The 55,925-nt window shown below is 64.3% G+C and carries 54 protein-coding genes (1 of these 54 running past the window's edge); 32 read left to right on the top strand and 22 right to left on the bottom strand.

Translation table 11 applies throughout. The annotated features are described in order from the left end of the window. The first annotated feature begins 464 nt into the window (after positions 1–464). Positions 465–1,370, top strand: coding sequence for a formate/nitrite transporter family protein (locus VJS90_RS15305; protein ID WP_324122489.1), 906 nt, complete (start codon positions 465–467; stop codon positions 1,368–1,370). A gap of 113 nt (positions 1,371–1,483) precedes the next feature. Next, positions 1,484–2,563, top strand: a complete 1,080-nt coding sequence (locus VJS90_RS15310; protein WP_324122490.1) for a diguanylate cyclase — start codon at positions 1,484–1,486, stop codon at positions 2,561–2,563. A gap of 272 nt (positions 2,564–2,835) precedes the next feature. Here the strand turns inward: VJS90_RS15310 and VJS90_RS15315 are convergent, their stop codons facing one another. From VJS90_RS15315 to VJS90_RS15325, 3 genes are all read right to left on the bottom strand, one after another. Continuing rightward, positions 2,836–2,994 (bottom strand): hypothetical protein, encoded by a 159-nt coding sequence (locus tag VJS90_RS15315; protein WP_324122491.1) that lies wholly within the window; start codon positions 2,992–2,994, stop codon positions 2,836–2,838. Positions 2,995–3,069: 75 nt separating this feature from the next. Then, positions 3,070–3,399 (bottom strand): aspartate-semialdehyde dehydrogenase, encoded by a 330-nt coding sequence (locus VJS90_RS15320; protein ID WP_324122492.1) that lies wholly within the window; start codon positions 3,397–3,399, stop codon positions 3,070–3,072. 102 nt (positions 3,400–3,501) lie between these two features. Further along, on the bottom strand, positions 3,502–4,194 hold the full coding sequence (locus VJS90_RS15325) for a M949_RS01915 family surface polysaccharide biosynthesis protein (protein WP_324122493.1): 693 nt from the start codon (positions 4,192–4,194) through the stop codon (positions 3,502–3,504). A gap of 112 nt (positions 4,195–4,306) precedes the next feature. Between VJS90_RS15325 and rapA the strand changes: the two genes are divergently transcribed. Beyond that, on the top strand, positions 4,307–7,153 hold the full coding sequence (gene rapA / locus VJS90_RS15330; RefSeq protein WP_324122494.1) for an RNA polymerase-associated protein RapA: 2,847 nt from the start codon (positions 4,307–4,309) through the stop codon (positions 7,151–7,153). 159 nt (positions 7,154–7,312) lie between these two features. Here the strand turns inward: rapA and VJS90_RS15335 are convergent, their stop codons facing one another. Beyond that, on the bottom strand, positions 7,313–7,630 hold the full coding sequence (locus tag VJS90_RS15335; RefSeq protein WP_324122495.1) for a DUF2288 domain-containing protein: 318 nt from the start codon (positions 7,628–7,630) through the stop codon (positions 7,313–7,315). Positions 7,631–7,992: 362 nt separating this feature from the next. On the opposite strand from VJS90_RS15335, the gene VJS90_RS15340 reads away from it, so the two are divergent. The 7 genes from VJS90_RS15340 to VJS90_RS15370 all read left to right on the top strand — a co-directional run bounded on the left by VJS90_RS15340 (position 7,993) and on the right by VJS90_RS15370 (position 15,500). Further along, positions 7,993–9,108 carry a branched-chain amino acid ABC transporter substrate-binding protein gene (locus VJS90_RS15340; protein ID WP_324122496.1) on the top strand — a complete coding sequence of 372 codons (1,116 nt, stop codon included), beginning with the start codon at positions 7,993–7,995 and terminating at the stop codon, positions 9,106–9,108. Positions 9,109–9,335: 227 nt separating this feature from the next. Beyond that, entirely contained in the window at positions 9,336–10,259 is a 924-nt protein-coding gene (gene livH, locus VJS90_RS15345) for a high-affinity branched-chain amino acid ABC transporter permease LivH (RefSeq protein WP_324122497.1), read from the top strand. Beyond that, positions 10,256–11,512, top strand: coding sequence for a high-affinity branched-chain amino acid ABC transporter permease LivM (locus VJS90_RS15350; protein ID WP_324122498.1), 1,257 nt, complete (start codon positions 10,256–10,258; stop codon positions 11,510–11,512). Before livH ends, VJS90_RS15350 begins: the two co-directional genes overlap by 4 nt. Next, positions 11,509–12,276, top strand: a complete 768-nt coding sequence (livG, locus tag VJS90_RS15355; protein WP_324122499.1) for a high-affinity branched-chain amino acid ABC transporter ATP-binding protein LivG — start codon at positions 11,509–11,511, stop codon at positions 12,274–12,276. Before VJS90_RS15350 ends, livG begins: the two co-directional genes overlap by 4 nt. Beyond that, positions 12,277–12,978, top strand: coding sequence for an ABC transporter ATP-binding protein (locus tag VJS90_RS15360; RefSeq protein ID WP_324122500.1), 702 nt, complete (start codon positions 12,277–12,279; stop codon positions 12,976–12,978). 129 nt (positions 12,979–13,107) lie between these two features. Next, complete coding sequence (locus VJS90_RS15365; protein WP_324122501.1) at positions 13,108–13,782, top strand: hypothetical protein; 675 nt, start codon at positions 13,108–13,110, stop codon at positions 13,780–13,782. Between the two features lie 104 nt (positions 13,783–13,886). Continuing rightward, positions 13,887–15,500, top strand: coding sequence for an NAD(P)/FAD-dependent oxidoreductase (locus VJS90_RS15370; protein ID WP_324122502.1), 1,614 nt, complete (start codon positions 13,887–13,889; stop codon positions 15,498–15,500). A 73-nt stretch (positions 15,501–15,573) separates the two neighbouring features. On the opposite strand, the gene VJS90_RS15375 is transcribed toward VJS90_RS15370, so the two are convergent. From VJS90_RS15375 to dinG, 6 genes are all read right to left on the bottom strand, one after another. After that, positions 15,574–16,038, bottom strand: coding sequence for a glycine zipper 2TM domain-containing protein (locus VJS90_RS15375; protein ID WP_324122503.1), 465 nt, complete (start codon positions 16,036–16,038; stop codon positions 15,574–15,576). A 188-nt stretch (positions 16,039–16,226) separates the two neighbouring features. Continuing rightward, positions 16,227–16,874 carry a pyridoxamine 5'-phosphate oxidase gene (pdxH, locus tag VJS90_RS15380; protein WP_324122504.1) on the bottom strand — a complete coding sequence of 216 codons (648 nt, stop codon included), beginning with the start codon at positions 16,872–16,874 and terminating at the stop codon, positions 16,227–16,229. A gap of 18 nt (positions 16,875–16,892) precedes the next feature. Beyond that, positions 16,893–17,849, bottom strand: a complete 957-nt coding sequence (locus VJS90_RS15385; RefSeq protein WP_324122505.1) for an OmpA family protein — start codon at positions 17,847–17,849, stop codon at positions 16,893–16,895. Positions 17,850–17,947: 98 nt separating this feature from the next. Further along, entirely contained in the window at positions 17,948–19,093 is a 1,146-nt protein-coding gene (locus VJS90_RS15390) for a serine hydrolase domain-containing protein (protein WP_324122506.1), read from the bottom strand. Between the two features lie 73 nt (positions 19,094–19,166). Continuing rightward, the gene (locus VJS90_RS15395; protein WP_324122507.1) at positions 19,167–21,455 is read right to left on the bottom strand and encodes a beta-agarase; all 2,289 of its coding nucleotides are present in this window, start codon (positions 21,453–21,455) and stop codon (positions 19,167–19,169) included. Between the two features lie 80 nt (positions 21,456–21,535). Then, positions 21,536–23,680 carry an ATP-dependent DNA helicase DinG gene (gene dinG, locus VJS90_RS15400; protein ID WP_324122508.1) on the bottom strand — a complete coding sequence of 715 codons (2,145 nt, stop codon included), beginning with the start codon at positions 23,678–23,680 and terminating at the stop codon, positions 21,536–21,538. A gap of 97 nt (positions 23,681–23,777) precedes the next feature. Between dinG and VJS90_RS15405 the strand changes: the two genes are divergently transcribed. Next, a complete protein-coding gene (locus VJS90_RS15405; RefSeq protein ID WP_324122509.1) occupies positions 23,778–24,242 on the top strand; it encodes a CopD family protein in 465 nt (154 codons plus the stop codon). A gap of 53 nt (positions 24,243–24,295) precedes the next feature. Here the strand turns inward: VJS90_RS15405 and VJS90_RS15410 are convergent, their stop codons facing one another. Beyond that, positions 24,296–24,568 carry a DUF1145 domain-containing protein gene (locus VJS90_RS15410; protein ID WP_324122510.1) on the bottom strand — a complete coding sequence of 91 codons (273 nt, stop codon included), beginning with the start codon at positions 24,566–24,568 and terminating at the stop codon, positions 24,296–24,298. Positions 24,569–24,629: 61 nt separating this feature from the next. Beyond that, positions 24,630–25,328, bottom strand: a complete 699-nt coding sequence (locus VJS90_RS15415; protein WP_324122511.1) for an OmpA family protein — start codon at positions 25,326–25,328, stop codon at positions 24,630–24,632. Positions 25,329–25,487: 159 nt separating this feature from the next. Here VJS90_RS15415 and VJS90_RS15420 point away from each other — a divergent pair, with 159 nt between their 5' ends. From VJS90_RS15420 to pdeM, 10 genes are all read left to right on the top strand, one after another. After that, a complete protein-coding gene (locus VJS90_RS15420; RefSeq protein WP_324122512.1) occupies positions 25,488–25,982 on the top strand; it encodes a DUF6231 family protein in 495 nt (164 codons plus the stop codon). Positions 25,983–25,986: 4 nt separating this feature from the next. Beyond that, positions 25,987–26,463, top strand: coding sequence for a YchJ family protein (locus tag VJS90_RS15425; RefSeq protein WP_324122513.1), 477 nt, complete (start codon positions 25,987–25,989; stop codon positions 26,461–26,463). A gap of 2 nt (positions 26,464–26,465) precedes the next feature. Beyond that, entirely contained in the window at positions 26,466–26,942 is a 477-nt protein-coding gene (locus VJS90_RS15430) for an LEA type 2 family protein (protein ID WP_324122514.1), read from the top strand. A gap of 6 nt (positions 26,943–26,948) precedes the next feature. Further along, complete coding sequence (locus tag VJS90_RS15435) at positions 26,949–27,152, top strand: SEC-C metal-binding domain-containing protein (protein ID WP_324122515.1); 204 nt, start codon at positions 26,949–26,951, stop codon at positions 27,150–27,152. A gap of 158 nt (positions 27,153–27,310) precedes the next feature. Beyond that, positions 27,311–29,743, top strand: a complete 2,433-nt coding sequence (locus tag VJS90_RS15440; RefSeq protein ID WP_324122516.1) for a penicillin acylase family protein — start codon at positions 27,311–27,313, stop codon at positions 29,741–29,743. 100 nt (positions 29,744–29,843) lie between these two features. Next, positions 29,844–30,863, top strand: a complete 1,020-nt coding sequence (locus VJS90_RS15445; protein ID WP_324122517.1) for a ligase-associated DNA damage response exonuclease — start codon at positions 29,844–29,846, stop codon at positions 30,861–30,863. Then, positions 30,860–32,518: an ATP-dependent DNA ligase gene (locus VJS90_RS15450; protein WP_324122518.1), complete on the top strand. Its 1,659-nt coding sequence runs from the start codon at positions 30,860–30,862 to the stop codon at positions 32,516–32,518. Before VJS90_RS15445 ends, VJS90_RS15450 begins: the two co-directional genes overlap by 4 nt. 98 nt (positions 32,519–32,616) lie before the next feature. After that, a complete protein-coding gene (locus VJS90_RS15455) occupies positions 32,617–33,732 on the top strand; it encodes a succinylglutamate desuccinylase/aspartoacylase family protein (RefSeq protein WP_324122519.1) in 1,116 nt (371 codons plus the stop codon). A 79-nt stretch (positions 33,733–33,811) separates the two neighbouring features. Next, a complete protein-coding gene (locus tag VJS90_RS15460) occupies positions 33,812–36,283 on the top strand; it encodes a ligase-associated DNA damage response DEXH box helicase (protein WP_324122520.1) in 2,472 nt (823 codons plus the stop codon). Next, positions 36,284–36,943 (top strand): ligase-associated DNA damage response endonuclease PdeM, encoded by a 660-nt coding sequence (gene pdeM / locus VJS90_RS15465; protein WP_324122521.1) that lies wholly within the window; start codon positions 36,284–36,286, stop codon positions 36,941–36,943. It begins immediately after the preceding gene. Here the strand turns inward: pdeM and VJS90_RS15470 are convergent, their stop codons facing one another. Beyond that, a complete protein-coding gene (locus VJS90_RS15470) occupies positions 36,944–37,174 on the bottom strand; it encodes a hypothetical protein (protein WP_324122522.1) in 231 nt (76 codons plus the stop codon). 96 nt (positions 37,175–37,270) lie between these two features. Then, positions 37,271–37,837 carry a dCTP deaminase gene (gene dcd / locus VJS90_RS15475; RefSeq protein ID WP_158459780.1) on the bottom strand — a complete coding sequence of 189 codons (567 nt, stop codon included), beginning with the start codon at positions 37,835–37,837 and terminating at the stop codon, positions 37,271–37,273. A gap of 340 nt (positions 37,838–38,177) precedes the next feature. Between dcd and VJS90_RS15480 the strand changes: the two genes are divergently transcribed. Further along, positions 38,178–38,387: a cold-shock protein gene (locus VJS90_RS15480; RefSeq protein WP_324122523.1), complete on the top strand. Its 210-nt coding sequence runs from the start codon at positions 38,178–38,180 to the stop codon at positions 38,385–38,387. Positions 38,388–38,456: 69 nt separating this feature from the next. Here VJS90_RS15480 and apbC read toward each other — a convergent pair whose 3' ends face one another. Next, positions 38,457–39,551 (bottom strand): iron-sulfur cluster carrier protein ApbC, encoded by a 1,095-nt coding sequence (apbC, locus tag VJS90_RS15485; protein WP_324122524.1) that lies wholly within the window; start codon positions 39,549–39,551, stop codon positions 38,457–38,459. A 158-nt stretch (positions 39,552–39,709) separates the two neighbouring features. Between apbC and metG the strand changes: the two genes are divergently transcribed. The 3 genes from metG to VJS90_RS15500 all read left to right on the top strand — a co-directional run bounded on the left by metG (position 39,710) and on the right by VJS90_RS15500 (position 42,735). Beyond that, positions 39,710–41,752, top strand: coding sequence for a methionine--tRNA ligase (gene metG / locus VJS90_RS15490; RefSeq protein ID WP_324122525.1), 2,043 nt, complete (start codon positions 39,710–39,712; stop codon positions 41,750–41,752). A 62-nt stretch (positions 41,753–41,814) separates the two neighbouring features. Then, positions 41,815–42,453 (top strand): endonuclease III, encoded by a 639-nt coding sequence (gene nth, locus VJS90_RS15495; RefSeq protein WP_324122526.1) that lies wholly within the window; start codon positions 41,815–41,817, stop codon positions 42,451–42,453. 105 nt (positions 42,454–42,558) lie between these two features. Beyond that, a complete protein-coding gene (locus tag VJS90_RS15500; protein WP_324122527.1) occupies positions 42,559–42,735 on the top strand; it encodes a PA3496 family putative envelope integrity protein in 177 nt (58 codons plus the stop codon). A 105-nt stretch (positions 42,736–42,840) separates the two neighbouring features. Here VJS90_RS15500 and VJS90_RS15505 read toward each other — a convergent pair whose 3' ends face one another. Further along, positions 42,841–43,467 carry a response regulator transcription factor gene (locus VJS90_RS15505; protein WP_324122528.1) on the bottom strand — a complete coding sequence of 209 codons (627 nt, stop codon included), beginning with the start codon at positions 43,465–43,467 and terminating at the stop codon, positions 42,841–42,843. A 389-nt stretch (positions 43,468–43,856) separates the two neighbouring features. On the opposite strand from VJS90_RS15505, the gene VJS90_RS15510 reads away from it, so the two are divergent. Continuing rightward, complete coding sequence (locus VJS90_RS15510) at positions 43,857–44,309, top strand: hypothetical protein (RefSeq protein WP_324122529.1); 453 nt, start codon at positions 43,857–43,859, stop codon at positions 44,307–44,309. A gap of 62 nt (positions 44,310–44,371) precedes the next feature. Here the strand turns inward: VJS90_RS15510 and VJS90_RS15515 are convergent, their stop codons facing one another. Further along, complete coding sequence (locus VJS90_RS15515; protein WP_324122530.1) at positions 44,372–45,589, bottom strand: argininosuccinate synthase; 1,218 nt, start codon at positions 45,587–45,589, stop codon at positions 44,372–44,374. Between the two features lie 127 nt (positions 45,590–45,716). Next, positions 45,717–46,676 carry a flagellar protein MotY gene (locus VJS90_RS15520; RefSeq protein WP_324122531.1) on the bottom strand — a complete coding sequence of 320 codons (960 nt, stop codon included), beginning with the start codon at positions 46,674–46,676 and terminating at the stop codon, positions 45,717–45,719. 131 nt (positions 46,677–46,807) lie between these two features. On the opposite strand from VJS90_RS15520, the gene pyrC reads away from it, so the two are divergent. Both pyrC and rnt read left to right on the top strand, forming a co-directional pair. After that, positions 46,808–47,854 (top strand): dihydroorotase, encoded by a 1,047-nt coding sequence (gene pyrC, locus VJS90_RS15525; RefSeq protein WP_324122532.1) that lies wholly within the window; start codon positions 46,808–46,810, stop codon positions 47,852–47,854. Next, positions 47,851–48,522, top strand: a complete 672-nt coding sequence (gene rnt / locus VJS90_RS15530; RefSeq protein WP_324122533.1) for a ribonuclease T — start codon at positions 47,851–47,853, stop codon at positions 48,520–48,522. The genes pyrC and rnt overlap by 4 nt, the downstream gene beginning before the upstream one ends. A 65-nt stretch (positions 48,523–48,587) precedes the next feature. Here rnt and VJS90_RS15535 read toward each other — a convergent pair whose 3' ends face one another. Continuing rightward, positions 48,588–49,190, bottom strand: a complete 603-nt coding sequence (locus tag VJS90_RS15535) for a peroxiredoxin C (RefSeq protein WP_324122534.1) — start codon at positions 49,188–49,190, stop codon at positions 48,588–48,590. Between the two features lie 214 nt (positions 49,191–49,404). Between VJS90_RS15535 and VJS90_RS15540 the strand changes: the two genes are divergently transcribed. Both VJS90_RS15540 and bfr read left to right on the top strand, forming a co-directional pair. Beyond that, a complete protein-coding gene (locus VJS90_RS15540) occupies positions 49,405–49,623 on the top strand; it encodes a bacterioferritin-associated ferredoxin (RefSeq protein WP_324122535.1) in 219 nt (72 codons plus the stop codon). A 200-nt stretch (positions 49,624–49,823) separates the two neighbouring features. After that, positions 49,824–50,294 carry a bacterioferritin gene (bfr, locus tag VJS90_RS15545; RefSeq protein ID WP_324122536.1) on the top strand — a complete coding sequence of 157 codons (471 nt, stop codon included), beginning with the start codon at positions 49,824–49,826 and terminating at the stop codon, positions 50,292–50,294. A gap of 69 nt (positions 50,295–50,363) precedes the next feature. Here bfr and grxD read toward each other — a convergent pair whose 3' ends face one another. After that, entirely contained in the window at positions 50,364–50,696 is a 333-nt protein-coding gene (gene grxD / locus VJS90_RS15550) for a Grx4 family monothiol glutaredoxin (protein ID WP_324122537.1), read from the bottom strand. A gap of 89 nt (positions 50,697–50,785) precedes the next feature. Beyond that, positions 50,786–52,894 (bottom strand): molybdopterin-dependent oxidoreductase, encoded by a 2,109-nt coding sequence (locus VJS90_RS15555; RefSeq protein ID WP_324122538.1) that lies wholly within the window; start codon positions 52,892–52,894, stop codon positions 50,786–50,788. Positions 52,895–53,268: 374 nt separating this feature from the next. Here VJS90_RS15555 and argF point away from each other — a divergent pair, with 374 nt between their 5' ends. Continuing rightward, the gene (gene argF, locus VJS90_RS15560) at positions 53,269–54,189 is read left to right on the top strand and encodes an ornithine carbamoyltransferase (RefSeq protein WP_324122539.1); all 921 of its coding nucleotides are present in this window, start codon (positions 53,269–53,271) and stop codon (positions 54,187–54,189) included. Then, positions 54,186–55,295, top strand: a complete 1,110-nt coding sequence (locus tag VJS90_RS15565; RefSeq protein WP_324122540.1) for an ABC transporter ATP-binding protein — start codon at positions 54,186–54,188, stop codon at positions 55,293–55,295. The genes argF and VJS90_RS15565 overlap by 4 nt, the downstream gene beginning before the upstream one ends. Before the next feature lie 55 nt (positions 55,296–55,350). On the opposite strand, the gene VJS90_RS15570 is transcribed toward VJS90_RS15565, so the two are convergent. Beyond that, positions 55,351–55,925, bottom strand: partial view of a PhzF family phenazine biosynthesis protein gene (locus VJS90_RS15570; RefSeq protein WP_324122541.1) — the 3' portion only. The gene runs 208 nt beyond the window's last position; 575 of the gene's 783 nt are visible here — the last part of the coding sequence; its start codon lies beyond the right edge, outside the window — the gene reads right to left on this strand; its stop codon occupies positions 55,351–55,353.

A 55,925-nucleotide genomic window follows, 5' to 3' on the forward strand; every position in this document is an offset into this window, starting at 1 on the left:
TGTGATGCTGATAATCTTGCAGACTATCAGTCCGTACTCACAAGCACCCACACGAATTGCTTGATTCAATTGTTAAAGAGCGGTTGGTTCGAAGCGCTTGGCTTGCTGAACCGAGGTGCGCATTCTACGCTTTCCTCTGAGCCTGTCAAGCGTTTATTTTGAAGTTTTTAACCAGAAACCTGTTTAACTTCAAACACTTGACTCGCTTCGATCTCTCGTTAGCGGGAGGCGAATTCTACAGCGTTTCAACTCGCTGTCAACCACCTTTTTCACCACTTCCGTAAGTCGCTTGACTCACCCTGCAGCTCATCGCTGCGGGAGGTGAATAATACGCCATTTCCATTATGAGTCAACACCTTAGCCAAAAAAGATTCAGGGCACGCCAAACACTCGCGAGGCAACTATTCGAGCCGGGACAGATCTCTAATGAAACGCTTCTATCTATTAGTACAGCGAGCTGGATCATGAGCGAACCGGAAAACGGCAAGACCCCAGGACTGTCCGCGGACGAAGAGCAGGAGGTCAGCCACAGCCAGCCCCCTCGGGCCGCCGTGCTCCACGAGATCATTCGCTACCAGGGTGACCAGGAACTCGAGCGGACGATTACCGCGCTCTGGTGGTCGGCACTGGCCGCCGGCTTGAGCATGGGCCTGTCCTTGATGGCGATGGGACTGTTCTACTCGCGCCTGCCCGACAGTGACAGCAGCCAGGTGATAGCCAGCCTCGGCTACAGCGCCGGCTTCCTGGCGGTGATCCTCGCCCGTCAGCAACTGTTCACGGAAAACACCCTGACCGCGGTGCTTCCGGTGATGACTACCCCTACCCTCGTCAACCTGGGCAGGCTGCTGCGCTTGTGGGGCGTGGTACTGGCCGGCAACCTCGCCGGCACATTGCTGGTCGCCTGGGTCATGCTGGAGTTGCCGATCTTCGACAGCAAGACCGATGTCGCCTTTCTCGAAGTGGGCCGCAAGGTCATGAAGAATGACATCAGCCAGATGTTCGCCAAGGGCATCGTCTCAGGCTGGATGATCGCCACCATGGTCTGGATGATCCCTTCCATGGAGCACGCGAAGATCTGGATCATCGTCCTGATCACTTACCTGATGGCACTGGGCGACTTCACGCATATCGTCGTCGGATCGGTGGAAGTCTCATACCTGGTATGGGCAGGCGACGAGACCTGGACGCGATTCTGGCTGGAGTTCGCGTTGCCGACGCTCGCCGGCAACATCATAGGCGGCAGCTTCATTTTCGCCCTGATCAGCCACGCCCAGGTACGCAGCGACAGCGGCAAGCCGCCGTCCAGGCTGCTGGAAGACGACGAAGCGGCCGCTCTGCGCAAGCCTGAGAAAAAGGACAAGGGCGCCTAGCGTCCATGCCACCATGAATTGGCCGCCAGGGCCATATCTCGACGGCAAGCGAATGTTCAACAATGTTCTACGCGTTGTGCGATAAACGGCGCATCCTGAACAGAACATCGATCATGACCGACCACCAGAGCGGTAAAGGGCTTTCATTTGCCAAGCGCATCTACCTGCCGCGCATCATCGGCACGGGGATCGGGCTGTTTTGCATCATGCCCAGCGTTGCGCCGCTGAACCTGCCGTTGTGGGCCTGGGCGCTGCTTCTGCTCAATGCCCTGGCCTGGCCGCATGCGGCCTACAAGCTGGCGACGCGCTCGGCGAGTCCCTATAAGGCAGAACAGCGAAACCTGCTGTTCGACGGACTGATGGCAGGTTTCTGGACGGGCGCCATGCACTTCAACCCGCTACCCGGCGTGACGCTGCTGTCCATGACGGCAATGAACAATGTCGCTGCCGGTGGCAAGAGCCTGTTCCTGCGAGGACTACTGGCCCAGGTGGCAGGCATGCTGCTGGCGGCGACGCTGCTGGGGCCAGGCTTGCAACTGCAGGCCACGCAACTGCAGATCTACGCCTGCCTGCCCATGCTGACGCTTTATCCCATGGCCGTCGGCTGGGTCTGCTATCGCCTTGCAATCAAGCTCGCCGATCATAAAAAACGACTCGGCGCCCTCAGCCGCACCGACAGTCTCACCGGCCTGCTCAACCACGGCGCGTGGAAAGACCTGCTGCAGCTCAGATTCCAGGCGTGCAAGCAACAGCAAGCGCCTGCCGTGCTGGCGTTGATCGACATTGATCATTTCAAGCGCATCAACGACACGTACGGCCATGTGGTCGGTGACTGGGTCTTGCGCCAACTGAGCGCGGACCTCAAACAGACCTTGGGAGAAAACGATCTGGCAGGCCGCTACGGCGGTGACGAGTTCTGCGTGATCCTGCCCCATGACAGCGAAGCTCCAGCCAGCCAGACCCTGGAGCGCCTGCGCCAGCGCGTTGGGGACTACCGCAATCCACGACTCCCGGACCTGCGCATCAGCCTGAGCATTGGCCTGGCCAGTTTCCATGCGGGGCTTGAGGATCCCGAAGACTGGCTCGAGGCCGCCGACAGGGCCTTGTACGCCGCCAAGCGCCACGGCCGCAACCGTGTGAATGCGGCATCGGGCGACGCTGCTGGCAAGCTCAGGCTGGCCTACCCTGAGTGAGCCCGAGGCATGTGCCCGGCTCCAGCGCCACAAGCAGCACACCAACGCCTCACCAGAAAAAAAGACAAAAAAATGGGCGACCGAAGTCGCCCTAAATGCCTTGCGTGCTCATGCACCGGGAAGGATCAGCGCGGCTTGCGCCCGTTCGAGTCCTTGCACCGTTGTCCGATGGGTGCACTGTAGCGAAGACACGGATGTGGGGAATTGATCGAGGTCAATGGCGCCCGGAACCGGGCGCGGCGGGCAGGCGCAGGCTTGACCTGCGTCAGGTCTCAGCGCTTTTTGGGCTTGCCCTTGGGTTTTTTCTTCGGTTTGGGGAGCGGCATGGCCTGCTCGAAGGCCTGGCGCACTTCGTTAAGGCGCTTTTCCTTGAGATCGTGAATACGCTTGATGCGTTCAGTGCCGAAATCGATCAGGTTGTCTTGGCTCATGGCGGACTCAAAAGGCGGACAGCAGAGGCTCTCATGATGAAGCCCCGTGACGCGGCTGGCCAGCCCCGGGGTGTATCAGATCTTGATATCGACCAGCAGGCCCTGGCGCGGCTCGTCACCCATCAGCGGTGCCACGGGTACTGTGTCGTCGGCATTGAGCTCATCGCCCGGCAGCGGCTCGAAGCGTTCATCATGCGGCTGCTGGCGCCGTTGCTGCTGGCGGCGCTGTTCGTCGCGCAGCAACAGCGCCTGCTCCTGGGGGTCGCGCTCTTGCTTGAGGTTGATGGTGCTCTGGCCGGAACTCGACTGCGCAGGCACGACCGGTGCAATGGCGGGCTGCGGCTTGACCGGGTCGAACTGCGTGGTCACGGGGGCGGCGCTGAGGGGGATGAGGGGCGGCAGCATGCGATGATCTCCTATGGCCAGTCTATCGGCCTGCCGGCTGCATCCTTGAGCGTCAGGAACGGATAAGCGCGCCGTGACACCGGGCGCGCCTGTCAGTGTAGTTCAGGGCGCCTCGGCGTCGTCCGCCGCCGCTCCGGTTTCACTCCAGGGGCGCTGGTAGACCTTCTGCCAGACGTTGTCGAGATGGTCGCGAAGTGCCTTGGGCGCCTCCTTTAGCGAAGCGCTGTCATTGCGCTCGCCACCAATGGGGTCCTCACCGGAGGGACTGATCAGCGACTCGCCCGTGATGCTGTAGCTGGCCTGCCCCTCGCGCAGCTCGATGACGATCGCATGGGGCTCGATGCCACCCCCGCAGAACGCATGGCTGGCAACGGTCACCTCGGCGATGCCGTCTTCGGTCAGGTCGGTGACACCGGTGACATCCGTATAGAAGTCGACATCCAGATCCAGGCCTGGACAGCTGGTTTCCTGTTCGCTCTGCCAGCGCGCCTTGAACGCTCCTGCCGCGTCGGCGCGGCCGAAGAGCGTTGCCCTGAGCACGACCTTGTCCACCTCCTGCGCGGTTTCGGCATCGGTGGCCTGGCCGTCGGTGCGGCTGAGCACCAGCAGGCCTTCACCCTCGCGGTCGCGGAAATGCACACTCTTTATAGGTGCCTGGATGCCCAGTACTTCGAGCTGGTCGCCTGGGATCGGGTCCAGTGTCTCGAAGCGCTTCTGCTCGCAGGCGGACAGCAGCAGAACGCTGCCAAAGGCCAGGAAAGCATTGAACCAGCGGTGCTCGTCGCGCTTGTGCAAGTGAAACCCTCGTAGGCAATGGCAGGTTTCTTCGATGAAATTGCTAGACTCTTTGGTCTGCACGGACCTATCCGTTAACATAGTCGGCTTTTCATCGCGGGAGTCAGGCAGTATGGCGCAGCAGTATCAACCGGGGCAACGCTGGATCAGCGACAGCGAAGCCGAGCTCGGACTTGGGACCGTTCTGGCACAGGACGGCCGCTTGTTGACCGTGCTCTACCCGGCCACTGGCGACACCCGCCAGTATTCCCTGCGGAACGCGCCCCTGACCCGCGTGCGTTTCTCGCCTGGCGACCAGATCACTCACTTCGAGGGCTGGAAGTTGACCGTGCGCGAGGTGGAGGCCGCCGAGGGCCTGCTCGTCTACCACGGGCTCGATGCCCAGAACGAAGCGAGGACGCTGCCGGAAACCCAGCTGTCCAACTTCATCCAGTTCCGCCTGGCCAGCGACCGCCTGTTCGCTGGTCAGATCGACCCGCTGTCCTGGTTCTCGCTGCGCTACAACACCCTGGAACACACCAGCAAGCAGATGCAGTCGCAGCTCTGGGGCCTGGGTGGTATCCGCGCGCAGCCTATCGCCCACCAGCTGCACATCGCCCGCGAAGTGGCCGACCGCAGCGCCCCACGGGTATTGCTGGCCGATGAAGTGGGCCTGGGCAAGACCATCGAAGCGGGCCTGGTGATCCACCGCCAGCTGCTGTCGGGCCGTGCCAGCCGCGTGCTGATCCTGGTCCCGGAAAACCTGCAGCACCAGTGGCTGGTGGAAATGCGCCGGCGCTTCAACCTTGAGGTCGCGCTGTTCGACGCCGAGCGCTTCATCGAGAGCGACGCCAGCAACCCGTTCGAGGACGCTCAGCTGGCGCTGGTCGCGCTCGAATGGCTGACCCACGACGAAAAAGCCCAGGACGCGCTGTTTGCCGCCGGTTGGGACCTGATGGTGGTCGACGAGGCCCACCACCTGGTGTGGCACGAGGAAAAAGCCAGTCCCGAGTATGCCCTGGTCGAACAACTGTCCCAGGTCATCGCGGGCGTGCTGCTGCTCACCGCCACCCCCGAGCAGCTGGGGCAGGACAGCCACTTCGCCCGCCTGCGCCTGCTCGACCCCAATCGCTTCCATGACCTGGCCGCCTTCCGCGCCGAAAGCGAGCATTACCGTCCGGTGGCCGAAGCGGTCCAGGAACTGCTCGACCAGGGGCGGCTGTCACCCGAGGCCCACGCCACCATCGAAGGTTTCCTCGGTGCCGAGGGCGAAGCATTGCTCGCCGCCATCACCGACGGCGACACCCAGGCCAGCGCGCGCCTCATCCGCGAGCTGCTCGACCGCCATGGCACCGGACGCGTGCTGTTCCGCAACACCCGCGCCGCCGTGCAGGGCTTCCCCGAGCGCAAGCTGCACCCCTACCCGCTGGCCAACCCTGAGCAGTACCTTTTGCTGCCCGCCGACGAGCATGCCGAGCTGTACCCCGAGGTGGCGTTCCAGGCCCAGGGCAACACCGGCGAAGAAGAACGCTGGTGGCGCTTCGACCCGCGGGTCGACTGGCTGATTGATACCCTCAAGATGCTCAAGCGCACCAAGGTGCTGGTCATCTGCGCACATGCCGAAACCGCCATGGACCTCGAGGACGCCCTGCGCGTGCGCTCCGGTATCCCGGCCACGGTGTTCCACGAAGGCATGAACATCCTCGAGCGTGACCGCGCCGCCGCCTACTTCGCTGACGAAGAGTTTGGCGCCCAGGTGCTGATCTGCTCCGAGATCGGCAGTGAAGGCCGCAACTTCCAGTTTGCCCATCACCTGGTGATGTTCGACCTGCCGGCCCACCCTGATCTGCTCGAGCAGCGGATCGGCCGTCTTGACCGGATCGGCCAGAAGCACACCATCGAGCTGCATATCCCGTATCTGCAGGACAGCCCGCAGGAGCGCCTGTTCCAGTGGTACCACGAGGGCCTGAACGCCTTCCTCGCCACCTGCCCGACCGGCAACGCCCTGCAGCACCAGTTCGGCCCGCGCCTGTTGCCATTGCTCGAGCGCGGCGCGGACGACGACTGGACCGCGCTGGTGGAAGAGGCGTGCACCGAACGCATGCGCCTTGAAGCCGAACTGCACAGCGGCCGCGATCGCCTGCTGGAGCTCAATTCCGGTGGCGCCGGCGAAGGCGAGGCACTGGTGGAGGCGATCCTCGAGCAGGACGACCAGTTCGCCCTGCCGATCTACATGGAAACCCTGTTCGACGCCTTTGGCATCGACAGCGAGGACCACTCGGAAAATGCCCTGATTCTCAAGCCAAGCGAGAAGATGCTCGATGCCAGCTTCCCGCTGGGCGACGACGAAGGCGTGACCATCACCTACGACCGCGCCCAGGCGCTGTCGCGCGAAGACATGCAGTTCATCACCTGGGAACACCCGATGGTGCAGGGCGGCATGGACCTGGTGCTGTCCGGCTCGATGGGCAACACCGCCGTGGCGCTGATCAAGAACAAGGCGCTCAAGCCAGGGACGGTGCTGCTCGAACTGCTGTACGTCAGCGAAGTGGTGGCCCCGCGCAGCCTGCAACTGGGTCGCTATCTGCCACCGGCGGCGCTGCGTTGCCTGCTCGACACCAACGGCAACGACCTGGCTTCGCGCGTTGCGTTCGAGACCCTGAACGACCAGCTTGAAAGCGTGCCACGTGCCAGCGCGAACAAGTTCATCCAGGCTCAGCGGGATGTGCTGTCCGCCCGGATCAACGCCGGTGAGACCAAGATCCTGCCGCGTCATGCCGAGCGGGTCGCCGAGGCGCAACGCCGCCTGGCCGCGGAGACCGATGAAGAGCTGGCACGCCTGACCGCGCTGCAGGCGGTCAACCCAAGCGTTCGCGACAGCGAGATCGAGACGCTGCGCAAGCAGCGCGAGGATGGACTGGCGATGCTTGAGAAAGCCGCGCTGCGCCTTGAAGCGATCCGGGTATTGGTCGCCGGGTGATCTGAAAACCGATCAGGGGGCGCAATGCCCCCTGATCGCTCTCGGTCGGCTGAACTGTTACCTGACCGGATTCCGGCGGCGCGCGACTGTTACCAACAGCCACCCGGCCGAACGGTGGTCGCGCACCATTCAAACCGCTTCGACAATTTCATGCACCAATCAGGTGCGTTCGTCGCTCTGGTTTTTTTCCTGGATCACGATAAAGGGCGAAACCACCACCGCCCAGATCTCTGGATCCCGCTCCTGGAGGTCTAGGGCCTGCTCTGCCGAGACCGCGCCGACCGTGCCAGCATCACGCCAGCCAGCAAAGGTTTCAGTCTGGTTTTCCGCCATGGCCTGGGCCACCGTGATGAGGTCCAGACTCGCGTCGACCCAAATCAGGTCACCCTTGGCCCAGAAACGCTCCAATGCTTTCCACTCGATGATTGCAGTCTCGCCGAGCAATTTGGCATAGACGGTGCTTGTTTGATCAGTCATGGGTTACCACCGGCAAAAATTCGATCACTTGAAAGGGTCGCCATTTTTGCAGAAAAACCCGGTTTCAAATATGTAATTGGTCGTCAGAAGGCGCAGGGCCGTGGATTGCCGGGGGGTGAAGGCAATTTGATGGCGCTTTTCTGTATCTTTATGTCGATCAGGCGACACCCCTCGGAGAGTGCATCTTTCGCCCGCTTTTCAAGCGCTCGGACAGCGCTCTACACTGTACCGGTACAGTTACCGGGACATGTTCCGGGGGAAGGTGGGCTTGCGGCATTGGCGTGGCCACGCCGCATATCCCGCCCGGTCTGTAGCCCTGGCCGCCAGGACTATAAGAATTACAACAGAATGAGTGGAGCACTATGATCAAGATTTCCAAGCTGTTCGCCGCAATGGTCCTGGCAGGGGTTGCCAGCCATTCGTTTGCCGCCGATACCATCAAGATCGGTATCGCCGGGCCCAAGACCGGCCCGGTCACCCAGTACGGTGACATGCAGTTCATTGGCGCCAAGCAGGCCATCAAGGACATCAACGCCAAGGGCGGCGTCGATGGCAAGATGCTTGAAGCCAAGGAATACGACGATGCGTGCGACCCGAAACAGGCCGTGGCAGTGGCCAACAAAGTGGTCAACGACGGTGTGAAATTCGTCATCGGCCACCTGTGCTCCAGCTCCACCCAGCCTGCGTCCGACATCTACGAAGACGAAGGCGTGATCATGATCACACCAGCGGCCACCAGTCCGGAAATCACCTCCCGCGGCTACAAACTGATCTTCCGCACCATCGGCCTGGACAGCGCCCAGGGCCCTGCCGCCGGCAACTACATCGCCGATCACGTCAAGCCCAAGGTCGTGGCCGTCCTGCACGACAAGCAGCAGTACGGTGAAGGCATCGCCACCGCCGTCAAGCAGACCCTGGAAGGCAAAGGCACCAAGGTTGCCGTCTTCGAAGGCCTGAACGCTGGTGACAAGGACTTCTCCTCGATCATCCAGAAGCTCAAGCAGAACAACGTCGACTTCGTCTACTACGGCGGCTACCACCCCGAGCTGGGCCTGATCCTGCGTCAGGCGCAGGAAAAAGGCCTGAACGCCAGGTTCATGGGCCCCGAGGGCGTCGGCAACGACTCCATCTCGCAGATCGCCCAAGGCGCCTCCGAAGGCTTGCTGGTGACCCTGCCGAAATCCTTCGACGCGGACCCTGCGAACAAGGCTGTCGTCGACGCCATCAAGGCTGACGGCAAGGACCCGAGCGGCCCGTTCGTGTTTCCGGCCTACTCGGCTGTCGAGCTGATCGCCGAAGGCATCAAGGCCGCCAAGAGCGAAGACACCGACAAGGTAGCCGAGGCAATCCATAAAGGCACCTTCAAGACCCCGACTGGCGACCTGTCGTTCGACGAAAAGGGCGACCTGAAAGACTTCAAGTTCGTGGTCTACCAATGGCATTTCGGCAAACCAAAGACCGAAGTTTCCCCTCAGTGATTGCATCTGACTAGCTGACCGAAAGCCCACTGTGCGAGCAGTGGGCTTTGTTTTACGAGGTTCATGGACCTTGCCGCCGCGATCCGGGGGCGGGTTCACCTGAAAATCTTAAAACCGTCACCCGCGGTTCACTGGCCGTGCCCTGCCGAAGTGGCTCACGACCACCACGCCAGGTCGGGTTTACCCCCCCGCCAGCGAATGCACTTCAGGTTTTTAGGAGCGCTGTAATGCCTGAGATCTACCATTTCTTCCAACAGCTGGTTAATGGCCTGACCATTGGCAGCACCTATGCCTTGATAGCCATTGGCTACACAATGGTCTACGGCATTATTGGAATGATCAACTTCGCCCATGGCGAGGTGTACATGATCGGTTCCTACGTGGCCTTCATCGCCCTTGCAGGGCTTGCCATGATGGGTATCGACTCACTGCCGGTACTGATGACCGTCGCCTTCGTCGCGACGATCTTCGTGACCAGCGCCTATGGGTACAGCATCGAGCGGGTCGCCTACCGGCCGCTGCGCAACAGCAACCGGCTGATTCCGCTGATTTCCGCCATCGGCATGTCGATCTTCCTGCAGAACACCGTGCTGCTGTCGCAGGACTCCAAGGACAAGTCCATCCCCAACCTGATCCCTGGGAGTATCTCCTTCGGCCCGGGCGGCGCGGAGGAAGTCCTGGTTTCCTACATGCAGATCCTGGTATTCGTGGTCACCCTGGTGTCGATGATCGGCCTGACCCTGTTCATCTCCCGCTCCCGCCTGGGCCGCGCCTGCCGCGCCTGCGCCGAGGACATCAAGATGGCCAACCTGCTGGGCATCAACACCAACAACATCATCGCCCTGACCTTCGTCATCGGCGCCGCCCTGGCGGCGGTGGCGGCGGTGCTGCTGAGCATGCAGTACGGCGTGATCAACCCAAACGCGGGGTTCCTGGTGGGCCTGAAGGCCTTCACCGCGGCGGTTCTTGGCGGCATCGGCAGCATCCCGGGCGCCATGCTCGGGGGCCTGGTGCTGGGTGTGGCCGAAGCCTTCGGCGCCGACATCTTCGGCGACCAGTACAAGGACGTGGTGGCATTCGGTCTATTGGTTCTTGTGTTGTTGTTCCGGCCGACCGGCATCCTGGGCCGCCCGGAGGTTGAGAAAGTATGAACAGAAATATCAAACAGGCGTTCTTCAGCGCCTTGCTGGTCTGGGCCGTGGCGTTCCCGGTGCTGGGCCTGAAACTGAGCATCGACGGCATCCACCTGGTCGTGCACAGCCAGGGGCCATTCACCCTCACGGTGATCGCGGTGTGCTCGGTGCTGATGTTCCTGCGCGTGCTGTTCGACAAGCAGTGGAGCGCCGTGGTGCGCAACCGCTCGGAGCGCAAGCTGATCTCGCCAGCGGTCAGCAACTTCCTGACCCTGCCACGCACCCAACGCTGGATCATCCTGGGCCTGATCTTCCTCGCCCTGATCTGGCCGTTCTTCGGCTCACGGGGCGCGGTCGACATCGCCACGCTGATCCTGATCTACGTGCTGCTGGGCCTGGGCCTGAACATCGTGGTCGGCCTGGCGGGCCTGCTCGACCTGGGTTACGTGGGCTTCTACGCTGTCGGCGCCTACACCTACGCCCTGCTGTCGCACTACTACGGCCTGAGCTTCTGGATCTGCCTGCCGCTTGCCGGCCTGATGGCGGCGACCTTCGGCTTCCTGCTGGGCTTCCCGGTACTGCGTCTGCGCGGTGACTACCTGGCGATCGTGACCCTGGGTTTCGGCGAGATCATCCGGTTGTTCCTGCGTAACCTGACCGGCCTCACGGGCGGTCCCAACGGCATCAGCAACATCGAGAAACCGACGTTCTTCGGACTCAGCTTCGAGCGCCGCGCCGCCGAGGGGATGCAGACCTTCCACGAGTTCTTCGGGCTGCAGTACAACTCGATCAACAAGGTCATCTTCCTCTACCTGGTCGCCCTGTTGCTGGCGTTACTGGCGCTGTTCGTGATCAACCGTCTGCTGCGCATGCCGATCGGCCGTGCGTGGGAAGCCCTGCGCGAAGACGAGATCGCCTGCCGCGCGCTCGGCCTGAACCCGACCGTGATCAAGCTCTCGGCCTTTACCCTCGGTGCCTGTTTCGCCGGTTTCGCCGGCAGCTTCTTCGCCGCGCGCCAAGGCCTGGTGACCCCGGAATCGTTCACCTTCATCGAATCGGCGATCATCCTCGCCATCGTCGTGCTCGGCGGCATGGGCTCGCAACTGGGCGTGATTCTCGCGGCCATCGTGATGATCCTGCTGCCTGAACTCATGCGCGAGTTCAGCGAGTACCGCATGCTGATGTTCGGCGCGCTGATGGTATTGATGATGATCTGGCGTCCGCAGGGCCTGCTGCCCATGCAACGTCCCCACATGGAGCTGCATCGATGAGCCGCGAAATTCTGCAAGTCAGCGGCCTGAGCATGCGCTTTGGCGGCTTGTTGGCGGTCAACGGCGTGGCCCTGACCGTCAAGGAAAAACAGGTGGTGGCGCTGATCGGCCCCAACGGCGCGGGCAAGACCACGGTGTTCAACTGCCTGACCGGCTTCTACAAGCCAAGCGGCGGCACCATCCTGCTCGACGGCCAGCCCATCCAGGGCCTGGCCGGTCACCAGATCGCCCGCAAAGGCGTGGTGCGGACTTTCCAGAACGTGCGCCTGTTCAAGGAAATGACCGCGCTGGAAAACCTGCTGATCGCCCAGCACCGGCACCTGAACACCAACTTCTTCGCGGGCCTGTTCAAGACCCCGTCCTACCGGCGCAGCGAGCGCGAGGCCATGGAGCGGGCGCAGTACTGGCTCGACAAGGTGCACCTGACCGAGTTCGCCAACCGCACCGCGGGCACCCTTGCCTACGGCCAGCAACGCCGCCTGGAAATCGCCCGCTGCATGATGACGCGCCCGCGCATCATCATGCTCGATGAGCCAGCAGCTGGCCTGAACCCCAAGGAGACCGAGGACCTCAAGGCGCTGATCGGCTACCTGCGCGAGGACCACAACGTCACCGTGCTGCTGATCGAGCACGACATGAAGCTGGTGATGAGCATCTCCGACCACATCGTGGTGATCAACCAGGGTACCCCGCTGGCCGATGGCACCCCGGATCAGATCCGCGACAACCCTGACGTGATCAAAGCCTACCTGGGGGAAGCGTAAATGCTGCAGTTCGAAAACGTCTCCACCTTCTACGGCAAGATCCAGGCCCTGCACAGCGTCAACGTCGAGATCCGCCAGGGCGAGATCGTCACCCTGATCGGCGCCAACGGGGCTGGCAAGTCGACCCTGCTGATGACCTTGTGCGGCTCGCCCCAGGCCCACAGCGGCAGCATCCGCTACCTGGGCGAGGAGCTGGTCGGCCAGCCGTCCTCGCACATCATGCGCAAGAGCATCGCGGTGGTGCCCGAGGGCCGGCGCGTGTTCGCCCGCCTGACGGTCGAGGAGAACCTGGCCATGGGCGGGTTCTTCACCGACAAGGGCGATTATCAGGCGCAGCTGGACAAGGTTCTGCAGTTGTTTCCACGCCTGAAGGAACGCTTCAGCCAGCGCGGCGGCACCATGTCGGGTGGCGAGCAGCAGATGCTGGCGATCGGCCGGGCGCTGATGAGCAAGCCCAAGCTGCTGTTGCTTGACGAGCCTTCGCTGGGCCTGGCGCCGATCATCATCCAGCAGATCTTCGATATCATCGAGCAACTGCGCCGCGACGGCGTGACCGTGTTCCTGGTCGAGCAGAACGCCAACCAGGCGCTGAAGATCGCTGACCGGGCCTACGTGCTGGAAAATGGCCGGGTCGTGATGCAAGGCACCGGCGAAGCGCTGCTGACCGATCCGAAGGTACGCGACGCCTACCTGGGCGGATAACCGGGAAAAAGGCCTTCGGGCCTTTTTTTCTGCGCCTTGGTAGCGCGCAAACGGGCTACAACTTGTGATTGTCAGGGATGCTCGGTTAACGTGGCCCCTTATTTTCGCTCGAATGCCTGGAGCTTCCGAATGCGCCTCACCCCTCCCCTGCTGTTCGCCGCCCTGCTGCCCCTGCTCGGTGGCTGCCAGATGCTGGCGGACAAACCTGTCGACCCCAACATCGGCACCACGCGGATGCAGGGCGAGCTGAGCGCCGCGGGCGGGCAACTGCTGTTCAAGCCGTGCAACGAGAGCCGCCACTTCGTGGTCAGCGACAGCGGCGGCACCGGTGTGCTTCAGGAAGCCTCCAGCCTGGCCGGCAATGCCAACGCCACGCTCTTCGCCGATGTCCGCGCCAAGCTGACAGGCAGCGTCACGGCCAGCAACGACGGCCAGCTGAACGTGCAACGCCTGTACCGCCTCGATCCCTCCAGCAGCGCCTGCGGCGACCCCAACTTCAAGCAGTTGACCCTGCGCGCCAGCGGCCATGAACCTGAATGGGACATCAAGGCCAGCGGGCGAGGCATGGTGCTCACCCGTGCCGGTCAGCCACCACTGCCGCTGCCCTTCCTCGAGGAGCAACTGCCTGGCGGTGGCCTGAGCCTGAGCAGCGAGGCCAACAACCAGCACATCGAACTGTGGGTCGCCCCGCAGCGCTGCGTCGACAGCGCCACTGGCGCCGTTCGCCACCTCAGCGCCGAACTGCGCATCGACGGGCAGACCCTGCGCGGTTGCGGCTATTACGGCGGATCGCGCGCCGACTGATCACCGGGGGCGGTTTCTGCTGCCTGAAACGGCGGCGAACAGCTTATACTTGGCGGTTTGAGTAAAGCCGCCGGCCGCCCATGGCCGGGATACTGGACCCTGCCATGCTACGAATCAACGAACTGAAGCTGCCCCTGGATCACCCTGACGAAGCCTTGCGCGAAGCCATCGTGCAGCGCCTGGGCATCGCCGATGAGCAGCTGATCGACTTCACCCTGTTCAAGCGCAGCTACGACGCGCGCAAGAAAAACACCGAGCTGCTGTTCATCTACACCATCGACCTCGAGCTGAGCAACGAGGCCGAGGTGCTGACCCGGTTCGCCGATGACCGCAACGTCACCGCGGCCCCCGATGTCAGCTACAAGTATGTCGGCCAGGCGCCGAGCGATATCGCGCAACGGCCGATCGTGGTCGGCTTCGGTCCTTGCGGCATCTTCGCCGGACTGTTGCTGGCGCAGATGGGCTTTCGCCCGATCATCCTCGAGCGCGGCAAGGAAGTTCGCCAGCGCACCAAGGACACCTGGGGCCTGTGGCGCAAGAGCGTGCTGAACCCGGAGTCCAACGTGCAGTTCGGCGAAGGCGGCGCCGGTACGTTCTCCGACGGCAAGCTGTACAGCCAGATCAAAGACCCGCAGCACCATGGCCGCAAGGTGCTGCACGAGTTCGTCAAGGCCGGTGCGCCTGAGGAGATCCTCTACGTCAACAAGCCGCACATCGGTACCTTCCGCCTCACGGGCATGGTCGAGAACATGCGCGCCGAGATCATCGCCCTGGGCGGCGAGGTGCGTTTCGAGCAGAAAGTCACCGACCTGCTGATGGACGATGGCCAGCTGCACGGCGTGGTACTGGAAAACGGCGAGCAACTGCACTCGCGTCACGTGGTCATGGCGCTGGGACACAGCGCACGCGATACCTTCCGCATGCTGCACGGCAAGGGTGTCTACATGGAAGCCAAGCCATTCTCGATCGGCTTCCGCATCGAGCACCCGCAGACCCTTATCGACCAGGCGCGCCTGGGCAAATACGCCGGTCACCCCAAGCTCGGCGCCGCCGACTACAAGCTGGTGCACCACGCCAAAAACGGCCGGTCGGTCTACAGCTTCTGCATGTGCCCAGGCGGCACCGTGGTCGCGGCCACCAGCGAGCCAGGGCGCGTGGTCACCAATGGCATGAGCCAGTACTCGCGCAACGAGCGCAATGCCAACTCGGGCATCGTCGTGGGCATCTACCCGGAGCAGGACTACCCGGGCGGCCCGCTGGCGGGCATCGAATTGCAGGAGGCGCTGGAATCCAAGGCCTACCTGCTCGGTGGCAGCACTTACCAGGCGCCGGCGCAGCTGGTGGGCGACTTTGTCGCTGGCCGTCCATCGACCGAGCTGGGCAGCGTCGAGCCGTCCTACAAGCCGGGCGTCACCCTGGGCGACCTGGCATTGAGCCTGCCAGACTTCGCCATCGAGGCGATCCGTGAAGCGCTGCCGGCCTTCGACCGCCAGATCAAGGGCTACAACCTGCCTGACGCGGTGTTGACGGGCATCGAGACACGGACATCGTCGCCGCTGCGCATCACCCGTGGCGAGGACTACCAGAGCTTGAACCTGCGTGGCCTGTTCCCGGCCGGTGAAGGCGCCGGTTACGCAGGCGGGATCCTTTCGGCGGGCGTCGACGGCATTCGCATCGCCGAGGCCGTGGCCCGCGACATGCTTGGCCTGAACGGCTGATCAAAGGCAGCGGGACACAACGAAAAAACCCCGACCCGGCTTGGCCGGATCGGGGTTTTTCATTGCGAAACGATCAGTGCGTGACGCGGCTGGTGCCGTCGACCGTCATGATGCGCACGCGCTCACCCACGCGGAAAATTTCGTTGTCCTGCACTTGCTGGACATACGCCCGGGTGCTGCCATCGTCCTCGCGCACGGTGATCTCCACGCCCTGGGTACGGGTGATGCCTTCCTCGGCGGCCGAACCTGCGAGGCCACCGGCCACGGCACCAATCACCGCAGCAACAATGCTGCCCCGGCCGCCGCCGATGGCGCTGCCGGCGACACCGCCGACCACCGCGCCCGCGCCACCGCCGATCGGAGTCTTGGTGCCTTCGATTTTCACCGGACGCAGCGCCTCGATGGTGCCCATGCGCACCGTTTGCACGCGCCGGGCCTCATCGCGGGAGTAGGAGTCGCCGGACAGGTTCGAGGCACAGCCACCGAGCAGCAACGACATGGTGGTAAAGCTGGCCACCAGCAGAGCAGATTTACGCATGGGAAAAATCTCCATAAGTCAGGTATCCATTAGACCCTGTGCGATGACGGCTGTCACGCCGGGCAAAGGATAAAATTGTTTTCATTCAACGAGGAGACCGTCGAGGTCATCCGCGCTGAATTCACAATGGTTGGACACGGGATGGGCAGAGATCATTCCGATGACGTGACCATGCCCAGGTCGAGCGGTCAGGGTGCCAGACGCTCACGCACCCAGTGGCCGTCGACCAGGCGGTAGTTGAGGCGGTCATGCAGCCGGCTGGAACGGCCTTGCCAGAACTCGATGCGCTCGGGGAGCAGGCGATAGCCACCCCAGTGCTCGGGGCAGTGCGGGTCGGTGTCGCTGAAACGCGCCTGGGTGGCCTTGACCAGCCCTTCGAGGGCCTCGCGGTCAGCGATCACTTGGCTCTGCGGCGAGGCCCAGGCGCCCAGGCGGCTGCCCAGTGGACGGACCTGATAGTAGTCGTCCGACTCCTTGGCGCTGACCTTTTCCACCCGCCCCTCGATGCGCACCTGGCGCTCAAGCGCCGGCCAGAAAAAGGTCATCGCCGCGAACGGATTGGCCAGCAGGTGCTGGCCCTTGGCGCTGTCGTAGTTGGTGAAGAAAGTGAAGCCCTGGGCATCGAGCCCCTTGAGCAACAGCACCCGGCAATGGGGACGGCCCTGGCCGTCGACCGTGGCCAGGATCATGGCGTTGGCCTCCACCGGCGCCTGCTCGGTCTTCACCGCGTCGCCGAACCAGTGATGGAACAGGGCGAAGGGTTCATCCGGGGCCTGGGCTTCGGTGAGGCCGTCGCGGGTGTAGTCGCGACGCATGTCGGCCAGGGTCTTGGTCATGGCTGCGTTCCTTGTCGATCAGTTGGCCTTGGCGGCGACTTTCTTGTCGGCAGCTGCAACCTTCTTGGCCGCAGGCTTGGCCGGCGCAGCTTTCTTCTTGGCGACCGCCTTGGCCGCGGGGGCCTTGGCCTTGGCCGCAGCTTTTTTCGCCGCGGGCTTCGCAGCAGGCGTGGCGGCGGCCTTGACGGCTGCCTTGGTGTCCTGGACGGCGACCATCTCAGCAGCGCTGAGGGTCGGTTGCTTGTACTTCGCAAGCAGCGCCAGCATGGTGTTCTGTGGGGTCAGCAGCATTTCGACACGGCGGTTCAGCGCGCGCCCTTCGACGCTGTCGTTGGCCGCACGCGGCATCACCGAACCCATGCCACGCAGGGTCAGGCGGTCACGCTGCAGACCGCTGAGACGGAAGATCGCCGACACCGAGGCGGCGCGCTCCTGGCTCAGTTTCTGGTTGACCGCGGCGGCGCCGCTGGTATCGGCATGGCCGAGCACGAGCACGGCGGTCTTCGGGTCGGCTTCCAGGACCTTGGCCACGCGGGTGATCGGGCCCAGGGTGACCGGCAGCAGCATGGAAGGACGGTCCGGGTTGTAGGCACCTTCCACAGGGATGGTCACCACCAGCACGTCTTCACGGCGCTCGAGCTCGAACTTGCTGTCCTTGATGGCTTCGCGCAGCTTGGGCTCGTAGCTGTCCAGCCAGGCCTGGGTGGCCTTGTGGTCGATCTGCGGCACCGCGGCCTTGGCGGAGGCCTTGTCTTCACCCCCGAACGGCCACCACCAGCGGCTGCTGCTCTCGGACTTGGCATCGGCCTGGGCAACCTTCTCGGTCACGACGTCCTTCACCTCCTGGTCGGCCACCTTGTCCGATCCGAAGGGCCACCAGCCGTGGCCACCGTCGTCCGAGGCAGTTTGCGGGTGCTGGGCGCAGCCGGTCATGGCCAGGCAAAGGGCGAGAGCTAAGGTTTTATGTGAAGACATCAGCGATACACCATGAAAATGAAAGAATTTTGCCCTGGCAGACCGGGCGTTGGAATTGAGAATAGTCAAAGGGATCGGGCAATACCCGCACTACCCGATCAAAGGCAATGTGCCAACACCCGTACCAGCTTCTGCGCACGCGGGTCCATCAGTACGTAGGGCCCGAGCGTGTTGGTGACGAAGCCGAAGGCGACGTCGTGTTCAGGGTCGGCGAAGCCTACCGAGCCGCCCGCCCCCGGGTGCCCGAAGGCTCTGGCGCCAAGGCCGAAGGTGGCGTTGGCAACCTTGGGCTGGTCCAGCATGCAGCCCAGGCCGAAACGGGTCTGGGTGAGCAGGGTATGGTCCTGCCCGATGCTGTGCTCACGGGTCAGCTCGTCCAGCAGTTCGGATTCAAGCAGGCTGCCATCGAGCACACCGGCATAGAAGCCCGCCAGGCTGCGGGCATTGCCGTGGCCGTTGGCCGCCGGTTGTTGCATGCGCCGCCATTCGGGCTTGTTGGTGCTGGTGAGGATCGCTGGCGGGTTGGTGAAGGCGCGGGTCGACAGCGCATTCGGCTCGCGCAGGGTCACCTGCAGCAGGCGCTGCGCCGCCTCGTCTCCCACGTTGCCCTTGCCACGGGCGATATGCGCGACGCGGTGGAATTCCTCGTCCGCCAGGCCTACGTGGAAGTCCAGGCCCAATGGCCTGGCGGTGCGTGCAACGATGGAGTCCCCAGGACTCCGGCCGTCCGCGCGGCGGATCAGTTCGCCGATCAGCCAGCCGTAGGTGATGGCGGCGTAGCCATGGGCGGTGCCCGGGGTCCACCACGGGGCTTCGGCGGCCAGCGCATCGGTCATCAGTTGCCAGTCGTACAGGGCCTCGGCGGGCAGCAGCTCGCGGATCGCAGGCAAGCCCGCGCGGTGGCTGAGCAACTGGCGCAGGGTCACGCTGTCCTTGCCGGCCTGGGCGAACTCTGGCCAGTAGCGGGCTACCGGGGCGTCCAGCGAGAGCTTGCCCTCGCCCACCAGTTGCAAGGCGGTGACGGCGGTGAAGGTCTTGGTGCAGGAAAACAGGTTAGCGATGGTATCGCTGTGCCAGGCCTGCTGGCCATCCTTGTCGGCGCTGCCGGCCCACAGGTCGATCACGGTTTCACCGCCGACCTGGATGCACAAAGCCGCACCGCGCTCCTGGGGATCGTCGAACAACGCGGCGAACGCTTCGCGTACCGCCTCGAACTTCAGCTCATAGTGACCCTGGATCTGCACCCGCCAACTCCCCCGACCGACCTGATTTCAAATGGCGTGCATTGTTTCAGCACCGGACGCTTTTGCATACCGGTTATGGCCGGGTGGTCGTCACCGCGGGTGTCGGCTGGGCCGGGGCTACCGGCTGCAGGCCTTTGCGCAACTGATCCAGGGCCTGCTGGTTGGCCTTGCGCACGCCATCGACAAAACCTTGATAGGGCACATCGGTGATGGCTACCAGCCCCAGATGCCCGTTTTCGCCATCGAGCAGACGCCCACTGGCGGGCTGGTCGAGGTACTGGAACCAGTGCACGCCGACGATCGAAGGCTGGGCCAGGGCCGCCTTGACGAAATTGCCATAGGCCGGCCCGCGGTCTTCCTCGCGCGCCACTTCCAGCGGACCCGGCCAGAAGGGGCCGCGATCGCGCGAGCCGAACTGGAATTCGGACACCAGCACTGGCTTGTCCAGCGCATTGAGCTCGGCAAAGTCGTAGCCGTCGTCAGGCTTGAGCGTATAGAAGTTGAAACTGAGCACATCGCAATAGCGCGCGCAGGCCTTCACCGCTTCCGGGGTACTCACGGCAAATCGGCCACCGAGCAGCAGGTGATTGGGGGCATGCCACTTCAAGGAATCGGAGATGGTCTTGAAGTAGGTTTCAGCGAAGACCTGCTGGAAATGCTGCAGGTCACGTTCGATCTCCGGGTGCTCGGGGCTTGGCAGTGGCGCCTCGAAACCCGGGTCTTCCATCAGTTCCCAGGCTTTCAGGTCGATGCCCCAGGCGCGAGACAAGCCATTCTGGTTGCGGTACTTGTCACGCAACTGCTTGAGGAATGCGCGCTTGGCCGGCACGTCGGTGGTCAGGCGCAGGGTGCCATAGGCCAGCGCGTAGCGGGCCTTGGGATCGCTGCCCGGGGCGGCCCAGGCCAGCTCGTTGTCGGCAAAGTAGCCCACCAGCCAGGGGTCGTCGCGGTGGTCCCGGGCGGCGATCGCCACGGCCCGCTCGGTGGCCATGGCAAACCTGGGGTCGAAGGGATCGGGCATGCCACCCCACCAGTCCTGGCCCGTGCTGATGCTGGCGTAGTCGCCGCCGATCAACAGCGGCAGGGTGTAGGACACGCGCTTGGCCTGGTTCAGCGCCGGATCGCTCCAGTTGCCCAAGGTATTGAAGCCCCAGGCCAGCAGTCGGTCGAGGCTCTGCGCCTGCCAGCGTGGCGCGTCGAACGTGGCGGCAGGACACGGGCTGGCCAGCTGGGGCTGGGGCACGGACTGGCAGGGCGTGCCATGCGCGCGCTCCAGGTTGGCGGCATAGAAGTCGAACCAGCGGCCCTGGTTGAAGTTGCGCCCGCGCGAGGCGCCGGTGCCGTCATTGTTGTTGCCCTGGCCGTAGAACGGCGCCAGCGGCTCGCCTTCGGCGGGCAAGGCGGTGAACATCGCCTCGCGCCCCGTCACGTAGGTACGGCCGGCATCGGCGGCCACCGTGTTGACCCCCAGCGAGTAGAAGGGATTGCCGTCGGGCGTTACCAGGTACCAGCGGCCTTCGCGCTTTTCGGTGCGAAAGAATCCCTTGGCCTCGAAGCTCGTAGCGCCGAGCAGACCGCCATAGCCGTCAAGCTGCTGCTTGCCACGTTCGGCGAGCCAACCCTGCAGCTGCTGTTGCTCACGGGCCGCGGCGGCCCTGAGCGGCTCGTCGCCCAGGATTTTTTCTGGCCAGCGCCCACGGGTCGATTGTCCGTAGGCGTCGATAAGCCCGGTATAGGCCGCCTTCTGCGCGTCATCGTCATCCTGCACGCCGACCCGTTCGATGAGCAGGCTCTGGGCGACATTGGGCTGGGGAATCGACAGGCTGACCGAAGCGACCTGCGCCAGGTCCAGCTCACCCACGCTGCTGGTCAGCAACAGACGCTGCCCCTGATGGCTCCAGGGCATCGGCGGGCCGGCGCGCATGCCTTGGCCCAATGGCGAGGTGGCCTTGAGCGGGACCAGCACGGTCTGCGCCGGTCCCGCGGGAAGGTCGATGCGGCTGGTCAGGGTGCGGCCGTCGCTGCCCTGCACCACGACGTCGACGCTCAGCGCCCAGTCCATGCCGCTCTGCAGGCGCAAGGTCAGGGCCTGGGCGCTCGACCAGTCCCACACGCCTTGCTGCGGACTCAGGCGCAAGGTCGGGCGTGGCGCGGGATTGAACACCACCCGGCGCAGCACCTCGCCCTGGGCCGTCTGCTCGGCATTGTATTGCGGCAGGCTGGCGTCCACGGTCGCCACGTTGACCACCGAGGCCGGGCGCACGAAGCTGAACAGCGTCTGCTGCCCGGCGCACAGCGGCGTGCTGAACAACAGGCTGAGTACGGCAGGGGTGAGAACGGAGGGCAAGGTACGGCGAATCATGGGGCTGGTACTCTCCTGCAAGGCCCGTCCCGGGCCAGGGTTGAGTGATGGACAACAGGCCGCGGCCTTGTGCTCCGGCGTCAGGAGATTTCCCGGCGGAACGGCGGCAGCGCGTTGAGGATAGCCTTGCCATAGCGCTGGGTGACCACGCGCCGGTCAAGCAAGGTGATGGTGCCGCGGTCCTGCTCGGTGCGCAGCAGGCGCCCGCAGGCCTGGATCAGCCGCAACGAAGCATCGGGCACGGCAATCTCCATGAACGGATTGCCACCACGGGCCTCGATCCATTCGGCCAGGGCTGCCTCGACCGGGTCATCGGGCACCGCGAAGGGGATCTTGGCGATGACCACGTGCTCGCAATAGGCACCGGGCAGGTCGACACCCTCGGCAAAGCTCGCCAGGCCGAACAGTACGCTGGACTTGCCGTCGTCGACCCGTGCCTTGTGCTTGTTGAGGGTTTCCTGCTTGGACAGGTTGCCCTGGATGAACACCTGCTTGCGCCAGTCGCGGTCAAGGCCGTCGAACACGTCCTGCATCTGCCTGCGCGAGGAGAACAGCACCAGCGAGCCGCGCGAGCCTTCGACCAGTTCGGGCAGGTCGCGGATGATCGCCGCCGTGTGCGCCGTGGCATCGCGCGGGTCGGCGCGCAGGTCGGGCACTCGCAGCACCCCGGCGTCGGTGTGGTGGAAGGGGCTCGGTACCACGGCGGTAACGGCATCGCGCGGCAGCCCGGCGCGCATGCGGAAGCGGTCGAACTTGCCCAGCGCGGTCAGGGTGGCCGAGGTGACCAGGGCGCCGTGGGCGACGTTCCAGAGACTGCGGCGCAGCATCTCGGCGGCGAGGATCGGGCTCGCGTTGACCTCGATGTCGAACAGCGCACCGCTTTCCGCCAGGGTCAGCCAGCGCGCCATTGGCGGGCTGTCTTCCGGGTCTTCGGCGGTGAAGGCGGTCCACAGCTCCCAGTTGCCCTGGGCGCGGGTGACCAAGGTACCGAACAGCGGGTACCACTCCTCGGCCTGGTGGCTGGCGATGCCGATGTTGACCTCGCCATCCATGCCTTCCTTGAGCAGGTCGGCCAGGCGGGTGAACAAGTCGTTGAGCCGCGAGAAGCCTTTCTTCAGCTCGATGCCGACCTCACGGATCTGCTCGGGCACCACGCCGCCTTCGAACCGGTAGCGCGGACGGTCCCGGCCTTCCATGTCCTCGCCCGGTCGGAAATCGGCGACCTGCTCGCACAGGGTGAACATGAACTGCTGCTGGGTGCGGACTTCACGCGCCAGCTCCGGCACCTGCTCGATCAGCCTGCCCAGGTCGCCCGGCAGCGGGTGCTGGGCCAGCAGCTTGGTGAGGTTCTTGGCCGTCTGTTCCAGCCACTCGGAGGTCGAGCGCAGACGCGAATAGTGGGCGAAGTGGCCGATGGCCTTGTCGGGCAGGTGGTGTCCCTCGTCGAACACATAGATGGTGTCGCGCGGATCGGGCAACACGGCGCCGCCCCCCAGCGCGAGGTCGGCCAGGACCATGTCGTGGTTGGTGACGATCACATCGACCTTGCCCATGCCTTCACGCGCCTTGTAGAACACGCACTGCTGGAAGTTGGGGCAATGCCGGCCGGTGCACTGGCTGTGGTCGGTGGTCAGGCGGGCCCAGTCCTGATCCTCGAGCGCCTCGGGCCAGCTGTCGCGGTCGCCGTCCCAACGGTTGCCGGCCAGCTTTTCGATCATGCTGGTGAACAGCTTCTGGCTGCGCTCGTCGACCTCGATGCGAAAACCTTCGTCCTCGAACAGCTGGGCCGTGGCCGACTGCGCCTCGCCCTCCTGCAGCAGCACGTCGAGCTTGGACAGGCACAGGTAGCGGCCGCGGCCCTTGGCCAGGGCAAAGCTGAAGTTCAGCCCGCTGTTGCGCATCAGGTCGGGCAGGTCCTTGAAGACGATCTGCTCCTGCAGGGCCACGGTGGCGGTGGCCACCACCAGGCGCTTGCCCGCGGCCTTGGCGGCGGGAATCGCGGCCAGGCTGTAGGCGACCGTCTTGCCGGTACCGGTACCGGCCTCGACCGCGACCACGGCCGGGTCGCCGGCGCGGCGGCCTTCATCGTCGCAGGCGATGTCGCCCAGCACCTTGGCGACTTCGGCGATCATCAGGCGCTGGCCGTAGCGGGGCTTGAGGCTCTTGGCTTCGAGAAAACGCGTGTAGGCGCCCTGGATGGTGGTCTTGAGTTCGTTACTGATCATGGTCTGCGGGCGCCCGAAGGGCTGGATAAATTTTCAGTGTTTCGCATGGGCCGCTATCATACCCCGCTATTGCCCTTTGCGCCGCATGGAGATCCCGATGACCGCCTTCGCACTGCCCTACACCCTGCATGTTCTGGCCACGTTGGTGTGGGTTGGCGGCATGTTCTTCGCCTGGCTGGTGCTACGTCCTGCGGCGGCTGCAGCCCTGGAGGGGCCTGCCCGGCTGAGGCTCTGGGTAGAAGTGTTTCAGCGTTTTTTCGTGTGGGTCTGGATAGCGATCGGGGTACTGGCGATCAGCGGCGTCGGGATGCTGCACATGCGCTTCTCGGGGTTCGAGACCGCGCCCCGTTACGTGCAGGTGATGATGGGCGGAGCGATCGTGATGGTGGCCGTGTTCCTGCGGATCCAGGCGCTGTTGCTGCCGGAGCTGCGCAGCGCGGTGCACGCCGAGGATTGGACGGGCGCCGCCGGGGTGCTCGGGCGTATCCGACGGCTGGTGGGGGTGAATCTGCTGCTGGGGGTGGGGGTCGTGGTGGTGGCGAGTTCGCGGGTTCTGGTCTGAGGGTCCGCTGGCCGCAGCGCCTCGTCGCGCGACGAAGCGCTCCGGCAACGCTGCTACAGGGGTAGCTGCCTGGGTGCCCGAGGGATCGACAGGATGTGGAAGATCCCGGTCAACAGGATCTGCAGCCGGTCGAACCAGCGATGGCTGCGCCCGCGCAGGCTGCCATTGAAAAACAGCACTTCAAGGACATGCAGGCCCAGCAGGCAGATCCCCGCGGCGTTGATCAGCAGGTGGAGCGGACTGGGCTGCCGAATCAGCAGATTCATCAGCACGACGCCCCAGAACACCACGGTCAAGGCCTTGCCCAGCCCCAGGATGAATTTCATGTCCTTGCTCCTTTGTACCGTTCGCAGGGCGCGCTCCCCTTGCAGAGGAGCGCGCGCGAGCTCAGCGCTCGATCCTGATCTCGGTGCGGCGGTTCATCGACCGGCCTTCGGCGGTGGCGTTGTCGGCCTCGGGCTGGGTTTCACCGGCACCCACGACCGAAACGAAACTGCTGCGCGGCACGCCGCTGCTCACCAGATAGTCGGTGACCGAGTGGGCACGGCGCTCCGAAAGTTTCTGGTTGTAGCTGTCGGAGCCGCGGCTGTCGGTGTGACCCGTGACGCTCAGGCGAGCGCTGGGCGCCTCGTTTTTCAGGCGGGTGGCGATGGTGTTCAGGCGTTCCTTGTCGGCAGCGGTCAGGCGCGCCGAGTCGAACTCGAAGTGCACGTCGCGGATGACGATGACTTCTTCCTTCTCGACCACGACCACCTCTTCGACCACCGGCGCCGGGGCCTCGGGCGGACAGCCGTTGGCATCGACCTGCACCCCGCGCGGGGTGCCCGGGCACTTGTCGCGGCTGTCCGGCACTCCGTCACCGTCCTCGTCGCCGTCGCCATGAGCCCAGCAATAACCGGCCGCCAGCCCGCCGCCCAGCAAGGCGCCCCAGCCTGCCCAGCTGGAGCTCTCGATAGCGCCCAGGGCTGCACCGCTCACGCCCCCTACCGCAGCGCACTTTGGCCAGTCGGTTTTTTGCAAACCTGCGCAACCAGTCAACACACTGGTAAGCAGGACCAGGGGAATCGCCGTGCGTACTATGCTCATCTTGTCGCGCCTCCATAGGGGAATCGGTTGAGACCGATGCAGTGGGAGTAAAGACCGCGCAGTCCGTCTCTGCCAGCAATAAGCCACGCCGCGGGGTCCAGCCCCTATCCTGCGCAGCCCTGGACCGATAGTCTTGGACGACCTGAGCGAGGACTGGCAATGACCGAGGTTTTTTCACCACGTACCCCCCAACAGGCCCTGGCGGCCTTGCTTGACCGCTTCACCCCCCAGCGCCTGCTGCTGGTTGGTGGCCGTTTTCCGGCCCTGGACGCTTTCGCCCAAGCGCATCCGCAAGCGAGCATCACGGTGGCCGGGCCAGGACCACTGCCCGCGGACGTCGCGGCGCAGCGATTCGACCTGGCGCTGCTGGTGGACTGCCTGGAGCACCTGCCCAAGCGCACCGGCCTGGAACTGCTGGGCGGCATTCGCAATCTCAACTCCAGCAGGGTCGCGGTACTGGCCGACCTGCCCGCCTGCGGGTGGGAGGAGACCGACTTTTTCTCCCTGGCCTTGTCGGTCAGCGAGCGATTCCAGCGCGAGCAACAGGTTTTGAGCCTGTTCACCTATGATCTACGGGAATACAAGCAGGTACCGGACTGGCTCAATGCCAAGTTCTGGGCCAATCCACAAAACTTCGGCAAGTACTGGTGGTGATCTGATGAGTATTCCGGTTTGCCCCTGTGGCAGCGGCAATGTGCTGGATGCCTGTTGCGGGCACTATCACGCCGGCACCTCGGCGCCAGATGCGCAGACGTTGATGCGCTCGCGCTACAGCGCCTACGTGCTGGGACGGGTCGATTACCTGGTGGACACCACCTTGCCGACTCAGCGGGCGGGCCTGGACCAGGCGGCCATGGCGTCCTGGAGTGCCCAGAGCACCTGGCTTGGCCTTGACGTCGAGAGCGCCGAGGTGCTGGGCGGCCAGCCCGAGCACGCCTTCGTGACCTTCACCGCGCGCTGGCATGACCTGGAAGGTGATCATCAGCACCGCGAGCGCTCCGCGTTCGTCCAGCATGACGGGCGCTGGTACTTCATCGACCCGACGGTCGAGCTCAAGGCCGGGCGCAATGACCCCTGCCCCTGCGCCAGCGGGCAGAAGTTCAAGAAATGCTGCGCCGGCTACCTGGGTAGCTGACCATGACCAACACGGCCCGCCTGCTTGTCCTCGGCCTGTTGCTGACGCTGCTGTCGGGCTGCATCAGCTGGGGCGGCGAGCCCTGGCGCGAGCCCGAGATGCAGCTGACCAGGGTCGAGACCGTCAAGGCGCGCCTGCACCAGCAGGAATTCATCCTGCACCTGCGCGTCGTCAACCCCAACGATGGCCGGCTGTTCATTCGCAACATCGCCTACTCGATACGGCTCAACGACCTGCTGCTGGTGGATGATGAAACCAGCCTGTGGCGCAGTGTCGGCGGTCATTCGGCGCGTACGTTCAAGATCACCGCGCGGACCAACCTGTGGAAGCAGATCAAGCCGCTGGCCAAGCTGCTCAAGAGCGACGAGCCATTGCAGTATCAGCTGAAGGGCGAGCTCGACACCGGATTAATCTTTCATCGTGAACTGCACTTGTCGCGCAGTGGTGAGATAATTCCCGGCGATCTATTACCGGAGTAACCCGCAATGACCCAGCAACCCCATGTCCATGGCCCAGACTGCGACCACGATCACGATCATGACCACCATCATGACCATGGCCATGTGCACGGCCCGCACTGCAACCACGCGCCTCAGGAGCCTGTGCGCAATGCCCTGAAGGACGTTGGCCGCAACGATCCATGCCCATGCGGCAACGGCAAGAAATACAAGAAGTGCCACGGCGCCTGACCTGATTTGTCCGGGGGCGGCCGATCGCGGCACCAGGCCGCTCCCACAGTAACTGCCGCAGGCTCGAATAAAGCCACCCAGCGTCTTGCATGGCGCTGCCGCCCTCACTAACGTAGCGCCTTTTTACCCCCCTAGCCCCGCCCTGCAGGAGCCTCGTCATGGCCGTGCCCGCCTTTTTCCCCTTCATCTCCCGGATCGGCGCTGCTGCGGCACTGCTTGGCCTGGCCGGTTGCCAGATGGCTGGCATGCAGGACAACCTGCCGCCCACCACCGGCGTGCAGCCGCTCAAGGGGCTGGCGCAGAATGTCTCGGTGCGGCGCAATGCCATGGGCATGCCGCTGATCGAGAGCGGCAATTTCCATGATGCCCTCTTCAGCCTGGGCTACGTGCACGCCGGGGACCGCATCGAGCAGATGGTCGGCATGCGCCTGCTGGCCCAGGGTCGACTGGCCGAGCTGGCCGGGCCCGAGGTGCTCGACGTCGACCGCCTGATGCGCGCCGCCCACCTCAGGCAGAGCGCCGACCAGCTCTACGCCGATGCCTCGCCGCGCCTCAAGCGCTTCTTCGAGGTGTATGCCCGGGGCGTCAACGCCTACCTGTTCCGCTTCCGTGACAAGCTGCCAGGCGAACTGGGGAAAAGCGGCTACCGCCCGGAATACTGGAAGGCCGAGGACTCGGCGCTGATCTTCAGCTTCTATGCCTTCAGCCAGTCGGTGAACCTGCAGGAAGAAATCGCCGCCCTGACCCTCGCGCAGAAGGTCGGCAGCGACAAGCTCGCCTGGCTGTTGCCCGGCGCGCCCGACGAGCCGCTGGCCGAGGGCGAGGTTGAAAAGCTCAAGGGTATCGACCTGGGCCGTCAACTGCCTGGGCTTGCCTCGCTGGCGGCGGCGAGCCAGCAACTGGCCGATCTCGACCTGCTGGGCAGCCCTGGCTCCGCCAACTGGGCGCTTTCACCCTTGCGCAGCCGCAGTAACAAGAGCCTGCTGGCCAGCGACAGCCGTGCGGCCTGGGCACTGAGCCCGGTGCAGATCCACACCGGCAAGTACCAGGTGGCAGGCCTGTCGCTGCCCGGGCTGCCGATCGTGCTCTCGGGCTACAACGGCAAGGTTGCCTGGAGCAGCAGCGCGGTCATGGCCGACAACCAGGACCTGTACCTGGAGCAAGTGCGCGGCCAGGGCAATTCGCTGACATACCTGGCCGACGGCACGTGGCAGGCGACCCGCGCGCGCAACGAAACCTTCCTGGTCCGCGGCCAGCGGGCCCAGCGCGAGGTGTTTCACGACACCCGCCACGGCACCCTGATCGGCCAGCCCGGCAACGCGGGGCTGGGCCTGGCCTTGCATCTGCCGCAGCTCAAGGATGACAAGAGCCTGGATGCCCTGTTCGACCTGACGCGTGCTGGCACGGTGGAGCGCGCCTTCGACGTCACCCGGGAAATCGGCGCGGCGCCGCTGAACTTTGTCTTCGCCGATGCCGCGCACATCGGCTGGCAGGTGGGCGGGCGCTACCCCAACCGCCGCGAGGGCCAGGGCCTGCTGCCCTCCCCCGGCTGGGACGGGCGCTACGACTGGGACGGTTATGCCGACCCGATGCTGCACCCCTACGACCAGGATCCGCCCACCGGCTGGCTCGGCCATGCCAACCAGCGCAGCCTGCCGAAAGGCTATGGCATGCAGTTGTCCAGCAGCTGGTACTACCCCGAGCGCGCCGAGCGCCTGGCCCAGCTGGCGGGCAATGGCCGCCATGACGGCCGCAGCCTGGCCGCCCTGCAAAACGATCAGACCACTGCGCTGGCGGACAAGCTGAAGAAGATGTTCGAGGCGCCTGGCATGGCCCAGCCGCTCAAACAGGCCATCGACAGCCTGCCGCCGGCCCAGCGCGACAAGGCCCGCGAGGCCTACACCCGGTTGATGGCATTCGATGGCCGGCTGAGCCCGGTGTCGGGCGATGCCGCGCTGTACGAGCTGTTCCTCCAGCAAGCCGCCCGAGACACGTTCCTCGATGAACTAGGTCCGGAGTCCGGTCCCGCGTGGCAGGCCTTCGTCAGCAATGCACGATTGTCGTACTCGGCCCAGGCCGACCATCTGCTCGGCCGCGAGGACAGTCCGTTCTGGGATGACCGCGGCACGCCGCAGAAGGAAGACAAGCCGGCCATCCTCGCCCGCAGCCTGGCGGCGGCGATCGATGCCGGTGTCGCGCAACTGGGCGCCGACCGCCGCGCCTGGCAATGGGGCAAGCTGCACCAGTACCGCTGGCCAGCCCCAGCCTTCCACGGTCTTGGCGATGCCATCAGCCGCGCGCCGATGGCCAGCGGCGGTGACTTCAGCACCCTGGCGATGACCCCGTATGCCTGGGGCAGCAGCTTCGACACACGTCTGCCGCCGTCGGCGCGCATGGTGGTGGATTTCGGGCAGATCGAGCCATTGCAGGTGCTGACCAGCAGCGGCCAGTCCGGCAATCCGGCGAGTCCGCACTTTGCTGATGGACTGGATGCGTGGTTCAAGGGCCGGTTCATGAGCCTGCCGTTGCAGCCGCAGAATTTCGCGCGCGCGTATGGCAGTCAGCGGTTGACGCTGGTGCCGGGGCGCTAGCGTAGGCTTGGGCCTTGCAGCGCCGCAGCCTTCATCCAGTCGAACTTCCCTCCGCCGGCCAGGCTCATACGTTTTACTATCCCAGCCGGCATCCGCCTCCATGGACCTCGTCATCGCTCGCCCAGAGGGTCTCTACTGTCCGCCCGGGGATTTCTACATCGACCCGTGGCGGCCGGTGGAGCGTTCAATCATCACCCATGGCCACGCCGACCACGCCCGCACCGGTAACCAGCACTACCTGTGCGCCGCCCCCGGCGAAGGCATCCTGCGCAGCCGCCTTGGCCAGGACATCAACCTGCAGACCTTGCCCTATGGCGAACGCCTGACACACCACGGGGTGACCGTGAGCCTCCATCCTGCCGGACACGTGCTGGGCTCGGCGCAGGTGCGCCTGGAATACCAGGGCGAGGTGTGGGTCGCCTCGGGCGACTACAAGGTCGAGGCCGACGGCACCTGCGCGCCGTTCGAGCCGGTGCGCTGCGATACCTTCATCACCGAATCCACCTTCGGCCTGCCAATCTACCGCTGGCCGTCGCAGGCGTCGGTCTTCGCCGAGATCAACGACTGGTGGCGGGGCAACAGCGCCCAAGGCAAGGCCAGCGTGCTGTACTGCTATTCCTTCGGCAAGGCCCAGCGCATTCTCCATGGCCTGGACGAGAGCATCGGCCCGATCCTGGTGCATGGCGCGGTCGAGCCGCTCAACCGGGTCTACCGCGAGGGCGGGGTCTATTTGCCGCCAACCCTGTACGCCGGCGACATTCCGCGCAACGATCCGATGCTGCGCAATGCCTTGGTCCTGGCGCCGCCGTCGGCCGGAGGCAGTAGCTGGGTGCGCCGCTTCGGCGACTACAGCGATGCGTTCGCCAGCGGCTGGATGCGCCTGCGCGGCACTCGCCGCCGGCGCGGGGTCGACCGGGGTTTCGTGCTGTCGGACCACGCAGACTGGCCGGGCCTGCTGTGGGCCATCGAGCAGACGGGCGCGGAACGGGTCATGGTCACCCATGGATCGGTCAATGTGCTGGTCCGCTACCTGAACGAGCTTGGCCTGGACGCCCGCGGCTTCGTCACCGAATACGGCGACGAGGATGACGCCCCCGCTGCGACGCAGGCCGAGGCATGAAGGCCTTTGCCGAGCTCTACGCAAACCTGGACGCGACCACGTCGAGCAACGCCAAGCTCGCCGCGCTGCAGGCCTATTTCAGCCAGGCGCCAGCGGCCGATGCGGCGTGGGCGGTGTACTTTCTGGCCGGGGGCCGGCCCCGGCAACTGGTGCCGACACGCATGCTGCGCGAGCTCGCCACGGCTATGGCCGGGCTGCCGGACTGGCTGTTCGAGGAAAGCTACCAGTCGGTGGGCGACCTTGCCGAGACCATTTCACTGCTGCTGCCCGAGGCGACTCACACCAGCGACGAAGGACTGGCGCAGTGGGTAGAGCAGCAGCTGCTGCCCTTGCGTGGCCAGCCGCCGGAAGTGATCCAGCAACGGCTGCCCGAACTCTGGTCACAGCTGGACCGCGCAAGCCTGATGCTGTGCCTGAAGCTCATCACCGGCAGTTTTCGTGTCGGGGTATCCAAGCTGCTGGTCACCCGCGCCCTGGCGCAACTGGCCGACCTGGACGCCAAGCGCGTCGCCCAGCGCCTGGTCGGCTACACCGACCTGAGCCACCGGCCCACCGCGGACAGCTATCTCAAGCTGGTCACGGCCGAATCACCCGATGAGCACGCCCAGCGAGGCGGGCAGCCCTATCCGTTCTTTCTCGCCCACGCGCTGCAACAACCCACGGAGCAGTTCGATGCACTGCTCGGGCCCGTCAGCGACTGGCAGGCGGAGTGGAAGTGGGATGGCATCCGCGCCCAGGTGGTCAAGCGCGACGGCCAGCTGTGGGTATGGTCACGGGGCGAGGAGCTGGTGACCGACCGCTTTCCCGAGCTGCACGCCCTGACCGAAACCTTTCCGGACGGCGTCGTGCTGGACGGCGAGATCGTGGTCTGGAAACCCGGGGCAGACCCTGCCGCCGTCGCCGTGCAGCCCTTTGCCCTGTTGCAACAGCGCATCGGCCGCAAGAACCTGGGCAAGAAGCTGCTGGCCGATGCGCCAGTGGTATTGCTCGCCTACGACCTGCTCGAATGGCAGGGCCATGATCTGCGCAGCACGCCCCAGCATGAACGCCGTCGACAGCTGGAGCAGGTGCTCGCGCAGTACCCGCTGGCGCCGCTGCAGCTGTCGCCGGTGCTGCAGGCAAGCGACTGGGACGATCTTGCGCGCCAGCGCGAGGCCTCCCGCAGCCTGGGCGTCGAAGGCCTGATGCTGAAAGCGCGCGACGCCCTTTATGGAGTCGGACGCACCAAGGACATGGGCCTGTGGTGGAAGTGGAAGATCGACCCCTTCAGCGTCGATGCCGTGCTGATCTACGCGCAGCGCGGACACGGCCGCCGGGCGAGCTTGTACAGCGACTACACCTTCGCCGTCTGGGACACCCCGCCCGGCAGCCGCGACCGCACCCTGGTGCCCTTCGCCAAGGCCTACTCCGGGCTTACCGACGCCGAGATGCGCAAGGTCGATGCGATCATCCGCAAGACCACGGTCGAAACCTTCGGCCCGGTGCGCAGCGTCACCCCGACCCTGGTGTTCGAACTAGGCTTTGAAGGCATTGCCCTGTCCAAGCGCCACAAGAGCGGCATTGCCGTGCGCTTCCCGCGGATGCTGCGCTGGCGCCTGGACAAGCCGGTGGACGAAGCTGACGACCTGGCCACCCTGCAGGCCCTGCTCGGCTGATTCCTGCGCGTTTGAGGCTGCGCGATCGTCAAGGTTATGCTTGTATTGTTTCCTTGCCCGTTGCCGCAGAGCGGCCTGCATCGCCGCCCAGGATTGCCATGCACCCCTTGACCCACGCACTGCTCACGCCCGTCCCTGGCATCGCCCGCCAGATCCACAGCTTTCATTTCGGCCCCCAGGGTGGCCGCAAGGTCTACATCCAGGCCTCGCTGCATGCCGACGAACTGCCCGGCATGCTGGTGGCCTGGCACCTCAAGCAGCGCCTGGCCGAGCTCGAGCGCCAGGGCCGCCTGCAAGGCGAAGTGATCCTGGTGCCGATCGCCAACCCGGTGGGCCTTGAACAGGTACTGCTGGATGCCCCGCTGGGGCGTTTCGAGCTGCAGAGCGGCGAAAACTTCAACCGCCACTTCGTCGACCTGAGCGACAGCATCGGCGATCAGATCGAGGCGCGGCTCAACCAGGAGCCGGCCCACAACGTCGCGCTGATCCGCGAGAGCCTGCGCAATGCGCTCGAGGCCCATGCCGCGCACACGCCACTGCAATCGCTGCGCCTGACCCTGCAACGCCTGGCCTGCGATGCCGACCTGATCCTCGACCTGCATTGCGACTACGAGGCTGTCGAGCACCTCTACACCACACCTGAGGCCTGGCCCCGGGTCGAGCCGCTGGCGCGCTACCTGGGCGCCCAGGCCAGTCTGCTGGCCACCGACTCCGGCGGGCAGTCCTTCGACGAGTGCTTCACCCTGGTGTGGTGGCAGCTGCAGCAGCGCTTCGCCAAGCGGTTCCCGATTCCCTTGGGCAGTTTCTCGGTCACTGTCGAGCTGCGCGGCCAGGGCGATGTGAGTCATGAGCTGGCGAGCGGCGACTGCCAGGCGATCCTCGATTACCTGACCCACCAGGGGGTGATCGAAGGGGAAGTCCCGCCCCTGCCCGAATTGCCCCACCCCGCCACTCCGCTGGCGGCGGTGGAGCCGGTGGCGGCGCCGCTTGGCGGCCTGCTGGTGTTTCATGCCCAGCCTGGGCAATACCTGAAGGCGGGCGAGCTGATCGCCGAGATCATCGACCCGCTGAGCGACCAGGTCACCCCGCTGCGCAACAGCCAGGCCGGCCTGATGTACGCGCGCACGGCGCGGCGCATGGCCACGGCGGGCATGGTCGTCGCCCATGTCGCGGGCGAGCAGGTCTGTCGCAGCGGCTACCTGCTGGCGCCCTGAGCCCGCGCCAGCGCGGTAAAACTAAAGCGCACAGCCAGCGGTCTGTGAAGACACATACCTCACGCTCGTGGCCGATTGCATGCCTTCACCCGCTGACCTCGCAGGTTCCTGGTTCGCCACGCGTGGCTGGACGCCGTTTGCTTTCCAGCGCCGGGTATGGGCCGCCGTGGGCCGGGGCGAGTCGGGACTGCTGCACGCCAGTACCGGCTCGGGCAAGACCTACGCGGTGTGGCTGGCCGCCCTCCGCGCCCTCGCCCGGCCGGCATCGCCTGCCACCGGCAAGCGACCGCCGCCGCCTGCGCCGCTGCAGGTGCTGTGGATCACGCCGATGCGCGCGCTTGCCGCCGACACCGCCCGGGCGTTGCAGGCGCCGCTGGACGACCTGCAACTGCCCTGGAGCGTCGGCGTGCGCAGCGGCGACACCGGCAGCGCCGAGCGCGCCCGTCAGGCACGGCGCCTGCCCAGCGCGCTGATCACCACCCCCGAAAGCCTGACCCTGCTGCTGACCCGCGAACAGGCCGTCAGCGACTTCTCAAGCCTGCGCATGGTGGTGGTGGACGAATGGCACGAACTGCTCGGCAACAAGCGTGGCGTGCAGCTGCAGCTGGCCCTGGCACGCTTGCGCCGCTGGCACCCAGGCCTGGTGGTCTGGGGCCTCTCGGCTACCCTGGGCAACCTGCCCCACGCCCTCGAGGTGCTGTTGCCCGCGGGCGGCGAACTGGTCGAAGGGCGCCAAGACAAGCGCATCGTGGTCGACACGTTGCTGCCGGCCGAGATCGAGCGCTTTCCCTGGGCGGGCCACATGGGCCTGAAGATGCTCGACCAGGTCCGCGACCAGATCGACGCCAGCCAGAGCTGCCTGGTGTTCACCAACACCCGTGCCCAGGCCGAACTGTGGTATCAGGCGCTGCTTGATTCCCGTCCCGACTGGGCCGGGCTGATTGCCCTGCACCACGCCTCGCTGGCGCGCCATACCCGCGACTGGGTCGAGCGCAGCCTGAAGGAAGGCGCCTTGAAGGCGGTGATCTGCACCTCCAGCCTCGACCTTGGCGTCGACTTCCTGCCCGTGGAGCGCGTACTGCAGATCGGTTCGGCCAAGGGCATCGCGCGGCTGATGCAGCGCGCCGGCCGCTCGGGCCACGCCCCTGGCCGCCCCTCGCGCATCACCCTGGTGCCCACCCACAGCCTGGAACTGGTCGAGGCAGCGGCAGCCCGCCACGCCCTGGCCGCCGGCCATATCGAGGCGCGCCGCTCGCCCCAGCTCAGCATGGACGTGCTGGTGCAGCACCTGGTCAGCATGGCGCTGGGCGCAGGCTTTCGCCCGCAAGAGCTGCTCACGGAGGTGCGCGCCACCTGGGCGTTTCGTGATTTGCGCGACAGCCAGTGGCAATGGGCGCTGGATTTTGTCTGCCATGGCGGCAGCTCGCTGACCGCCTATCCCGACTACCAGCGCGTCGAAGCGCACCCCGACGGCATCTGGCGAGTGGCCAGCGAGCGCCTGGCGCGCCGGCATCGCATGGGCATCGGCACCATCGTCAGCGATGCCAGCATCCAGCTCAAGTACTGGAGCAAGGGCGGCGGTGGCAAAAGCCTGGGAAGCGTCGAGGAGGCGTTCATCTCACGGCTGCGCCCAGGGGATACCCTGGTCTTCGCCGGCCGTATCCTGGAGCTGGTGCGGGTCGAGAACATGACCGCGTACGTGCGCCGCAGCACCGCCCGCAAGGCCGCGGTGGCGCGCTGGAATGGCGGGCGCATGCCGCTATCGAGCGAGCTGGCCGACGCCCTGGTCGAGCAGCTGGACGCTGCCGCCCACGGCCGCTTCGAGGGCCCGGAGCTGCGGGCCGTGCGTCCTCTGCTGAGCCTGCAGGCCAGCTGGTCGGCGCTGCCTACCCAGGCCAGCCTGCTGGCTGAAACCCTGAGCACGCGCCAAGGCTCGCACCTGTTCCTCTACCCTTTCGCCGGACGCATGGCCAACCTCGGCCTGGCCAACCTGATTGCCTGGCGCGTCAGTCGCCATCAACCGCTAAGCGTATCGATCGCGGTCAACGACTACGGCTTCGAATTGCTCAGCCCCAGCGAGGTTGACTGGGCCAACCACCTCCCGGCGGCCCTCGCGCCAGACAATCTGCTCGAGGACGTGCTGGCCAGCCTGAACGCCGGCGAGATGGCGCTGCGCCGCTTTCGTGAGATCGCGCAGATCTCCGGGCTGGTGTTTGGTGGCTACCCGGCGGCGCAAAAGAGCATGCGCCAGATCCAGGCGTCGAGCGGGCTGTTCTACGAAGTGTTCCGCAAGCACGACGCGGGCAACCTGTTACTAGGCCAGGCGCGCGACGAGGTGCTGCGCGAGGAGCTCGAGATCGAGCGCCTGCAGGCTCAGCTCATCAAGCTGGGCGAGTTGCGGCTTGACCTGCGCGCCCTGCGCAGGCCCGGCCCGCTGGCGTTCGCCCTGCTGGTGGAAGGCATGCGTGAAACCCTGACCACCGAAAAACTGGCCGACCGCATCGCGCGCATGGTGGCCGACCTGGAAAAAGCCGCGACGAGAGGCCTCTGAATGGAAGACTACCTGGCCGTGGAACATTGCGGCGAAACCCTCTGGCTGCTGGGCGACCATGGCATCTACTGGCCCTCGCGCAAGGCGTTGCTGCTGGCTGATGTGCATATCGGCAAGGCAGCCAGCTACCGTGCCTTGCACCAGCCAGTGCCACGCGGCACCACCGAAGCGACGTTGACGCGGCTGGACGCGCTGCTGGCGGCGTACCCCAGCGAGCAGCTGATCGTGCTGGGGGATTTTCTTCACGCCCGCACTGCCCGAGCGCCAGCGACCCTGGCACGCCTGCAGGCCTGGCGCGAACGCCACGCAGGGGTGAACATCGTGCTGATTCGCGGCAACCATGACCGCCACGCAGGCGATCCGCCTGCGAGCCTGGGTATCGAGGTGGTGGAGGAGCCATGGATGATGGGCCCGTTTGCCCTGCGGCACGAGCCCGAGCCTCACCCGACGCACCCGGTGCTGGCCGGGCACGTTCACCCGGTCCACATACTGCGGGGACGAGGACGCCAGCGCTTGCGGTTGCCCTGTTACGTACTGGACAAGCAGGTCAGCCTGCTACCGGCCTTTGGCGAATTCACTGGCGGCTGGAACGTCGACCCCGCGCCTGGAACCCGCCTGTACCTGGCGGGCGCCGGCAAGGTCTGGCGCCTGCGCGGGTGATCAGGCCACCGGTGCTGGTGGCGGCTCATCTGGCAGGGTTGGTTCGCCAGGCTCCATCGGCGGGGTATCGCCGGGTTGCGCGGGCTGCGGGGTATCCGGATCCGGCTGACCGGGCACACCCCCTGCGTGCAGCGACACCTGCGGGTGCGCCAGAAGCGTCCACGCCAGCATCCCGATGTGGTTGGGCTGCAGCACGGCGAGCTTGGCGCTGATGACGGGATCGAGTTTCATAGGCGGCTCCTGGGCGTTGAATGGCCCGCGTCATGCGGACCGTCATACACCCTGTTGGAGTGCCAATGGCACAACTAATTCCCGCGCTTCGTCGACTCAGGTGCGCGGCAGGGTAACGCCACGCTGTCCCTGGTACTTGCCGCCACGGTCCTTGTAGGACACTTCGCACTCTTCATCGGACTCGAGGAACAGCATCTGGGCCACGCCTTCATTGGCGTAGATCTTCGCCGGCAGCGTGGTGGTATTGGAGAATTCCAGGGTCACGTGGCCTTCCCACTCAGGCTCCAGCGGCGTGACATTGACGATGATCCCGCAGCGGGCATAGGTGCTCTTGCCCAGGCAGATGGTCAGCACATTGCGCGGAATACGGAAGTACTCGACGGTGCGGGCCAGGGCGAAGGAGTTTGGCGGAATGATGCACACGTCGCTCTTGACGTCGACAAAGCTGCCGGCATCGAAGTTCTTCGGGTCGACGGTGGCCGAGTTGATGTTGGTGAACACCTTGAACTCGTCGGCGCAGCGCACATCGTAGCCGTAGCTGGACACGCCGAAGGAAATCACCCGGCTGTCGCTGTCGCCACGCACCTGGCGCTCGACGAACGGTTCGATCATGCCGTGTTCCTGCGCCATGCGGCGAATCCACTTGTCCGATTTGATGCTCATGGCGGGTGTCCTGAATAGCGGGATGAAAAAGAGGGTGCATCTTACCGGGCTCGGCCGCGCCTATAAAGTTCCATCGCCTGGCCTGACCCTCAAATCCACGGCTGGCGCGGCCTGCCGCCCAGCGTGCTGCCGTCAGTCCGATTTCGCGTAAAGCGCTACCTGGCCATTGGCAGGTTCCGGAAAGTGGGTTATGGTGTCGCCACTGTGCTGCACCGTCACCGAGAATGTCTGTCTGATGCAAGATTACGATCGCCCATCTTCGAATTTTCCTGCTCTTTGCACTCAGTCTCGGCCAGGGCGTTTCCTGCGCCGTAGTTAACTCAGTCCAAGGAGACTCAACATGTCCAATCGTCAAAGCGGCACCGTCAAGTGGTTCAACGATGAAAAAGGCTACGGCTTCATCACCCCACAATCCGGTGACGACCTGTTCGTACACTTCAAAGCCATCCAGGCTGACGGCTTCAAGACCCTGAAAGAAGGCCAGGCTGTTACTTTCGTCGCTACCCGCGGCCAGAAAGGCATGCAGGCTGAAGAAGTACAGCTGGGCTGATTTAGCCGCTAGCTGAAAAAACCCGCCAATTGGCGGGTTTTTTTATGCCTGCCCCAAAGGGCGGGCCCCTCAGTCTTCGCTGATGGTAATGCTCGGCATCGCCGGTGCCGCGGCTTCCTGCAGGACGATACGCGCCCCGACCTGGCGCGCCAGCTCCTGGTAGACCATGGCGATCTGGCTCTCGGGCTCGGCGATCGTGGTGGGCTTGCCGCTGTCGGCCTGCTCGCGGATCAGCATCGACAACGGCAACGACGCCAGCAGCTCGACACCGTACTGCGTGGCCAGCTTCTCGCCGCCGCCTTCACCGAACAGGTGCTCGGCATGGCCACAGCTGGAGCAGATGTGCACGGCCATGTTCTCGACCACGCCGAGCACCGGAATGTTGACCTTGCGGAACATCTCCACACCCTTTTTGGCATCCAGCAGGGCCAGGTCCTGCGGCGTGGTGACAATCACCGAGCCTGCCACTGGCACCTTCTGCGCGAGGGTCAGCTGGATATCGCCCGTGCCTGGCGGCATGTCGATGACCAGATAGTCGAGGTCATCCCAGGCGGTCTGGGTCACCAACTGCAGCAACGCCCCCGAGACCATCGGGCCACGCCACACCATCGGCGTGTTGTCGTCGGTCAGAAATGCCATCGACATGACTTCGACGCCGTGAGCCTTGATCGGCACGAACCACTTCTGCTCGCGGATCTGTGGCCGGGTACCCTCGGGGATCCCGAACATCACCCCTTGGCTAGGGCCATAGATGTCGGCATCGAGAATGCCCACCCGGGCGCCCTCGCGGGCCAGCGCCAAGGCAAGGTTGGCCGCGGTGGTCGACTTGCCCACGCCACCCTTGCCCGAGGCCACGGCGATGATGTTCTTGACGTTGGCCAGGCCCGGCACCTGGGCCTGGGCCTTGTGCGCGGCGATCACCGTGGTGATCTCGACACGGGCGCCGGCCACGCCGTCGATGCCTTCGATGGCCGTTTGCAGTACCTGGGCCCAGCCGTTGCTGAACAGTCCTGCGGCATAGCCCAGTTGCAGGCGCACATTGACCTGCCCGCCCTGGATATCGATGGCCTGGACACAACCGGCGCTGACCGGGTCCAGGTTCAGGTAAGGGTCGTTGTACAGGCGAAGCACGGCTTCGACGGCGGCACGCGTGACGGCACTCATGGAGGCTCCCGTTGTGAAGGCTGAGTGGAAAAACAGACGTCTATGCTAACCCGTCAGCCGTCAGCAGATGCGTGCATGGGGTGAAATAAATCGCCTGGGCCTTTATAGTGGCCGATCACCCTTTCATTACCCAAGTAGCCGAAGATAGCCGAGCCAACATGTCCGAGCCCCGTCAGATTCTCGTTACCAGCGCCCTGCCCTATGCCAATGGATCCATCCACCTGGGCCACATGCTCGAGTACATCCAGACTGACATGTGGGTCCGCTTCCAGAAACTGCGCGGCAACCAGTGCATCTATGTCTGCGCCGACGACGCCCACGGCTCGGCCATCATGCTGCGCGCCGAAAAGGAAGGCATCACCCCTGAGCAGCTAATCGCCAATGTTCAGGCCGAGCACACCGGCGACTTCGCCGATTTCCTGGTGGACTTCGACAATTTCCATTCGACCCACTCCGATGAAAACCGTGCGCTGTCCAGCCAGATCTACCTGAAGCTGCGCGACGCCGGCCACATCGCCACCCGTTCGGTGACCCAGTATTTCGACCCGGACAAGAACATGTTCCTGGCGGACCGCTTCATCAAGGGCACCTGCCCCAAGTGCGCGGCGGACGACCAGTACGGCGACAACTGCGAGAAGTGCGGCGCCACCTATGAGCCGACCGAGCTGAAGAATCCCAAGTCGGCGATTTCCGGTGCCACCCCGGTGCTGCGCGATTCCCAGCATTTCTTCTTCAAGCTGCCGGATTTCCAGGCCATGCTGCAGGACTGGACCCGCAGCGGCACGCTGCAGGACGCGGTCGCCAACAAGCTCGCCGAGTGGCTCGATTCGGGCCTGCAGGAGTGGGACATCTCCCGCGATGCCCCGTACTTCGGCTTCGAGATTCCAGACGCGCCAGGCAAATACTTCTACGTGTGGCTGGACGCGCCGATCGGCTACATGGCCAGCTTCAAGAACCTCTGCGACCGTCGCCCGGAACTCGATTTCGACGCATTCTGGAACAAGGACTCCAAGGCCGAGCTGTACCATTTCATCGGCAAGGACATCGTCAACTTCCACGCGCTGTTCTGGCCAGCCATGCTCCAGGGCGCGGGCTTGCGCAAGCCGACCGCGATCAACGTGCACGGCTACCTGACCGTCAACGGCGCCAAGATGTCCAAGTCGCGCGGTACCTTCATCAAGGCCCGCACCTACCTCGACCACCTGCAGCCCGAATACCTGCGCTACTACTATGCAGCCAAGCTGGGCCGCGGCGTCGATGACCTGGACCTGAACCTTGAAGACTTCGTGCAGAAGGTCAACTCCGACCTGGTCGGCAAGGTGGTCAATATCGCCAGCCGCTGCGCGGGCTTCATCCACAAGGGCAATGACGGCGTGATGGTCGAGGGCGACGCAGCCCCGGAGCTGACCGAGGCCTTCCTCGCCGCCGCGCCGTCCATCGCCGACGCCTACGAGGTGCGTGACTTTGCCCGCGCCATGCGCGAGATCATGGGCCTGGCCGATCGCGCCAACGCCTGGATCGCCGACAAGGCGCCATGGTCGCTGGCCAAGCAGGAAGGCAAGCAGGATGAAGTCCAGGCGATCTGCGCCCAGGGCATCAACCTGTTCCGTCAGCTGGTGGTCTTCCTCAAGCCTGTGTTGCCACTGCTGGCCGCCGACGCCGAGGCGTTCCTCAACGTCGCTCCGCTGACCTGGGCCGATCACCAGACTCGCCTCGAGAACCACACGCTGAACCCGTTCAAGGCGCTGATGAGCCGCATCGAGCCTGCCAAGGTCGAGGCGATGGTCGCAGCGAGCAAGGAAGACCTGGCCGCGGCCCAGGGCAGCGTGGCCCCCGCCGGCAATGGCGAGCTGGTCAAGGAGCCCCTGTCGGCCGAAATCGAGTTCGACACCTTTGCTGCGGTCGACCTGCGCGTCGCGCTGATCCTCAAGGCCGAAGCCGTGGAAGGCGCCGACAAGCTGCTGCGCCTGACCCTGGATATCGGTGACGAGCAGCGCAACGTGTTCTCCGGCATCAAGTCTGCCTATCCGGATCCGGCCCAGCTCGAAGGCCGGCTGACCATGATGGTGGCCAACCTCAAGCCGCGCAAGATGCGCTTTGGCGTCTCCGAAGGCATGGTCATGGCCGCAGGACCCGGCGGTGAAGAAATCTACCTGCTGAGCCCGGACAGCGGCGCGAAACCTGGCCAGCGCATCAAGTAAGCCTCCTGCCCCGGCCAGCCAAGGCCGGGGCATTCCTCTCCCCCGCTCCTGACCTGAACCCGATGAACGCTGCCAAACGCCTCGAAATCTTTCGCAGGCTGCATGAAGACAACCCCGAACCCAAGACCGAGCTGGCCTATACCACGCCTTTCGAGCTGCTGATCGCCGTGATTCTTTCGGCCCAGGCCACCGATGTCGGCGTGAACAAGGCCACCGCCAGGCTGTACCCGGTGGCCAATACACCGGAAGCGATCCTTGCCTTGGGCGTCGAGGGCCTGAGCGCCTATATCAAGACCATCGGCCTGTACAACAGCAAGGCGAAGAATGTCATCGAAACCTGTCGCTTGCTGGTCGAGCAGCACGGCAGCGAAGTGCCGCAGACCCGCGAGGCGCTCGAAGCCTTGCCAGGGGTCGGCCGCAAGACCGCCAACGTCGTGCTCAACACCGCGTTTCGCCAGGTCGCCATGGCGGTCGACACGCACATCTTCCGCGTCAGCAACCGCACGGGCATCGCGCCCGGCAAGAACGTGCTGGAGGTGGAGAAGAAGCTGCTGAAGTTTGTCCCCAGGGACTACCTGCTCGATGCCCACCACTGGTTGATCCTGCATGGCAGGTACGTGTGCCAGGCGCGCAAGCCAAGGTGTGGCAGTTGCCGCATCGAGGACCTGTGCGAGTACAAGCACAAAACCAGCGACGATTAAGCTGATAGTGAAGATCCGTCCATCGCGATTGAAAAAATCTTTTTTACCCGCTTCGAGATTCTCGTTATAAGGTCGGCCAACGGCCCTGATGGCCTGGAGTGACTTATGAGCACCGATGAAAAAGAAGACCTGGCGATCGACGAAGACTTCACCAGTACCGATGACGACGAGCCCGAGGCCGAGCCGGCCAAGACCAACCTCGACAAGCGCCGCACCATCGACAACCTGCTCGAAGAGCGGCGCCTGAAGCGGCAGCTGGCCGACTATGACTTTGATCTGTGACGGGTACGCCCGAGTGTCCGGGTGCCCCTGAGAACGAGCGCCGCCACCGCGGCGCCCCACTCATGCGGCACTGCACATCCCCGGACATGCATTTCGCGGCCCTCTTCAAGTGATGCCGTGACGCTGCGCAAGCTCGATCAGGTCCACCAGCGAGCGGGCATTGAGCTTGAGCAGCAGGCGGGTCTTGTAGGTACTCACCGTCTTGTTGCTGAGGAACATGCCTTCAGCGATTTCCTTGTTGGATCTGCCTCGGGCCAGTTGCTGCAGCACCATCATCTCCCGACCAGACAAACGCCCGACCATCTCGGCTTCGCTGCCGCCATGGAGATTGGCGCGCACCTTGTGCAGCGCCTGGTTGGGGAAGTAGCTGTAGCCCGACAATACGGCCTTGATCGCACTGAGCAGTTCGGTCAGGTCCTGCTGCTTGCACACATACCCTGCCGCCCCCGCCTGCATACAGCGCATTGAAAAATGACCGGCTGACTGGGACGTCAGCACCAGCACCCTGGTTTCCGGGTGGGCGGCCACGAGCCTGGCCACGACTTCGAGCCCATCGAGCTTGGGGATGCCGATGTCGAGTATGACGATATCCGGAAGGCTTTCCCGTGCCAGTTGCAGTGCATCCACGCCATTGTCCGTTTCCGCCACGACCTCATAGCCATGCCGCTCCATCAGCATGCGTACGGCCAGACGAATAACCGGGTGATCATCCACGATCAACACTTTATTCATGGGATATCCAAAGTTTTCGGTGTTTTCTAGTTTTGAAGTCGCACGATAGCCTAAGAGGACAGGGTCGAGGACCACGACTTACCCCGCACCTGCAGGGAAGGACATAACCTACGCAATTAACGGAAACTTCCTACAAAGCGCATCATCGGGTAACAGTCGCTGTTTCACTGCTCCCGAACTGTCCGCACAGCAAAACTAGCACTACACGACATCAGGTCCACCCTGGATTCATCCCTGCGCAGCGCAGGAAATGTCTGTAATTGCGCCTTGGGTGATCCAGGTGAGCGGCTACGAATCAGGAATTGCTTCCTCGTGGCGAAACGCCGCACGGTTCTGCACGCGGCGCCAGCGTGCTAAAGGTGGCCAACGCAACGACAGGCAACCCAGACATGAACCGTTTAGAACCCACCAGCCCGCTGACCATCATCGCCATCTTCGCCGGCATCATCGAAGCCTCGGCGCTGGCGTCGCTGCCTTTCCTGAGCGAGGGCAGCCAGACGATCTACACGTGGTTCCTGGTGTGTTTTCCCTTCTTCCTGACCGTGCTTTTTTTCCTCACGCTCAATTTCAACTACAAATCGCTGTATATTCCGGTTGCCAAGGCACCCCCTGACACAACGCCAGGGCCGGCGCCTGAAGACGCGCCGCCCGCCGACGCGAGGGAGGTAATCACCATTGCCCTGTCCGGCAGCGATGCGCGCGCGGTCATCGAGAAGCAGGTGATGCGCCACATGGAGCAGCAGGCGACCAAGGCAGTGAGCTGGGTGATCTACAACCTTGACACGCAGACCTGCATCACCCTCAACGTACGACCCATGGAGCCGCATGAGCCGGCAGGCTAGGGCTTTTGCACCGCCCATGAAAAAACCCGGCCAGGCCGGGTTTCTTGTGCAGCGGTCAAGCCTTACAGCAGCGAGCGGCCCTTGTTGGCAGCAATGCGCATGCGCAGGGCGTTGAGCTTGATGAAGCCCGCGGCATCGGCCTGGTTGTAGGCGCCGCCGTCTTCCTCGAAGGTCGCGATGTTGGCGTCGAACAGCGAGTCATCCGACTGGCGGCCGACAACGGTGACGTTGCCTTTGTACAGCTTCAGGCGAACCACGCCATTCACGTTGACCTGCGAGGCGTCGATCATCTGCTGCAGCATCACACGCTCCGGGCTCCACCAGTAGCCGGTGTAGATCAGGCTGGCGTACTTGGGCATCAGCTCATCCTTGAGGTGAGCGACTTCGCGGTCCAGGGTGATCGACTCGATGGCGCGGTGGGCCTTGAGCATGATGGTGCCGCCTGGGGTCTCGTAGCAGCCACGGGATTTCATGCCGACGTAGCGGTTCTCGACGATGTCCAGGCGGCCGATGCCGTTGGCACCGCCGATACGGTTCAGGTCGGCCAGCACGGTGGCAGGGCTCTTCTCGACGCCGTCGATGGCGACGATGTCACCGTTGCGGTAGGTCAGCTCGATGTAGGTGGCCTGGTCCGGGGCGTTCTCTGGCGAGACGCTCCAACGCCACATGTCTTCCTCGTGCTCGGTCCAGGTATCTTCCAGGACACCGCCTTCGTAGGAGATGTGCAGCAGGTTGGCGTCCATCGAGTACGGCGATTTCTTCTTGCCGTGGCGCTCGATCGGAATGCCGTGCTTCTCGGCGTAATCCATCAGCTTCTCGCGGGACAGCAGGTCCCACTCGCGCCATGGGGCAATGACCTTGACGCCTGGCTTCAGCGCGTAGGCGCCCAGCTCGAAACGCACCTGGTCGTTACCCTTGCCGGTGGCGCCGTGGGAAATGGCGTCGGCGCCGGTTTCGTTGGCGATCTCGATCAGGCGCTTGGCGATCAGCGGACGGGCGATGGAGGTGCCCAGCAGGTACTCGCCTTCGTAGACGGTGTTGGCGCGGAACATCGGGAACACGAAGTCACGCACGAATTCCTCGCGCAGGTCGTCGATGTAGATTTCCTTGACGCCCATGGCCTGGGCCTTGGCGCGGGCCGGCTCGACCTCCTCGCCCTGACCCAGGTCAGCGGTGAAGGTCACCACTTCGCAGTTGTAGGTATCCTGCAGCCACTTCAGAATCACCGAAGTATCAAGGCCGCCGGAATACGCCAGTACGACCTTTTTTACGTCCGCCATGCCATCACTCCACGCGTTGTACGGAAAGCCGTTGATTCTACCGGTCTTGCCGCGAAATTTACAGTGGGGCGACAGCTTGTGACGACAAAGCGACAAGAACGGTCGAGACCGCGACGAACGGTAGCGATCAGGGCTTCGTGGGAGCCGCTGCAGGCACGGGGGCGTTGGCCACCTGGTCATCCGCTGGCTTCGCCTCGGCGGCAGCCGGGGTAGCCTGCTTCGGCTGCTCGGCCACCGCCACCCGCTCCAGCTGGATGTTCACCCGGCGATTGCGCGCCCGGTTGGCAGGGGTCGTATTCTTCGCCAGCGGGTAGCGTTCGCCGTGGAAACGCACGGTGACCTGCTCCTCCGGCACGCCGCGAGCCTTGAAGTATTCCATGACCGCCAGCGCGCGACGGCGCGACACGTCACGGTTGGTCAGGCGGTTGCCGCTGTTGTCCGAATGCCCGTCGAGCTCGATGTGATTGACCGTCGGATCGGCCTTCATGTAGTCGAGGATCAGGTCCAGGCGTGCGCGGGCGCTGTTGTCCAGCTCGATGCCACCCCCGGGGAAGCCGACCTGGGTCTGGCGGACCTGGTCGTAGTTCATGGCCAGCAGCTTGCCGGTACATGCCTGGTAGTCGTCGAAGGCCTTGCCGAAGCTGACCGGCAGGACACGCACTTCCATGACCCGGCCACCCTCGCCGGCGTAGTTGCGCACCACCGTGCTGCGGCCATCGAGCAGCCCGCTGATCAGGCGGCTGGCCTGGCTTTGCGAGGAGGTAAACAGCACGCCGCTGCGCGCCAGGCGCACCGAACCCAGGGTGATATCAGCGCGCCCGGGTTGCCAGGGCGCCGCTGCGGCGAGCAGGGTCGCGGAGCCGCCACCGAGCACGCTGCCGGTCGAGCGCAACCGGAACGTCGCCTGCTCGCCCGCGCGGCGCACGAACTCACCGCTGCCAAACCCGCTGATGGGCTGGATCAACCGGCACTCGAACGGGTCGCCCTCGACCTTCCACTCGATGTTCTCCATGCGGGTCTGGAACGTCAGGGCCATGGCCGGCAGGCTGGCAAACATACTCAACAGGGCTAGATAACGCTGGCGCACGGTCGGCTCCACAGATTTTCACGGCATACCTGCACGCTATCGGTCGGCGCCCGTAAAACTTGATAGCCAGTGCTCGACCCCGGCTTTTCCGGTAGCATTCATCCCTGAGTTCGACCCGCCTGGAATCCCCAATGTCCGATCGCCTGACCCTCCTGCGTCCCGATGACTGGCACATCCATCTTCGCGATGGCGCTGTCCTGCCACACACCGTCGGTGACGTGGCGCGCACCTTTGCCCGCGCCATCATCATGCCCAACCTGGTACCGCCGGTGCGCAACGCCGCCGAAGCCGGTGCCTACCGTGAGCGCATCCTTGCCGCCCGCCCGGCCGGCAGCCGCTTCGAACCGCTGATGGTGCTCTACCTCACCGACCGCACCCAACCCGAGGAAATCCGCGCGGCCAAGGCCACCGGCTTCGTCTATGCCGCCAAGCTCTACCCGGCGGGCGCGACGACCAACTCCGACTCGGGCGTGACCAGCCTCGAGAAGATCTTCCCGGCGCTCGAAGCGATGGCCGAAGTCGGCATGCTGCTGCTGGTGCATGGCGAGGTGACGCGCAGCGAGGTCGACGTGTTCGACCGCGAGAAGCTGTTCATCGACGAGCACCTGCGCCGTGTGGTCGAGCGTTTCCCGACCCTGAAGGTGGTCTTCGAGCACATCACCACCGCTGATGCCGCGCAGTTCGTCAACGAGGCGCCGGCCAACGTCGGCGCGACCATCACTGCCCAGCATTTGCTGTACAACCGCAACCACATGCTGGTCGGCGGTATCCGCCCGCACTTCTACTGCCTGCCGATCCTCAAGCGCAACACCCACCAGGTGGCGCTGCTGGACGCGGCCACCAGCGGCAGCAGCAAGTTCTTCCTGGGCACCGACTCGGCCCCCCACGCCCGTCACGCCAAGGAAAATGCCTGCGGTTGCGCTGGCTGCTACACCGCCTACGCCGCCATCGAGATGTACGCCGAGGCGTTCGAGTCGCGTGGCGCGCTGGACAAGCTCGAAGGCTTCGCCAGCCTGCACGGCCCGGCCTTCTACGGCCTGCCGGCGAATACCGGTACCATTACCCTGGTCCGCGAATCGTGGACCGCCCCTGACAGCCTGCCCTTCGGTGAGCAGACGGTCGTCCCGCTGCGCGCCGGTGAAACACTGCGCTGGCGCCTGCTGGAGGAAAACGCGTGAGCGAAGATCGCTATGATGACGACCAGGACGGTCAGGCGGGCGGCCCGCGTCACCCGATGGCCGAACGCTTCCGCGGCTACCTGCCGGTCGTGGTGGATGTCGAGACCGGCGGCTTCAACAGCGCGACCGACGCGCTGCTGGAAATCGCCGCCGTCACCATCGGCATGGACGAAAAGGGCTTCCTGTTCCCGGAACACACCTACTTCTTCCGCGTAGAGCCTTTCGAGGGCGCCAATATCGAACAGGCGGCCCTGGAGTTCACCGGCATCAAGCTGGACCACCCGCTGCGCATGGCGGTGAGCGAGGAGTCGGCGCTGACCGACATCTTCCGTGGGGTACGCAAGGCACTCAAGGCCAACGGCTGCAAGCGGGCAATCCTGGTCGGCCACAACAGCAGCTTCGACCTGGGCTTCCTGAATGCTGCCGTCGTGCGCAATGACCTGAAGCGCAACCCGTTCCACCCCTTCTCCAGCTTCGACACCGCAACCCTCGCAGGCCTCGCCTACGGCCAGACCGTGCTGGCCCGTGCCTGCCAGAGCGCCGACATCGATTTCGATGGCCGCGAGGCGCACTCGGCGCGCTACGACACCGAGAAGACCGCCGAGCTGTTCTGCGGCATCGTCAACCGCTGGAAAGACATGGGCGGCTGGCGCGATTTCAACGATTGAGCCGCACCTTTTCGCGGACATGAAAAAACCGGCCATCAAGGCCGGTTTTTTTTCATGCGTGGCAATTACAGGTTGCCAGCATTCTCGCTCAGGTATGCCGCGACGCCTTCTGGCGATGCGGTCATGCCCTTGTCGCCTTTCTTCCAGTTGGCAGGGCAGACTTCGCCGTGCTCTTCGTGGAACTGCAGGGCATCGACCAGACGCAGCAGCTCGTCCATGTTGCGGCCCAGCGGCAGGTCGTTGACGATCTGCGAACGGACAACGCCCTTGTCGTCGATCAGGAACGCGCCACGGAAAGCCACGCCGCCTTCGGACTCAACGTCGTAGGCCTTGCAGATCTCGTGGGAGATGTCGGCTGCCAGGGTGTACTTGACCTGGCCGATACCGCCCTTCTCGACCGGGGTGTTGCGCCAGGCGTTGTGGGTGAAGTGCGAGTCGATCGACACGCCGATCACTTCGACGTTGCGCGCCTGGAAGTCAGGGATGCGGTTGTCCAGGGCGATCAGCTCGGACGGGCAGACGAAGGTGAAGTCCAGTGGGTAGAAGAACACCAGGCCGTATTTGCCCTTGATGGCCGAAGCCAGGTTGAAGCTGTCGACGATCTCGCCATTGCCCAGCACGGCGGCGACGGTGAAGTCCGGGGCTTTTTTACCAACGAGCACGCTCATTCGATATCTCCTGATGGTGTTGAAAACGCGGCCCGAGCGAGCAAGAGCGCTCGGCGCACACAAAGGCCGGCCATCATACACCGCTTGAGGTGACAGGCCGAATTCAACCGCTGGTCGCCGACTGCGCAAAGCGGGCCCTCGGTGCTTTGACAAGCATTCTCATTCCCATTACTCTCCAGAACATCCAAGCCGCAACCAGCGATGGTCTGACTTTATGTATGTGTGTCTCTGTGTTGGTGTAACCGACGGACAGATCCGCGACGCGATCTATGAAGGATGCTGCAGCTACAAGGAAGTGAGAGCCGCCACCCAGGTGGGCACCCAGTGTGGCAAGTGCGCCTGCCTCGCCAAGGAGGTGGTCCGCGAAACCCTCACCAAACTGCAGGTCAGCCAGGCCGCCCTGCCCTATCCCGTGGAATTTACCGCGGCGTAAAAACCCCAGTTTTTGAAGAACCGGACCTTGTGTCCGGTTTTTTTATGCCTGCAATTCAATTAGTTAGGGGGAAAACGCGGTTCAAAAACATTCTTATTCCGATTAATTTTCATTTATTATTCAATAACTTAGGTTTGACAGTAGAACATGCCGCGCTCAAAATCGGCCTTATCGGCATATTTTGAAGGGCAGGCCCCAGCATGAAAGGCGACATTAGCGTCATCCAGCATCTCAACAAGATCCTCGCCAACGAGCTGGTCGCCATCAACCAGTACTTCCTGCATGCGCGCATGTACGAGGACTGGGGCCTGGATAAGCTCGGCAAGCACGAGTACAAGGAATCCATCGACGAGATGAAGCACGCTGACAAACTGATCAAGCGTATTCTCTTCCTCGAAGGCATCCCCAACGTCCAGGACCTGGGCAAGCTGCTGATCGGCGAGCACACCCGCGAGATGATCGAGTGCGACCTGAAGATCGAACAGAAAGCCCTGATCGACCTCAAGGCCGCCATTGCTCACTGTGAAACCGTCGGTGATTTCGGCAGCCGCGACCTGCTCGAAGACATCCTCGAGTCCGAGGAAGAGCACATCGACTGGCTGGAAACCCAGTTGAGCCTGATCGACAAGATCGGCATGGAGAACTACCTGCAGTCGCAGATGGGCGAATAAGCGACCCTGCCGCGATGAGGTAGAAAAAAGCCCCGGCTCTTCAGCCGGGGCTTTTTCGTTGCCGAAGGCTTATGCCTTGTCGGCAGCCTTGGCCACAGCGTCCTTGATCAGGGTCTGCAGTTCGCCGTTGGCGTGCATTTCGATCATGATGTCGCTGCCACCGACCAGCTCGCCGCCCACCCACAGTTGCGGGAAGGTAGGCCAGTTGGCGTACTTGGGCAGGTTGGCGCGGATCTCGGGGTTCTGCAGGATGTCGACGTAAGCGAACTTCTCGCCGCAACCCATCACGGCTTGCGCCGCCTTCGCCGAAAAGCCGCACTGCGGGGCATTTGGCGAGCCTTTCATGTAAAGCAGAATGGTGTTGTTGGCAATCTGCTCTTTGATCGTTTCGATGATATCCATGAAGCACCTCGGCTGAACTTTCCGACTCCATCGTCGGCACGGTGAGGCATTGTATAGGAAACCCGAGCGGCATGCTCGGCCTTGCCTCGTCAGGCTGCCACCACGTCCACCGGCACGCCGTTGAGGGCGGCGTTGCCTGATATCGCGTCGCGCAGGTGCTCGTCGGTGAGGTCATTGGCGCTGGCCCCGGCCTGGCCGCTGGCGATGGACAGTTGCACACCTTCGAGTCCGTGGCCGTAGCCGTGGGGAAGGCTCACCACCCCGGGCATCACTTCGTCGCTGGCCAGCACCTGCACGCGCACGCTGCCTACCCGGGACTTCACCTCCACCAGTTGGCCGTCCTGTAGCTGGCGTGCCTCCAGATCGCGGGGGTGCATCAGCAGCTGGTGGCGTGGCTTGCCTTTGACCAGCCGGTGGTAGTTGTGCATCCACGAGTTGTTGCTGCGCACGTGCCGGCGGCCGATCAGCAGTAATTGGTTCGCCGCGGCCGGCACCTGCCGGGCGAGGCGCCGCAGGTCGTCGAGCACGACCTGTGGCGCAGCGTCGACGCACCGCCCTGGCGTTTTCAGGCGCGAAGCCAGGTTTGCCTGCAGCGCGCCCAGATCCAGTCCATGCGGGTGCTTGTCAAGGGTCTCGAGCGAGAGCTGCCAGGGCGACGCGTCGCCATAGCGGCCCTGGCGCAGGCCGGTATCGATCATCCGCGCGGGCGGCACGGTCGGCTTGAGTTCGAGCTCGGCGCGCTCGGCGAAGGCCTGGGCCAGGCCGACAAAGATTTCCCAATCGTGCAGCGCGCCTTCGGGCCGGGACAGGATCGCCCGGTTGAAGCGCGTGATGTTGCGCACTGCCAGCAGGTTGAAGGTGGTGTCGTAGTGGTCGTTCTCCAGCGCCGAGGTGGACGGCAGGATCAGGTCGGCGTGGCGCGTGGTCTCGTTCAGGTACAGGTCGATGCTGAGCATGAACTCCAGCCCTTCCAGCGCCTGGTCCAGCTGACGCCCATTGGGAGTGGACAGCACCGGGTTGCCGGCCACCGTGACCAGCGCCCGCACCTGCCCTTCGCCCTCGCACAGGATTTCCTCGGCCAGGGCCGCCACGGGCAGCTCGCCGCCATATTCGGGCAACCCGGAGACCCGGCTCTGCCAGGCATTGAAATGCCCGCCCGAGGTGTGGGCCACCAGGTCGACCGCAGGCTCGGTGCACAACGCGCCGCCGACCCGGTCCAGGTTGCCGGTCACCAGGTTGATGACCTGCACCAGCCAATGGCACAGCGTGCCGAACGGCTGCGTCGACACCCCCATGCGCCCATAGCAGACCGCTTTGTCGGCCGCGGCGAAATCACGCGCCAACTGGCGGATGCGCCCGGCATCGATACCGCACAAAGGGCTCATCGCTTCGGCAGTGAAGGGGGCGATAGCCTCGCGCACGGTATCAAGCCCTTGCACCGGCAGGTGCGAGCCCCGCGCAAGGCCTTCGGCGAACAGGGTATCGAGCAACCCGCACAGCAGCGCGGCATCCCCGCCTGGGCGAATGAACAGGTGCTGGTCGGCGATTTCCGCCGTTTCGGTGCGCCGGGGGTCGATCACCACCAGTTGGCCGCCACGGGCCTGCAAGGCCTTGAGCCGCCTGGCGACGTCGGGAACGGTCATGATGCTGCCATTGGAGGCCAGCGGATTGGCGCCCAGCACCAGCATGAAGTTGGTGTGGTCGATGTCCGGTATCGGCAGCAGCAGGCCATGGCCATACATCAGGTAGCTGGTCAGGTGCTGGGGCAACTGGTCCACCGAGGTGGCGGAAAAGCGGTTGCGGGTCTTGAGCAGGCCCAGAAAGTAGTTGCTGTGGGTCATCAGGCCATAGTTGTGCACGCTGGGATTGCCTTGGTACACCGCCACCGCGTCGTGCCCGTGGGCCTGCTGGATGGCCCAGAGCCGGTCGGCGGCGAAGGTAAATGCCTCTTCCCAGCCGATGGCTTCCCAGCGCTCGCCGATGCGTCGGTGAGGCTGGCGCAGGCGGTCGGGATCGTTCTGGATATCCTGCAGCGCTATCGCCTTGGGGCAGATATGGCCACGGCTGAAAGGATCGTCAGGATCGCCCTTGATCGAGGTGATCTGGGCGGAGCCGTTGTCTGGCCGGAGCACTTCGATGTTCAGGCCGCAGATGGCCTCGCACAGATGACAGGCCCGGTGATGCAGGGTGCTGGACATGGCCGCCTCTGCTTGTTGTTGTCCGAAAGGGGACTATGCGCTCGGGATTGCGGCCCCGCCAGTCGGCTTCGCGCCATGAATCGAACGACATCAGGCAGAGCGATTTGCGACCATGGTTTGCAAAACCCGGCACGCCCGGTGTAAAAACGGCTGTAGCAAATAAGAAACAGCCTGCATTTGGGGTTTTGGAAACCCTTTGATACACCGACCCAACGGCCCCTCTTGGTTTCAGGCGACATTTAATTATAGTATTGCGCCTTTCCCTATTTCCGTCGCCCCGTGCGGCTAACGCCGCAGGTCACCTCCGTTGTTCGAAATCGTCAACAAAAACGGCACGGTCGACCTGCAGTCCGATGCAAACAAGGTAGTCAATCATGAGCGCTAGGCACTTTCTCTCCCTGATGGATTTCACGCCCGACGAGCTGCTGAGCGTGATCCGTCGCGGCATCGAGCTGAAGGACCTGCGTAACCGCGGCGTGCTGTTCGAACCCCTGAAAAACCGCGTGCTGGGAATGATCTTCGAAAAATCCTCGACGCGTACCCGCCTGTCGTTCGAAGCCGGCATGATCCAGCTGGGCGGCCAGGCCATCTTCCTGTCGCCGCGTGATACCCAGCTGGGTCGCGGCGAGCCGATCGGCGATTGCGCCATCGTCATGTCGCGCATGCTTGACGCCGTGATGATCCGTACCTTCGCCCACAGCACCCTCACCGAGTTCGCCGCCAGTTCGCGGGTACCGGTGATCAACGGCCTGTCCGATGACCTGCACCCGTGCCAGTTGCTGGCCGACATGCAGACCTTCCACGAGCACCGCGGCTCTATCCAGGGCAAGACCGTGGCCTGGATCGGCGATGGCAACAACATGTGCAACAGCTATATAGAAGCGGCCATGCAGTTCGACTTCCAGCTGCGCGTTGCCTGCCCCGAGGGCTACGAGCCGGATCCGCGCTTTGTCGAAGCCGCCGGCGAGCGCGTGCGCATCGTGCGCGATCCCAAGGAAGCGGTGCGCGACGCACATCTGGTCAGCACCGACGTCTGGACTTCCATGGGCCAGGAGGAGGAAACTGCACGGCGCCTGGCGCATTTCGCGCCTTATCAGGTCAACCGCGAACTGCTCGACCTGGCGGCACCCGACGCCCTGTTCATGCACTGCCTGCCCGCCCACCGTGGCGAGGAAATCAGCCTGGACCTGCTCGACGACCCTCGTTCGGTCGCCTGGGACCAGGCCGAAAACCGCCTGCATGCACAGAAGGCCCTTCTCGAATTTCTTGTCGAACCGGCTTACCACCACGCATGAGTCAACCCCTACTGCTCAACCTGCGCAATCTCGCCTGCGGCTACGGCGACCAGCGCATCGTCCAGAACCTCAACCTGCACCTCAACGCCGGCGACATCGGTTGCCTGCTGGGTTCCTCGGGCTGCGGCAAGACCACCACCTTGCGCGCCATCGCCGGTTTCGAGCCGGTGCACGAGGGTGAAATCCAGCTGGCTGGCGAGATTATCTCGCGCGCAGGCTTCACCCTTGCGCCCGAAAAACGCCGGATCGGCATGGTGTTCCAGGACTACGCGCTGTTCCCCCATCTCACCGTGGCTCAGAACATTGCCTTCGGTATCGCCAAGCATCCGCAACAGCGGGAGGTGGTCGAAGAGATGCTCGAGCTGGTCAAGCTCGGCGGCCTGGGGGGACGTTATCCGCACGAGCTGTCCGGTGGCCAGCAGCAACGCGTCGCCCTCGCCCGTGCGCTGGCGCCGGAACCACAGCTGCTGCTGCTCGACGAGCCGTTCTCCAACCTTGATGTCGAGTTGCGCCGGCGCCTGAGCCACGAGGTGCGCGACATCCTCAAGAGCCGCGGCACCAGCGCCATCCTGGTCACCCATGACCAGGAAGAGGCCTTCGCGGTCAGCGACCACGTCGGGGTGTTCAAGGAAGGTCGGCTGGAGCAGTGGGATACACCCTACAACCTGTACCACGAACCGCTGACGCCCTTCGTGGCCAGCTTTGTCGGCCAGGGCTATTTCATTCGCGGCCAGCTGGTCAGTCCGGAAGCGGTCAACACCGAGCTGGGCGAGCTGCGCGGCAATCGTGCCTACACCATGGCGCCTGGCAGCGCGGTGGATGTGCTGCTGCGTCCCGATGATATCGTGCATGCGCCGGGCAGCGAGCTGCAGGCGCGGATCGTCGGCAAGAGCTTCCTGGGCGCTTCGACCCTGTACCGCCTGCAACTGCCGACTGGCAGTCAGCTGGAAGCGATCTTCCCAAGCCATGTCGACCACCTGATCGGGCATGACGTGGGGATCGAGGTGGCGGCGGACCACCTGGTGCTGTTCGCCGTGCCGGGTAGCGTGGCGGCGCAGTTGCCTTCGCAGGAAGTGGGCGTGCGCCGGTACAGTTCGGCAACCTGAGTCGGTAGCCACCCGGAGGGAGCGGGCGTGTCCCGTTCCCTCGATGCAGGCGTTGTTACACCGTCAGCACCCCGCTCGCCACCCGCCGTGCATATCCGCCGATCCTCACCCGCTCTCCCTCGAGCCGGCAAAACAGCTCCCCGCCTCGCGCCGAACACTGGAACGCATGCAGCTCGGTCTTGCCCAGGCGCCTCGCCCAGTAGGGAATCAGACTGCAATGAATCGACCCCGTGACCGGGTCCTCGTTGACACCCAGTCCCGGCGCAAAGTAGCGGGAGACAAAGTCGTGAGCCTCACCCGGCGCCGTCACCATCACCCCAAGCCCCGGTAATGCCATCACCGCCGCCATGTCCGGAGCGCACTCGCGCACGGCCTGCTCCGATGCCAGCACCACCAGCAATTCCTTGCCAGTCTGCAGCACTTCCTGGACCTCGCAACCCAGCGCCCGCGCGGCGGCTATCGGCTGATCAGGGACATAGGGCTCGATCCGCGGGAAGTCCAGCACCAGGCGGTCACCTTCGCGGCTTACATTCAATGGACCCGACTGGCTTAGAAAGGCGAGTTGCTGGCCGGGCTCAGCGTACACCTCGAACAGCACATGGGCGGCGGCCAGCGTCGCATGCCCACACA

This window comes from Pseudomonas sp., from assembly GCF_035277045.1.
Lineage (GTDB): Bacteria > Pseudomonadota > Gammaproteobacteria > Pseudomonadales > Pseudomonadaceae > Aquipseudomonas.

Bases quoted from the DNA above. Each gene is read 5' to 3' on its own strand.
- VJS90_RS15430 (WP_324122514.1), top strand. From the start codon at position 26,466: ATGACCAACACGGCCCGCCTGCTTGTCCTCGGCCTGTTGCTGACGCTG.
- VJS90_RS15455 (WP_324122519.1), top strand. From the start codon at position 32,617: ATGCACCCCTTGACCCACGCACTGCTCACGCCCGTCCCTGGCATCGCC.
- VJS90_RS15515 (WP_324122530.1), bottom strand. From the start codon at position 45,589: ATGGCGGACGTAAAAAAGGTCGTACTGGCGTATTCCGGCGGCCTTGAT.
- apbC (WP_324122524.1), bottom strand. From the start codon at position 39,551: ATGAGTGCCGTCACGCGTGCCGCCGTCGAAGCCGTGCTTCGCCTGTAC.
- VJS90_RS15500 (WP_324122527.1), top strand. From the start codon at position 42,559: ATGAGCACCGATGAAAAAGAAGACCTGGCGATCGACGAAGACTTCACC.
- dinG (WP_324122508.1), bottom strand. From the start codon at position 23,680: ATGATCAGTAACGAACTCAAGACCACCATCCAGGGCGCCTACACGCGT.
- VJS90_RS15335 (WP_324122495.1), bottom strand. From the start codon at position 7,630: ATGACTGATCAAACAAGCACCGTCTATGCCAAATTGCTCGGCGAGACT.
- VJS90_RS15340 (WP_324122496.1), top strand. From the start codon at position 7,993: ATGATCAAGATTTCCAAGCTGTTCGCCGCAATGGTCCTGGCAGGGGTT.
- livH (WP_324122497.1), top strand. From the start codon at position 9,336: ATGCCTGAGATCTACCATTTCTTCCAACAGCTGGTTAATGGCCTGACC.
- VJS90_RS15375 (WP_324122503.1), bottom strand. From the start codon at position 16,038: ATGCGTAAATCTGCTCTGCTGGTGGCCAGCTTTACCACCATGTCGTTG.
- VJS90_RS15365 (WP_324122501.1), top strand. From the start codon at position 13,108: ATGCGCCTCACCCCTCCCCTGCTGTTCGCCGCCCTGCTGCCCCTGCTC.
- VJS90_RS15460 (WP_324122520.1), top strand. From the start codon at position 33,812: ATGCCTTCACCCGCTGACCTCGCAGGTTCCTGGTTCGCCACGCGTGGC.
- VJS90_RS15410 (WP_324122510.1), bottom strand. From the start codon at position 24,568: ATGAAATTCATCCTGGGGCTGGGCAAGGCCTTGACCGTGGTGTTCTGG.
- VJS90_RS15540 (WP_324122535.1), top strand. From the start codon at position 49,405: ATGTATGTGTGTCTCTGTGTTGGTGTAACCGACGGACAGATCCGCGAC.
- VJS90_RS15370 (WP_324122502.1), top strand. From the start codon at position 13,887: ATGCTACGAATCAACGAACTGAAGCTGCCCCTGGATCACCCTGACGAA.
- VJS90_RS15445 (WP_324122517.1), top strand. From the start codon at position 29,844: ATGGACCTCGTCATCGCTCGCCCAGAGGGTCTCTACTGTCCGCCCGGG.
- VJS90_RS15420 (WP_324122512.1), top strand. From the start codon at position 25,488: ATGACCGAGGTTTTTTCACCACGTACCCCCCAACAGGCCCTGGCGGCC.
- VJS90_RS15510 (WP_324122529.1), top strand. From the start codon at position 43,857: ATGAACCGTTTAGAACCCACCAGCCCGCTGACCATCATCGCCATCTTC.
- nth (WP_324122526.1), top strand. From the start codon at position 41,815: ATGAACGCTGCCAAACGCCTCGAAATCTTTCGCAGGCTGCATGAAGAC.
- VJS90_RS15305 (WP_324122489.1), top strand. From the start codon at position 465: ATGAGCGAACCGGAAAACGGCAAGACCCCAGGACTGTCCGCGGACGAA.
- VJS90_RS15505 (WP_324122528.1), bottom strand. From the start codon at position 43,467: ATGAATAAAGTGTTGATCGTGGATGATCACCCGGTTATTCGTCTGGCC.
- VJS90_RS15350 (WP_324122498.1), top strand. From the start codon at position 10,256: ATGAACAGAAATATCAAACAGGCGTTCTTCAGCGCCTTGCTGGTCTGG.
- pdxH (WP_324122504.1), bottom strand. From the start codon at position 16,874: ATGACCAAGACCCTGGCCGACATGCGTCGCGACTACACCCGCGACGGC.
- VJS90_RS15320 (WP_324122492.1), bottom strand. From the start codon at position 3,399: ATGCTGCCGCCCCTCATCCCCCTCAGCGCCGCCCCCGTGACCACGCAG.
- VJS90_RS15565 (WP_324122540.1), top strand. From the start codon at position 54,186: ATGAGTCAACCCCTACTGCTCAACCTGCGCAATCTCGCCTGCGGCTAC.
- VJS90_RS15385 (WP_324122505.1), bottom strand. From the start codon at position 17,849: ATGTCTTCACATAAAACCTTAGCTCTCGCCCTTTGCCTGGCCATGACC.
- VJS90_RS15315 (WP_324122491.1), bottom strand. From the start codon at position 2,994: ATGAGCCAAGACAACCTGATCGATTTCGGCACTGAACGCATCAAGCGT.
- VJS90_RS15555 (WP_324122538.1), bottom strand. From the start codon at position 52,894: ATGTCCAGCACCCTGCATCACCGGGCCTGTCATCTGTGCGAGGCCATC.
- pdeM (WP_324122521.1), top strand. From the start codon at position 36,284: ATGGAAGACTACCTGGCCGTGGAACATTGCGGCGAAACCCTCTGGCTG.
- VJS90_RS15360 (WP_324122500.1), top strand. From the start codon at position 12,277: ATGCTGCAGTTCGAAAACGTCTCCACCTTCTACGGCAAGATCCAGGCC.
- VJS90_RS15450 (WP_324122518.1), top strand. From the start codon at position 30,860: ATGAAGGCCTTTGCCGAGCTCTACGCAAACCTGGACGCGACCACGTCG.
- grxD (WP_324122537.1), bottom strand. From the start codon at position 50,696: ATGGATATCATCGAAACGATCAAAGAGCAGATTGCCAACAACACCATT.
- VJS90_RS15480 (WP_324122523.1), top strand. From the start codon at position 38,178: ATGTCCAATCGTCAAAGCGGCACCGTCAAGTGGTTCAACGATGAAAAA.
- VJS90_RS15425 (WP_324122513.1), top strand. From the start codon at position 25,987: ATGAGTATTCCGGTTTGCCCCTGTGGCAGCGGCAATGTGCTGGATGCC.
- VJS90_RS15470 (WP_324122522.1), bottom strand. From the start codon at position 37,174: ATGAAACTCGATCCCGTCATCAGCGCCAAGCTCGCCGTGCTGCAGCCC.
- VJS90_RS15535 (WP_324122534.1), bottom strand. From the start codon at position 49,190: ATGAGCGTGCTCGTTGGTAAAAAAGCCCCGGACTTCACCGTCGCCGCC.
- VJS90_RS15395 (WP_324122507.1), bottom strand. From the start codon at position 21,455: ATGATTCGCCGTACCTTGCCCTCCGTTCTCACCCCTGCCGTACTCAGC.
- argF (WP_324122539.1), top strand. From the start codon at position 53,269: ATGAGCGCTAGGCACTTTCTCTCCCTGATGGATTTCACGCCCGACGAG.
- livG (WP_324122499.1), top strand. From the start codon at position 11,509: ATGAGCCGCGAAATTCTGCAAGTCAGCGGCCTGAGCATGCGCTTTGGC.
- VJS90_RS15415 (WP_324122511.1), bottom strand. From the start codon at position 25,328: ATGAGCATAGTACGCACGGCGATTCCCCTGGTCCTGCTTACCAGTGTG.
- rapA (WP_324122494.1), top strand. From the start codon at position 4,307: ATGGCGCAGCAGTATCAACCGGGGCAACGCTGGATCAGCGACAGCGAA.
- VJS90_RS15440 (WP_324122516.1), top strand. From the start codon at position 27,311: ATGGCCGTGCCCGCCTTTTTCCCCTTCATCTCCCGGATCGGCGCTGCT.
- VJS90_RS15405 (WP_324122509.1), top strand. From the start codon at position 23,778: ATGACCGCCTTCGCACTGCCCTACACCCTGCATGTTCTGGCCACGTTG.
- metG (WP_324122525.1), top strand. From the start codon at position 39,710: ATGTCCGAGCCCCGTCAGATTCTCGTTACCAGCGCCCTGCCCTATGCC.
- dcd (WP_158459780.1), bottom strand. From the start codon at position 37,837: ATGAGCATCAAATCGGACAAGTGGATTCGCCGCATGGCGCAGGAACAC.
- pyrC (WP_324122532.1), top strand. From the start codon at position 46,808: ATGTCCGATCGCCTGACCCTCCTGCGTCCCGATGACTGGCACATCCAT.
- VJS90_RS15435 (WP_324122515.1), top strand. From the start codon at position 26,949: ATGACCCAGCAACCCCATGTCCATGGCCCAGACTGCGACCACGATCAC.
- bfr (WP_324122536.1), top strand. From the start codon at position 49,824: ATGAAAGGCGACATTAGCGTCATCCAGCATCTCAACAAGATCCTCGCC.
- VJS90_RS15310 (WP_324122490.1), top strand. From the start codon at position 1,484: ATGACCGACCACCAGAGCGGTAAAGGGCTTTCATTTGCCAAGCGCATC.